This is a genomic window from Cupriavidus sp. 01L45 (genome assembly GCF_056399885.1).
Map to the genome: position 1 here is coordinate 1 of NZ_JBFTSG010000056.1, position 55890 is coordinate 55890.

A 55890-nucleotide genomic window follows, 5' to 3' on the forward strand; every position below is an offset into this window, starting at 1 on the left:
GCATCGCCTTAAGGCGCCTTAAGGCGATACTCAAACATGGGTCCCTCTCTTCCGCTCTTTTTGCCTGCCGACGAGGCGCCCCATACGGCCTGGTACACCTTGACGGCTCGCTTCGCATCGCGGGCCGGTGTTTGCCGCCCCTCGGGCGGCAAACACGGCTACACCGAATCGTTGATCTGGCGGCAGCGCCCTTGCCTTGGTCCTCGGATCTCGAACGTTTGGGCTTTCGCGCGGGGCTGGATCCGCCGGCGCGCTACCCTCTGCTATCCACGGGTTTGCTCCCCTCTCCCGCCTGCGGGAGAGGGCGGGCGTTCACTCTCGCATGCCGCATGCCGGTGGTACTCCCCACGCCAGGAACCCCCGGTGGGCTCGCATGACGTGGAAGAGGCAAAGCGCTAAGCGGCGACGGCATGCTCCTTGATCGCTGCCAGTTTCTCCGCGCCAATCTTTTCTTTTGCCATCTCGGTGTCGTAGTGGGTTTGGAGGTGCATCCAGCTTTGGGCATCGGTGCCGAAGAACACGCCGAGCCGGACGGCCGTATCGGCGGTGATGGCGCGCTCGCCCTTGACGATCTGGTTGATGCGCCGAGGCGGGACATCGATTGCCTTGGCGAGTGCGTACTGGCTGATCCCAAGTGGCTCAAGCCAGTCCAGTTGCAGGATCTCGCCTGGCTTGGTTAGCGGAACTTCCCGTGCCATCGTTTTCTCCTTTAGTGGCAGCCGACGATTTCGACGTCGGTCGCTTGCCATCCGCTGGTTTGCTCTCCCCGCGCTCAGTCCGCCGGCCCCAGGATCCGTTCGACAAACTCCGGTGCGAGCGGAACGCCGAGGAAGCGTGAGATTTCCACGATCTGACCGTACAGCATCCACTGCCCGTGGTGCACCGTGCAACCTAGTTCGCGCGCGGCTTTGAGCAGGGGCGTATCACCGTCGCGCACCACCGCTTCGCACACCAGCGTGCCTGCGCTCAGCTGTTGCGCGGGTACTGGCGTGGGGTCGGTGTCGCGCAGGCCGAGGGCCGTGGCGTTGACGACTACGTCGAAGCCGGAGGGGTTGTTGTCGCCGCTGCGGATCGGGACAGATGGCAGCGCTTTCCCCAGGCTCGCGGCGAGCTCTTCGGCCTTGTCGGCGGAGCGGTTGTAGATGACCAGTTCGGCGGGGTTCTCGCGGGCGATGGCGTAGGCCATCGATTTGCCGGCGCCGCCGGCGCCAAGCTGCAGCACACGCTTGCCGGACAGGCTGTGGCCGCGTTCGCGCAGGCCGGCGACGAAGCCGTCGCCATCGAAATTGCCGCCGGTCCAGTGGCCTTTCTCGCGGTCGAAGCGCATGGCGTTGACGGAGCCGACCAGGCGGGCGGTGTCGGTCAGTTCGCCACAGGCGGCGACCACGTTTTCCTTGTGTGGAATGGTGACGACCAGGCCTTGCAGGTTTTGCGCGGCCGGCGCGCCGGCGAGGAATGCCTGCAATTGCGCCGAATCCACATGGAAGGGCACGCAGACGGCGTTCAGGCCCTGGCGGGCTACCGAGGCATTGAAGAGTTGCGGCGTGCGCACGTGCGCGATGGGGGCGGCGATGATGCCGACAATCTGGGTATTGCCATCGATCTGCATTGCGGGATCTTGGGTAATGTGGAGGGAGGGGGGCGGGAGGCGGGACGGACGCGCTCCGTCCCGCGGGCACGGCGATGGCTCAGATGCCGGCCATGCAGGTGTACTTGATGACCAGGTAGTCCTCGATACCGTAATGCGAGCCTTCGCGGCCCACGCCCGATTGCTTGACGCCGCCGAAGGGCGCTACCTCGTTCGAGATCAGGCCGGTGTTGACGCCCACCATGCCGTACTCCAGCCGCTCGGAAACGCGCCACACGCGGCCGAGATCGCGTGCGTAGAAATAGCTCGCCAGGCCGAATTCCGTGTCGTTGGCCATGGCGACCACTTCGTCCTCGGTCTCGAAGCGGAACAGCGGCGCGAGCGGGCCGAAGGTTTCTTCACGCGCTACCAGCATGCCGGGCTTCACGTCGGCCAGCACGGTAGGCTCGAAGAACGATTGCCCCAGCGCGTGACGCTTGCCGCCTTGCAGCACGCGCGCACCCTTGGAGATCGCGTCGGTGATATGTTCCTCGACCTTGGTCACGGCCTTGCCGTCGATCAGCGGTCCGATGCGCACGCCGTCTTCCATGCCGTTGCCCACCTTCAGCGCGCGCACCGCCGCGACCAGTTTTTCGGCGAAGGCGTCATAGACCTTGCTGTGCACATAGAGGCGGTTGGCGCAGACGCAGGTCTGTCCCGCGTTGCGGTACTTGGACACGATGGCGCCTTCCACGGCGGCATCCAGGTCGGCATCCTCGAACACGATAAAGGGCGCGTTGCCGCCCAGTTCCATCGAGACCTTCTTGATGGTGGACGCCGTCTGCGCCATCAGCGTACGGCCGACTTCCGTCGAGCCGGTAAAGGTGAGCTTGCGCACCAGCGGGTTGCTGCTGAGTTCGCCGCCGATGGCGGAAGCCGAGCCGGTGACGACCGACAGCACGCCCGCGGGGATGCCGGCGCGTTCCGCCAGCACCACCATCGCCAGCGCGGTCAGCGGGGTTTGCGAGGCGGGCTTGACCACCATCGTGCAACCCGCCGCCAGCGCCGGGCCAGCCTTGCGCGTGATCATGGCCGCGGGGAAATTCCACGGCGTGATGGCCGCGCACACGCCTACCGGTTCCTTGGTGACGACGATGCGCTGGTTGCTGACCGGCGCGGGAATGGTCTCGCCGTAGACGCGTTTGCCTTCCTCGGCGAACCACTCGATGAAGGAGGCGGCATAGCCGATCTCGCCGCGCGCTTCGGCAAAGGGCTTGCCTTGCTCGGCGGTCATGATGCGGGCCAGGTCGTCCTGGTTCGCCAGCAGCAGTTCGAACCACTTGCGCAGCAGCGCGGAGCGTTCCTTGGCGGTACGCGCGCGCCAGGCCGGCAGGGCGCGGTTGGCGGCCTCGATGGCCTGGCGTGTCTCGCCGGCGCCCAGCAGGGGCACCTGGCCGACGCGCTCGCCGGTGGCGGGGTTGGTCACGTCGATATGACGCTCTGCATCGATCCAGCGGCCGTCGACATAGCACTGCTGGCGCAGCAGGGAGGGGTCTTGGAGTTGCAACATGGTCTGGTTCCGGTTCCGTAGCGATGTTGGGGGGATTCGGCGCAGCGCCGCTGACGGCAGGTTAGCAGGATCCGGCGATCTTGTTTGGCCGCCGGACGGAGGATCAGCCCGCGATATACAGCCCGCCATTGACGTGCAGCACCTCGCCGGTAACAAAGCTGGCCGCGTTGCTGCACAGGAAGCCGATGGCTGTGGCGATCTCGCGCGGATGGCCGAGGCGCTTGAGCGGTGTCTGTTCGACGGAATCGGCGCCGCGTTTCTGGATCAGCTCGGTGGTCATGGGGGTTTCGATCACGCCTGGCGATACCGCATTGACGCGGGTGCGCGGCCCGAGTTCCCGCGCCAGGCTGCGGGTAAGGCTGAGCAGCCCGCCCTTGGAGGCCGAATAGTGCGCATTGTAGTAAGCGCCCCGATGCGCAGCCACCGATGTCAGGTTGACGATGGCGCTGTTCTCGCGCAGCGCGGGAATGGCGCGGCGCACAAGATAGAACACGCCATCCAGGTTGATGGACAGCGTCTGACGCCATTGCGCATCGCTCATCTGCGCGACCGGCTGGGCCTGGTACAAGCCGGCCGACGGCACCAGGAAGTCGATGCCGCCGAAGCGGTCCTGCGCCAGCGCCACGGCGCCGGCGCAATCGTCAGGGTTGGCGGCGTCCATGCGCAGCGTGGCGACGCGCTCGCCGGTGGGGTCCAGTTCGCGCGCAAAGCCAGCCAGGCCGGGTTCGTCGAGATCCGTCAGTACCAGGTTGGCGCCGTGCGCCAGGAACAGCCTGGCCGTTTCACGGCCGATGCCGCCATTGGCGCCGGTCAGCAGCAGCGTGCGTTGATCGAAGTTGTACATGTTGTCTCCGGGAGGTCAGATATGCAGCGCGCGCCCGTAGGCCGCGAGCACGGCTTCGTGCATGGCCTCGGACAGGGTCGGGTGCGGCAGGACGGCGGATATCAGGTCGGCTTCGGTGGTCTCCAGCGTCTGCGCGATGGCGTAGCCCTGGATCATCTCGGTGACCTCGTCGCCCACCATATGGGCGCCGAGCAGTTCGCCGCTGCCTGCGTCGAATATGACTTTCACCAGGCCCGCGGTGCTGCCCATGGCAATGGCCTTGCCGTTGCCGACGAAAGGAAACTTGCCGACCTTGACCTGATGGCCGCGTTCCCTGGCCTGCGCCTCGGTCAGCCCTACGCTGGCCACTTGCGGATGGCTGTACGTGCAGGCCGGGATGCGCGTTGCATCGAGCGCATGCGGGTGCAGCCCGGCGATCTGTTCCACGCAGATCACGCCTTCGTGGCTGGCCTTGTGCGCCAGCCAGGGCGGGCCCGCCACGTCGCCGATGGCATACACGCCGGGCTCTGCCGTGCGGCAGAACGCATCGGTCACGATATGCGTCTTCTCGACCTTGACGGCGGTCTTCTCCAGCCCGAGGTCTTCGACGTTGCCGACGATGCCTGCCGCCACCAGCACGACATCGGCCTCGATCTTCGCGCCGCCGGACTTGCCGCCTTGCAGTGCGACGGACCAGCCGGACGCCTTGCGTTCCGCGCTCCCGATGCTGGCGGCCGTATGCAGCACGATGCCTTCCCGGCTCAGGCTGTTCGCCACCTGCGCGGAGATGTCGGCATCCTCCACCGGCAGGATGCGGTCCGCCATCTCGACCACCGTCACCTCGGTGCCCACCGCGTGATAGAAGCTGGCGAACTCGATGCCGATGGCACCGGCACCGACGATCAGCATGCGCTTTGGCACCACGGGCGGCGCCAGCGCCTCGCGATAGGTCCAGACCGTCTGGCCGTCCGCCGGCAGCGCGGGCAGCTGGCGCGCGCGCGCGCCGGTGGCGAGCAGGATGTGGGCGGACGACACGGTACTCGTCTTGCCATCCGGCGCGGTGACTTCCAGCTTGCCCTTGCCCGCCAGCCGTCCGTGGCCGTTGAGCACGGTCACGCCGTTCTTCTTCATCAGGTGGGCTACGCCCTTGTTGAGCTGCGCGGCAACCGCGCGGGAGCGGGCCACCATGGCTGGCAGGTCGGCGGTAGGCGCGGCTGCGCGCACGCCAAAGGACGCCGCGTCCCTGACCAGCCGCAGCACATCGGCGGAGCGCAGGAGCGCCTTGGTGGGAATGCAGCCCCAGTTCAGGCAAACGCCGCCCAGGTGCTCTTTCTCGACCAGCGCGGTTTTCATGCCGAGCTGCACGGCGCGGATCGCCGCCACATAGCCGCCGGGGCCGCCGCCGACGACGATCAGGTCAAATGAGGAATTCGCCACGTCATGGTCCTCAGATCAGCATCGACAAGGGGTTTTCAAGCAGGCGCTGGAACGCGGCCAGCCATTTCGCGGCCAGCGCGCCGTCGATGGCGCGGTGGTCCACCGAAAGCGTGCAGCGCATGACCTGCCCGACCTTCAGTTCGCCGTCTTCCACCACCGGCACCGCCTGCGTGGCGCCCACCGCGAGGATGGCGGCCTGTGGCGGATTGATGATGGCGGAGAACCCGGACACGCCGAACATGCCGAGGTTGCTCACGCTGAAGCTGCCGCCCTGGTACTCCTCGGGCCGTAGTTGCGACGCGCGCGCGCGCGTCGCCAGGTCGGCGATCTCGGTGCTGATCAGCGACAGCGGCTTCATGTCCGCCGCGCGCACGATGGGCGTGATCAGGCCGGCATCCGTGGACACCGCCACGGCGATATCGGCCTGGTGGTAATGCCGCATGGCCGCGTCGGTCCAGCCGACGTTGGCCTGCGGGACCTCGCGCAAGGCGACCGCCACGGCGCGCACGATGAAGTCGTTGACCGAGATCTTGCGCGGCGCGTTGGCATTGATCTCCGCGCGCAGCGCCAGCAGCCGCTCCATGCGGCAATCCGCCGTGAGGTAGAAATGCGGGATGGTGGACTTGCTCTCGCTCAGGCGGCGCGCAATGGTGCGGCGCATATTGCTGTGCGGGACTTCGGTGAACGCTTCGCTGACCTGGGCCTGCGGTGCGGCCGGGCGCACGGTGGAAGGTGCGCCGGCAGCGGCAGGAATCGCGGCGGCCTGCTCGATATCGCGCTTGACGATGCGGCCATTGGGGCCGCTGCCGCGCAATGCCGCCAGGTCCAGTCCGCGCTGCGCAGCCAGGCGGCGGGCGAGGGGGCTGGCGAAGATGCGCGCGGCTTGCGGGGCGGCAGTCGTGGCAGCAGCAACGGCTTGCCCAGCGGATGCCGCCACGGCTTCCGGTGCTTGCGCGCCACCACCCGCCGCCGCGATCAGCGCATCGATATCCACGCTGGTTTCGCCATTGACCAGCAGCACGCCGATCGGCGCGCCCACTTCCACGTCCTGGCCCGCCGCCACCAGGCGGCGACCGAGCACGCCGGCCGAGTCGGCATTGAGTTCGACCACGGCCTTGTCGGTTTCGATCTCGGCGATGCAGTCGCCCACGGCAATCGTATCGCCTTCGTTCTTGGTCCACGCTTGCAGCGTGGCCTGGGTGGCATTGGCCGCCACCTCGGGCATGCGTAGCAGGGTGGCCATGTCAGGCATTCCTCGGCGATTGCAGGTCGGGGCGATAAGCCGCGATATCCGCGTACTGCACGATCTCGAGCACGTTGCCTTCGGGGTCGCGGCAGAACGCGAGGTAAGTGCCGGGGCGCACTTCAATGCGCTGCGGGCCGGTCAGGAACGCCACGCCGGCGGCGATCAGCCTGTCGACCGCGGCCTGGATGTCGTCCACGATAAACGTGAGGTAGGTGGCGTTGGCTTTGTCGAGGATGTATTGGGGAGCCGGCTCGGCTGCCGGCGCTTGCACCGGGGCCAGCAGCTTGATGCGCTCGCCATGGTTCGTCTGCAGGCGCACGGCGGTGTAACCGCCGGCATGCATCGCGGCCTGCGCGGCGTTGGCCGCGGGCACGGCAACTTCGCTCACGAAGGTGAAGCCCAGCACCTGCTCATAGAAGCGGCGCATGCGCGGCAGGTCGCGCACGGCGATGCCGACCTCCAGGGGAGCAATCATGTTCAGGGTCATTGGAATTCCTTGGGTTTCCTTGGATTCGTTCAATTGGCTTGCCGGGCAGGCACCGGGCTTACGCCGCGCCTTTGTCGCGCATCACTTGCCGCAGGCCTTCCACCACTTCCTCGGTGCGGGCGGCAGCGGCACGCTCCAGCACCTTGGAAATGCTCGGCGCGGCTTCCGCCCCGGTCACGCGCTGCACCGGCTGGTCCAGCCAGTCGAAGTAGCGGCGCTGGATCTCGTCGGCCAGCCAGCCGCCGTAGGAAGTGCCGCGCGCGCCTTGCTCCGCGATCAGCACATTGTTGGTCTTCCTGATGCTCTGCCCGATGGTGTCCCAGTCCAGGCTGGCGCGGTCCAGCCAGCGCAGGTCGATCACCTCGGCGTCGATGCCGGTCTGCTCCACCGCTTCGAGCGAATGGCCGACCATCGACAGGTAGGTGATGACGGTGACGTCGCTGCCATTGCGGCGCACCGCCGCCTTGCCCACCGGCAGGTGGTAGTCGAAGTCGTCCACCGGCCCCACGCCCGATGCGTTGTACAGGTCCACGTGCTCGATCACCAGCACAGGGTCCTTGCACGCCAGCGCCGTGTTCATCAGGCCCACATAGTCGAACGGCGTGGAAGGCGCCACGATGCGCCAGCCCGGGTTGGTGGCGAAGATGCCGGCCGGGTCCATCGAGTGCTGCGAGCCGTAGCCCGTGCCCATCGCCACCTTGGTGCGCAGCACCAGCGGCACATCGCTCTCGCCGCCGAACATATGGCGCGCCTTGCCGATCTGGTTGAAGACCTGGTCGGCCGCCACCCACATGAAGTCCGGGTACATGAACTCAACCACGGGCTTGTAGCGGCCATCCAGCGCCAGCCCGCCGCCGAGGCCGACGAATGCGTTCTCGCTGATCGGCGTGCCCAGCACGCGGTCCGGGAAGCTGTCGCGCAGGCCRCGCGTGGCGCCGTTGGTGCCRCCCTTGAGGCGGTGCACRTCCTCGCCCATCACCACCACCGACGGGTCGGTCTCCATGCGGCGGTGCATGACGTCCGCCACCACATCGATGAACTTGCGCTTGTCCAGCTTGCCCGGGAAGGCGGCTTCGTCCTCGCAGCGCAGGCCTTCCAGCTCGCTCAGGTCGCCACGGACGCCCACGTCGCGGAAATCCGGGCTCGGCCACAGTTCGGGACGGATGCGGCGCTTGCCAGGCTTGCCGGAAGGATCGGCCTCGGTCAGTGCCGCCATGGCATCGCGCATGCCTTGCTTGATGCGTTCGCGCAGCGCGGCGATCTCGCCGGCGCTGATGAGGCCGCGTTCCTGCATGCGGCGCGCCATCAGTTCGAGCGGATCGCGCGCGCGCCATTGCTGTTCTTCTTCCTTGGTGCGGTAGCCGAAGGCGCTGCCGGGGAAAGGGCCGTTCTGGTGGAAGAAGCGGTAGAGATCGGCTTCGATGACCGTGGGGCCCTTGCCGGCGCGCATGTGCGCCAGCGCTTCCTGCGTGGCGAGGTAGACCGCCAGCGGGTCCATGCCGTCGACTTTCCAGCTCGGGATATTGAAGCCCATGCCGCGCGCGGACAGGCGCGGCTCGGCGGTGGACTCCTCCACCGTGGTGGAGACGGCGTAGCGGTTGTTCTCGATAAAGAAGCACAGCGGCAGCTTCCACGCGGCCGCCAGGTTCATGGTCTCCAGCACCGAGCCGATATTGACCGCGCCATCGCCGAAGTAGGTGATGGCCACGGCGTCGGTGCCCGCATGCCGGTGCGACCACGCCGCGCCCGCGGCCATCGGCACGCCGCCGCCAACGATGGCATTGGTGCCCAGCGCGCCGGCTTCGGCCCACTGCAAGTGCATCGAACCGCCACGGCCCTTGCAGTAGCCTTGCGCCAGCCCGAGGATTTCCGCGAGCGTGCGTTGCAGCAGCGTTTGCACATCCGCCGGCAGCGGCGCGCGCGGGTCGATGCCGTTGGGCGCGAGGTAGCCCAGCGCCTTGGAGATGAATTGATGGTGTCCGCGGTGCGAGCCGTTGATCTGGTCGGCGCCGGTCAGCGGCACGATGGAGCCGGCGGCGCCGCCTTCCTGCCCGATGCTGGAGTGCGCGGGCCCGTGGACCAGGCCTTCGGCGGCGAGTTCGAGCACGGCTTCCTCGAAGCCGCGGATCAGGTGCAGGTGGCTCAGCAGCGTGCCGAGCAGGGCGGGGTCGGCCTTGGCCCAGTCTTCATCGGTGGTGCGCAGTTCCACCCATTCGGCGGCGGGGCGCAGGGCGCTACGTTCAGACATTCGAGGATCCTTGATTACCGGTCGATGGTGTTTTCAATCGTGTTGGGAACAGCGCGCTCAGAAGCCGTCGGCGGTCCAGCCGCCGTCGGAGACCAGCGCATGGCCGGTGATGAACGCGGCCGAGTCCGATGCCAGGAAGAGCGCGACTTCCGCCATCTCCTCCGGCGCGCCGAAGCGCCGCAGCGGCGTGCGCGCCAGCAAGGCCTCGCCGTCGATGGCCTTGCTGGCCAGCAGCGTTTCCATCAGCGCGGTGCTGGTGTAGCCCGGGCAGACCGCGTTGACGCGGATGTTGTACTCAGCCCATTCCGCCGCCAGCGACTTGGTCAGCGAGACCACGCCCGCCTTGGCCGCGCAGTAGGCCAGACGCCGGGCCGACGAGGCCAGGCCCCACATCGATGCCGTGCTGAGAATGGAGCCGCCGCCCTGGCGCACCATGCGGCGCGCCGCCGCCTGCGTGCAGAAGAACACGCCGGAGAGGTCGATATCGATGGCGCGGCGCCAGTCTTCGGGCGTCAGTTCCAGCGATGGCTTGTTCATCGAGATGCCGGCGTTGTTGAGCAGGATATCGATGCGGCCGAAGCGGGCTTCGGTGGCGGCGCAGGCCTGCTCCACGGCGTCTGGATCGGTGATCGAAGCCTTCACGACTTCGACCTGCGCTTCCGGGTAGGCCGCTTCCAGTTCCGCCCTGGCGCTGGCGAGTCCTTCCGCGTCCAGGTCCAGCAGCATCAGCCGCGCGCCGTGCCGGGCAAAGCCGTGCGCCATCGCGCGGCCGATGCCGCTGGCGCCGCCGGTGTTGAGCACGACCTTGCCGGCCAGGCCGGGGTAGCTGGCGCGCGCGAAGGGTTGCGCGTTCGGGTATCCAATTGGCAGGGAAGTGCTCATACGGCTAACCAGTCCTTCAGAAGTTGGGTATTGGAAGTGAGTTGTCCGGGCGTGCCCTCGAAGACGATGCGCCCATGGCCCATCACGCAGACACGGCTCGATACCTTCAGCGCGATGGCGAGCTTCTGCTCCACCAGCACCACCGATACGCCCCGGCGGTGAATGTCCTGGATGGCCTCGCCGACCACCGTCACGATCTTGGGCGCGAGGCCTTCGGTGGGCTCGTCGATCAGGATCACCAGCGGGTTGCCCAGCAGCGAGCGGCACATGGTCAGCATCTGCTGCTCGCCGCCGGAGAGGCTGCCGGCCTTGGTATTGCGGCGTTCCTTCAGGCGCGGGAAGTAGTCGAACATCTGCTCGAAGGTCCATTTCGGCGCGCCTTCGGTGGCGCGCTGTTCGCCCATGCGCAGGTTTTCTTCGACCGTGAGGTTGGCGAAGACCTCGCGCTCCTCCGGCACGTAGGCAATGCCGCGCCGGCAGATCGCATAGGATTGCGCGCCGGCGAGATCGCGGCCGCGCAGCCTGACGTGGCCCGCACTCGGCGGGACCAGGCCCATGATGGCTTTCAGCGTGGTGGAGCGGCCCGAGCCGTTGCGGCCCAGCAGGCTCACCACTTCGGCGTTCCCCACGTGGAAATCCACGCCGTGCAGGATGTGGCTCTTGCCGTAGTGCGCGTGCAGGCCCTGTACGCTGAGCAGCGGGTCGGCGGATGGCATGGACGGTGCGCTCATACGGTGACCTCCTCGCCCAGATAGGCTTCCTTGACGCGTGCGTTGTTGCGGATCTCGTCGGGCGTGCCGGTGGCGACGATCTCGCCGTAGACCAGCACGCTGATGCGGTCGCTGAGCGAGAACACCACGTCCATGTCGTGCTCCACGATCATCAGCGTGCGGCCCTGCGCGATCTCGCGGATCAGGCCGGCGGTATAGTCGGTTTCTTCCTGCGACATGCCCGCCATCGGCTCGTCGAGCATGATGACCTTCGGGTCCGAGGCCAGCGTCATGGCGATCTCCAGCGAACGTTGCTCCGAATACGACAACTCGCCGGCGATGGCCTGCGCGCGTTCGGCCAGCCGGACCTGTTCGAGCAGGTGCCGGGTTTCTTCGCGCACGGCGCGCAGCTTGTGGGCGAACTTCCACAGCGTGTATTGCAGGCCGTGGCGCCGCATCACGGCGAGGCGCAGGTTTTCGAAGACGGTCAGGCCAGCGAAGATATTGGTGATCTGGAACGAGCGCGCCAGGCCGCGATGGTTGATCTGCTGCGGCGTCAGGCCCTGGATGGGCTCGCCGTTGAGCACGATCTCGCCTTTGGTCAGCGGCAGGCGGCCGGAGATCAGGTGGAACAGCGTGGATTTGCCTGCGCCGTTCGGTCCGATCAGCGCGTGCCGTTCGCCGCTGACGAGATCGAGGTCCACGCCGCGGATGATGTCGACGTCGCCAAAGGATTTGCGCAGCCCGCGCAGGGAGAGAATCGCTTGCGTGTTCATGCCGGGTTCCTCTGGACGTTGGTGGCGGCGTGGGCAACGGCTTCGGCGGCGGGGGCGGCGTCCTTCAGGCGCAGCCAGCGGCCGTTGGCCAGGCGCACCGTCGCGATGCCGGCCGCCAGCAGCGCCGCGGGCACCAGCCAGGTCAGCGGCGAGACGGGATCCCACTCGCGGCCGAACAGCGGGATCGCGGGCCAGCCGCCGCCATTCAGGGCGGCCATGGAGCGGTAGTCTTGCGAGAAGAAGCGCTGCAGCATCTCCACCGTGAACACGGTGCCGACCGTGAGCAGCAACGTGCCGATGATGAAGACCAGCGCGATCGGCAGCAACGGGCGCAGGCCATAGGTCTTGCCGTGCGCGGCGAAGGACTTGATCAGCCCGGCCAGGCCCGTCGGCATGAACATCATCACCAGCACGAACACGATGCCCTGGTACAGCAGCCATGAGCGCGTCAGGTCGGAGACCGCATAGCCGAAAAAGGTCATCACCGCCGCGCCCAGCGCCGGGCCGAGAAAGAGCTTCACGCCGCCGATATAGCTGTTGAGCACCACCGCCGCGGAGGCCGAGGACTCGAACACCACGTAGTTGGCCGCTTCCATGTTGAGCGCCTGCAGCGCGCCCGCGATGCCGGCGAACATGGCCGAGACGGCGAACACCAGCACGCCGAGGCGGTGCGTGTCGTAGCCGAGGAAACGCAGGCGGTTGGCGTTCTCGCGCAGGCCCAGCGTCAGGCGGCCCACCGGGGTCAGGGTGAACAGATACAGCAGCGCCAGCGACAGCAGCACCCAGAATAACGTCAGGTAGTAGACCTGGTTGCTGTCGCCGAAGGTAAGGCCCCATGCCGGCATGCGCATGGTGGACAGGCCCGCCTCGCCGCCGAACCAGCCCTTCAGGTGCGGCGCCAGCGAGTGCAGCAGTTCGGCCAGCGCCAGCGTGATCATGGCGAAGTAGACGCCGGTGCGCTTGGTGGCGAACCAGCCGGCGGCCAGGCCGGCGACGAGGCCCAGGGCGCCGCCTGCCAGCGGCAGCAGCGGCGTGGGCAGCAGGCCGTTGCCGCCGAAGGCGTTCATCGCATGCACGGTGGCGAAGGAACCGATGCCGAAGTACGCCGCATGGCCGAACGACAGCATGCCGCCCTGGCCGCTCAGCAGGTTGAACGAGGCGGCGAACAGCACGGCGATCAGCATCTGGATCGATGCGTTGACCAGCGATTGCGACAGCACCAGCGGCAGCGCCAGCAGTGCGCCTGTGCCGAGCAGCAGCAGGGTCTTCTGCGTGTTGGAGACATTGGTCATGGTTACTCCTTCTCGCCCATCAGCCCTGACGGGCGAACCAGCAAAATCAGCAGCATCAGCGCGAACGGGATGGTCCCGGCCAGGCTGGACAGCTTCAGGGTCAGCAGCCCGCCCGCTTCCCCGGCCCAGGCGCCCGCGCCGAACAGGGCCAGCAGGTCGGCGAGGCTGCGGTCGATGCCGACCGAGAACGCCGTGATCAGGCCGATCATCAGCGAGGCGAGCATGGCGCCCTCCAGCGAGCCCAGGCCGCCCACCACCACCACCACGAAGACCATCACGCCGAGTTCGAGCGCCATGTTCGGGTTGGTGGTGTAGAACGCGCCCGCCACCGCGCCGGCCAGGCCGGCCAGCGCCGCGCCGATGCCGAACACGCCCATGAAGACCAGCGGCACGTTGTGGCCCAGCGCCTCGGCCATGCGCGGCTTGTAGATGGCGGAGCGCACCACGATGCCGACCCGGGTGTAAGTGAGCAGGAGGTAGATCACGGCGAACATGGCCACGGCGATGCCGCCCATGAACACGCGGTAGAAGGGATAGGAGGAAACCCCCAGCTGGAAGGCCGCGAAGTCCAGCGATGCCGGGATGCGGTAATCCACCGGGAAGTTGCCGAAGAACAGCTTGATCAGCTCGGCAATGATGAAAGACAGGCCGAAGGTCAGCAGCAGCTCGTGCGCGTGGCCGTGGTGATGGACGCGGCGCAGGAAGAAGCGCTCCACCGCCACCCCGACCAGTCCGACCAGGATCGGTGAAACCACGATGGCCGGCCAGAAGCCGATTGCGCCCTGCAGCGTGTAGGCAAAGTAAGCGCCCAGCATGTAGAACGACGCATGGGCAAAATTGAGCACACCCATCATGCCGAAGATGAGGGTCAGGCCTGCCGACACCATGAACAGCAGCAAGCCGTAGATGGCGCCGTTAAGCAGTGAGACGATGAGGTATTCCATGAAGGCTTCCTTGGAACGAGCCTGTGCGGCCATATGGCGCGCGGCCGCCGGAGTGAACGGCCGCGCTTGCCAGTGCCGCGCCGGGCGGCGCTGAGCTGGCAGGTCTTGCTATGGCAATGGCAGGGGGAGTCAGACGGCGCGCGGCATCTTGCAGCTGGCCTGGGCCGGCGTGGCGGCTTCAGTGGCGGAGAACGTCTTGACCGGCTTGAAGCCCATGTCGGTGCCGTCGACCTTGAACTTCGCGTCCTTGGCGACGACGGACACCACCATGGGCAGCAGCACCTGGTGATCGGCGGCGCGCATGCTCATCTCGCCCATCGGGGTCTTGATCTTGGCGTTTTCGAGCGCCCTGGCCAGCGTGCTGGTGTTGAGCTTGCCGCCTTCCGGCTTCACCGTCTTCAGCGCCTCGCCCAGCATCTCCACCGCGAATACCGTCTGCGGCTCGATGTAGGCCGGCATATGGCCCTGCCTGGCCTTGAAGTCGTTAGCGAAGCGCTCACTCTCCGCGCCGCCCGCTTCGGCGTTAAAGGGGTGGGCGACATAGTGGCCGAGCGCCACATCGGCGGCGTTGCCGATATTGCCCGGCTGGTCGAGGAACACCGTAGCGAAGCGCGTCTTCAGGCCTGCCGCCTTGCTGGCCTTCATCAGCAGCAGCAGGTCGTTCGACCAGTTGCCGGTGATCACGCTGTCCGCCTTGGCGGCGGCGATCTTGGCCACGTACGGCGAGAAGTCCTGGACCTTGTTGACGTCGTGCAGGGTCTTTTCCACGACCGTGTAACCGCCCGCGCTGGCGTAGTCGCCGGTGGCCTTTTCCATATCGATGCCCCAGGAGTAGTTCTGGTCGATCGAATAGACGCGGGTGCCGAGGGCGTTGAGCGGCTTCATCGCGCCGACCAGCGCCTTGACGCGGATCTGTGCGTTGGTGGCGAACTTGAAATGGTAGAAGTGGCACTTCTCGCCGGTCAGCTCCATGGCCTCGCCGCCGACGTTCATGAACAGGATTTCCTTGCCCGGATTGCGCAGGTTGAACTTGCGCACGTCCTCGGTGATCTGGCCGGACACGGCCGACGACGAACCCTGCATGACGATCTGGGCGCCATCGGCCACGGCCGCCTTCAGCTTGTCCGCCGCGCCCGCCGGGCCGCCCTGGTTGTCGTACTCCACCAGTTGGAGCGGCTCGCCATTCCAGCCGCCGGTGGCATTGATCTTGTCGATCGCATAGCGCGCCGCCGCGCGGAACATCAGGCCGGTCGATGCCTGCGGGCCGGACAGTGTCTCGACCAGCGCAATCTTTACCGGCGCCGCCGATGCCGTGCCAGCCAGCACCGAGAATGCCGCGGCTGCGAACAAAGGACGGGGAATGCGGCTACCGCTCATGGGTGTCTCCTAGCTTTGTTGGGATCATCTGGCGGGCGCTGAAACTGGCCCGTCATAGTGGTCTGACCTGTGTGTAAAGTGGTCTGACAGGTTTACTATAGGGAGATGGACGACAGCCGTCAACGGCGACATGCCCGCCATGAGGGTTTCTACTGAGGACCGGATCGGACGGCTATCCACGCATCGGAGCGTGGGTCATCTTCCCTTGCAGGGATTGGCTTTCTGGCACATAGCAGGCGCTGCTACGGTCTGGTGCTGGTGCATTTCGCACGTTCCAGACGAGTTGAGTCGTGCTACATTGACCTGTAAGACCAATTCAAGATCGAGCGCCAGCCAGATGCCGGCTGGCGCCAGGGAGCCAGTAGTGAACAAGACCATGCCCGGTGCCGCGGCGCCRCCGTCCACCCAGCGCCCGGAGGGAACCATGTTCCATCCCGAGCCAAAACACCTGCCGGACGAGATCGCAAGGCGGCTGATCCAGGCGATCCAGACCGGCGAGTTCGCCGTGGGCGACCGCCTGCCCAGCGAGCGCGTGCTATGCGAGCAGTTTTCGGTCAGCCGCGCGGTGGTCCGCGAAGCGCTGTCGCAGCTCAAGTCGGAGGGTCTGGTTGCACCCAAGGCGGGCAGCGGCGTGTTCGTGACCGAGCGCAGCCAGCGGCAGGCGTTTCGCATGCAGGATGTGGCCATCGACGAGAAAGACTCGCTGGCGATGGTGATGGAACTGCTGGTGACGATTGAAGTGGCGGCCACCAGGTTCGCGGCCATGCGCCGCACGCCGGAAGATCTCAAGCGGATCCGGCGGGCGCTGATCGGCATGGAGTACGAGATCGCCAACGACCGGCTGGGGGACGAAGAGGACTTCGCCTTTCACCAGGCCATTGTGGAGGCCACCCACAACCCGCATTTCCAGGCGCTGAGCGAACACCTGGAGCATGGCGCGCGGCGCGTGATCCGGCAGGCGAGGAGCAATACCAAGAGCCATCACGCGGACATGGTCGAGGCCGTGCAGGACGAGCACAAGACCATCTACGACGCGATCGCGGCGGGCGATCCGGAGCGGGCGGCGGAGGCGGCTGAAACCCACCTGCGCAACGCGGCCAAGCGGCTGAACATGTACCTGAAGGGCTGATTCCGCGGCGGACCGATCACGCTTGCGCCGCGCTGCCCAGCCCTTCCGTCTTTACGTCTTTACGTCCTTAAGTTCTTAAGTCCTTAAGTCCTTACTCAAGCCCGGCCAACCCCGGCTGGAAATGCTGGACCAGGCGCTCGCCGTTGCCGAGCAGCACGCTGACTTCCACCCCCGAGGCCATATCGTGGCAGGCTGAGCGGCTGGTGCCGGAGAGCGACAAGCTGCGGCCTTGCGGGCATACGCTCGCCGAACGTACCTGGCCCTCGGTATCGACCGAGACGGCGCCATAGCCGGCCCCCATCGACAGGCCCGAGGCCTGGCGCCAGGTCCATGCGGACGGCGCGAGGCTGGCGGTGATGTCGGTGCCGTCGCATTGCAGCACCGCGGCGGTGGCCGTGACGCGGGTGGCGCCGGGCGTCAGCGGCGTATCCGCGTAGCGGAGCTGGAGGCGCAAGGCACCGGTTTGTGGCTGGCCGGGGGCGCTGCCCGGCGAGGTGCCCGGCTCGCGCGCGGTGAGCGCTACCTCACATTGCGTGCCGCCCCAGGCTTTGCGCAGCGTGTCGCCGCAGGCTTGAAGGAGAGCCATGAACAGGCCGCCCGGCCGTGGCCCGGCGGCATGGCCCGATAGTGACCCTGATTGCATCGGTGGCACGATTTCCCCGTCTCTTTTTTTGTGCGTGCACTGTACAAACCGATCGCGCGGCCCGCATCACCCGTTTGTGGGGTGCCGGACGTTATTCATCTCGCCGCCGGGGCGGAAATCAGTCCCGTGGCGGCGTGCGCGCCAGCTCGCCCACCCGTTTCACCACTTCGGCCAGCAGTGCCGAGCGGTCGTCGCTGCGATAGCTCATCATCACCGGGGACGTAAAGCCGGGTGCATCAATCGGCATGTAGGCCACGTCGTCGCGATGCAGGCGCTGCACGGATGCCGGCACCAGGCAGATCCCGAGCCCGGCGGCCACGAGGCCGATGGCGGTCTGTAGTTCGTTGGCCTCCTGGGCCACGCGCGGTTGCAGGCCCTGGGTGCGGAACAGCGCCAGCACATGATCGGCGTAACTGGGCCGGGGCCGCGCCGGATAGAGCACGAAGGGGTGCGCCGCCAGTTGCGCCGGCGTCATGGGCGGACCCTTCAGCGCGGCGTGGCCGCTGGGCACGGCGGCCATCAGCGGCTCGGCCATCACCACCGTGCGGGTAATGGCCGGGTCGTCCAGCACGATGCGGCCAAAGCCGATATCGATGCGGCCGGCCTTGAGCGCTTCCATCTGCTGCACCGTGGTCAGCTCGGACAGGCCGACCTCAAGCGCGGTGTCGGAGCCGCGCACCTGGCGGATCAGCTCCGGCAGGAAACCGTACAGCACMGACGGCACGAACCCGATGCCGAACCAGCGCTTCTCGTTGCGGCCGATGCGCCGCGTGCCTTCCACGATCTCGTCGATACGCTGGTTCAACTGCAGCGACTGCTCCAGCAGGAAGCGTCCGGCCTCGGTCAGCCGCACGGCGCGCGCGGTGCGGTCCAGCAGCACCGTGCCGATTTCGTCCTCCAGCTGGCGGATCTGGCGCGACAGCGGCGGCTGGGCGATATGCAGGCGTTCGGCGGCGCGGGTGAAGTTGAGTTCGGCCGCGACAGCCTGGAAATAGCGCAGGTGACGAAGCTCCATGGCGCCTGCCCCTCCATACTTTAAAGGTATTGATCGGGACATACTCGGTCTTGGACACCCTGAATGTCAAGCCACATACTGCATCCCAGCGTATTCCATACTTGGCAGACATACAGCATGAAAGCAACCGTCACCTCCGTCGAAGCCATCCTGGTCGACCTGCCCACCATCCGGGCGCACCAGCTCGCCATGACCACCATGCAGCGCCAGACCCTGGTGATCGTGCGGCTGCGCTGCAGCGATGGCGTCGAGGGCATTGGCGAAGCCACCACCATCGGCGGCCTGAGCTACGGCGACGAAAGCCCCGAGGGCATCAAGCTGACCATCGATACCTATCTGGCGCCCGCGCTGGCCGGCCTCGATGCGTCCAATATCCACGCGGCCATGCAGCGCCTGGCCGCGGTGGCGCGCGGCAACCGCTTTGCCAAGTCGGCGCTGGAGTCCGCGCTGCTCGACGCGCAGGGCAAGCGCCTGGGCCTGCCGCTGTCCGAACTGCTGGGCGGCGCGGTGCGGCCGAACCTGGCCTGCCTGTGGACCCTGGCCAGCGGCGATACCGGCCGCGACATCGAAGAGGCCGAGTCGCTGCTCGAGGCCCGCCGCCACAACACCTTCAAGCTCAAGATCGGCCGCCGCTCCGTACGCGACGACGTGGCCCACGTGTCGGCCATCAAGCGCGCGCTGGGCGACCGCGCCCGCGTTACGGTGGATGTCAACCAGGCCTGGAACGAGGCCGACGCCGCCACCGGCATCGCCATGCTGGAAGCCGCCGGCATCGACCTGGTCGAGCAGCCGGTGCCGCGCGAGCAGCGCCCCGCGCTGGCCCGGCTGGCGGCGCGCTTCGTCGTGCCGGTGATGGCCGACGAGTCCGTGTGCGGCCCCGAGGACGCGATGGAACTGGCGCGCATCGCCGGCGCGGACGTGTTCGCGCTGAAGATCTCCAAGTCGGGCGGCATCTTCGAGATGCTGCGCACCGCGGCGGTTGGCGACGCCGCCGGCATCGCGCTGTATGGCGGCACCATGCTGGAGGGCAGCGTGGGCACCATCGCCGCCGCCCACGGTTTTTCCACGCTGCCGCGGCTGGCCTGGGGCACCGAGCTGTTCGGCCCGCTGCTGCTCAAGGATGATGTGGTGACGGCGCGTCCCGAGTACCGCGACTTTGCCTTGCACCTGCCGGTGGGGCCGGGGCTGGGCCTGACGCTGGACGAGGATAAGCTGGCGCATTACCGCCGTGCCGCCTGAGGCGCACCTGCCGCCACCCATGAGCAAACACAGACCCAAGGAATAAAAGCATGCTGTTTCTGGTGAGAATGGACGTAAGGATTCCGGCCGACATGCCTGCCACGCAGGCAGACGAGATCAAGGCGCGCGAGAAGGCGTACTCGCAGGACCTGCAGCGCCAGGGCAAATGGCCGCATATCTGGCGTGTGGTGGGCGAGTACGCCAACTACAGCATCTTCGATGCCGAGTCCAACGACGAGCTGCACACGATGTTGTCCGGCCTGCCGCTGTTCCCGTACATGGAGATCCATGTCACGCCGCTGGCGCGGCACCCGTCGTCGATCAAGTAATCAAGAAATAACGCCGCGGCCCGCGATGGCCGCGGTCCAACTCCAACTCCGAAACCAACTGGAGGAGACTTTGATGCGCTTGCCTTTCCTGCGCGCCTGGGCCGCCTGCGCCTGCGCGCTGGCCACCCTGGCCGTGCTGCCGTCCGCACACGCCGACGCCTATCCCGATCACCCCATCCGCTGGGTCGTGCCATTCCCCGCCGGCGGCGCCATGGACAATATCGCCCGCACGCTGGGCGAGGAAATGTCGAAGTCGATGGGCCAGGCCATCGTGGTGGAAAACCGCCCCGGCGCAGGCGGCAATATCGGCGCCGAGCTGGTGGCGCGCTCGCCCGCGGATGGCTACACGCTGATCATCGTGGCCAACGGCATGGCGGTGAACCCCGCCCTGTACGGCCGGCTGAACTATGACCCGGTGAAGGACTTCGCGCCGGTGTCGCTGCTGGCGGTGGTGCCCAATGTACTGGTCACCAGCAAGGCCAAGAAGCTGCCCGCCACGGTCCCCGACCTGATCGCCGCCGCGCGCGCCACGCCGGACAAGTACACCTATGCCTCGGCCGGCAACGGCACCTCGATCCATCTCGCCGGCGAGTTGTTTACCTCGCTGACCGGGGTCAAGATGCTGCATGTGCCTTACAAGGGCAGCGGCCCGGCCATGACGGACCTGCTGGGCGGCCAGGTCGACTACATGTTCGACAGCATCACCTCGGCCAAGCCGCATATCGATTCCGGCAAGCTCACGCCGATCGCCGTGACCACCGCCAAGCGCTCGTCGACGCTGCCGAACGTGCCGACCCTGGCCGAAGCCGGCGTGAAGGGCTATGACCTGTCGCCGTGGTTCGCCGCCTTCGTGCCGGCCAAGACGCCGCCCGCCGTGGTCGCGCGGCTGAACCAGGCCATGGTGGACGCGCTGGCCAAGCCGTCGGTGCGTACCCGCCTGGCCGGCATCGGCGCCGAGCCGATCGGCAGCACGCCCGCGCAACTGGGCAAGCACCTCGCCGCTGAAACCGACAAATGGGGCAAGCTGATCCGCGAACGCGGCATCCGCGCAGACTGAGATCGTCATGACCACCGCATTCAACCAGGGCATCGCGCTGCACTACCAGATCGAGGGGGCGCCGGACGCGCCCGTTCTGGTCATGTCCAACTCGCTCGGCACCGACCTGCAGATGTGGGCGCCGCAGATGGACAGCCTGTTGTCCCGCTTCCGCGTGCTGCGCTACGACACGCGCGGCCACGGCGGCTCCGGCCTGCCGGCCCCGGCCGGGCCGTTCGGGTTTGCCGAACTCGGGCGGGACGTGCTGGCGATCATGGATCACGCCGGCATCGGACGCGCCCACTTTTGCGGGCTGTCGATGGGCGGCATGACCGGCATGTGGCTGGCGGCCAGCCACCCGGAGCGCTTCGGGCGCTTCGTGTTGGCCAACACCGCCGCCCTGATCGGGCCGGCCAGCGGCTGGGACACCCGCATCCAGACGGTACGCGCCCAGGGCATGGCCGCCATCGTCGACGCCGTGCTGGCACGCTGGTTCAGCGCCGGCTGGCTGGCCGGCAACGCAGAGCGCATCGCCCCGGTGCGGCAGATGTTGCTGGATGCGTCGCCCGAAGGCTATACGGCCAACTGTGCCGCCGTGCGCGATGCCGACCTGCGCCCGCTGCTATCGCGCATCGCCAGCCCGGTGCTGGTGATCGCCGGCACGCACGACCTGGCGACCACGCCGACGCAAGGCCGCGAGGTAGCCGCGGGGATCGCCGGTGCGCGCTATGTGGAGCTGGACGGGGCCCATTTGTCCAACTGGGAGCAGCCGCGGGAATTTGCCGAGGCGGTGTGTGGGTTCCTGGGAGCCGGAGTTGTAACCGGCTTCTGACAACTCGATGCGCGGACGAGGCCAGGGCGGTATTGCCCCACCGCGCCTCGCCCCCGCTACTTCGCCGGCCCGAACCGAATATCCCCATACCAGGCGCGCGCACTCGCCCTGGTGTTGTCCGTATCGGTGAGCAATCCATAGGCGGCCACCTTGCCCGGCTTCTCGTGGAAGGCATGCTCGAAGTCCTGCGCCACGTTGCGGCTCAGCGCCAGCCACTTGCCGGTGCCGTCGGCGCTGCCCGAGACCACGATCATCTTGACCCGCGAGGTGTGGGGATTGTCGATGACCGAGCCGACCGGCGCGGTATTGGACCAGACGTACATCAGCGTGGCATAGGGCAGTTCCTCGCCCGCCAGCGTCTTGGCAAGCTGGATGGCGGCACGGTCGCCCAGCGGCAGCTTGCTCTTGTCTCCTTCGAACATGAATACCAGCCGCGCAGGCGCGTCCTCTTTCGATGCGACGCTGTTGTCGGCATCGTCGATCGGCCGGTCTATTTTCCAGCGCCAGGTCAGCTGCGGTGTTTCTGCCAGGTCGACGTTGCCCTTGTGCATCAGCGCGGAGGCGGAGGCGGCGGCATCGGCCTGCAGCACCGTGGCGCTGTCGTCTGTTACGAGGCTGTAACGGGTCAGCGTCTTGCCATGCGCGACCGGCAGGTTCTTCCAGCCGGCCGGTAACGGGCCGCCGGGCGTGCCGGCGGAAAAGGCGGCGCCGGGAGCCGTGGGTGCCGCTGGCGCGGATGTGGCAGATGCGGCGGATACCTGCGCCCGGGCGGGGGGCGCGGCAGGCACCAGCAACAAGCCGCACGCCAGCAGGCCAGCCCGCATGCGCGCGCCGGGCAATGCCTGGCCTGCCGACGCAGCGGGGAATGGCTTCGAAGCCAGATGGAAGTTCATGATGGATTGCCCGGTGGTTGCCGTCATTGTTCTTATTGTTTTCATTGTAGGCAGGGGCCGGGGCATTTGCGCGTGCCGCGTGTGGCGCAACGCGGGATTGGCAGGCTAGGGCGGGGCTTGCGGACGCCGTCCTTCCCGGCTGCCCGCCGTGCTCGCCGGCATGCTCCCGAAGATTTCGCCGTAGTAGCGGTAGCCGGCGTCCATCTGCTTGCCGAAGGCAAAGCCCTGGGCCAGCATCGCGTCGAAATCCGCCCGCGCGACCTGCATCACATAGCTATGTTCGTGCGCGACCAGGCGGCAGGTGCCGGAGGCCTGGCGCGCGCTGAACCACTTGCCGGGGTCGGCATGGCCGGACGGGTAGGCCTGGCCGCCGTGTTCGAGCTGCCAGCCGCCGTCCAGCAGCACCCAGACGTCGGCGGCGCTGTCGCCTGCGTCCGCGCACTGCGTGATCACGGTGCCGGGTTCCGCCTCCCACTCGCGTGAATGGTCGATGGTCCAGCGCAGTTGCGCGGTTGTCAGGCTGGTGAAGAACGGCGTCTTCCGCAGCAGGTAGAGATAGGTCTTCGACGCTTTCATGGGTTTGCCCCGGGTGATAGCGGCATCGCCTTGCCTGGCCGGGTGGGCTTCGCAGGATGCGAGCAGAGCCGGCAGCAGCGCGGCGAATGCGAGTGGGATCCATCGTTTCATCGCCGTTCCTGACGGTGAGCCCGGGCCGGGGTACGGCCCGGGCCGGCTTTTCGGTTGGCAGGGAATGGTTCAGCGGCAGACCGTGGCTTGCAGCAAGTCCTGCATGCCGATCCGCTTCGCAAACTCGGTCCGCACGCGCTCGGAGACTTCCAGCACTTCCCGCGCGCCATCACCGACAAAATCGATCACCGAACGCATCGGGCGCGTGCCGGCAGCCAGGCCCACGATCCGCACGATGTCATCGGCCACGGCCTTCGGGTCGGCGTCGTCGGGAGTGAGTGCGCTCAGGCGTTCGCCAATCTGGTCCATCACGCCGTCATAGCGGCTATAGGCGGCGGCCGTGGCCAAATCGGCGGGCTTGCCCGCGCTGGGGAAGTGCGCGGTGCCGCGGGTGAACGCGCCCGGCACCACGATCGAGGTCTCGATGCCAAAGCGCGCGATCTCATAGGCCAGCGTGACGGCCAGCGAATCCATGGCTGCCTTGGCCGCGCCGTAAGGCCCCATGAACGGGGGGAAGCCGCCCTTGGTCGTGGTGCTGCTGATCCACAGCATCAGCCCGGCTTCCTGCTTGCGCATATAGGGCAGGGCGGCGCGATTCACGCGCTGCGCGCCGAACAGGTTGGTRTCGAACACTCGCATCATTTCCTCGGGCGTGAAGGCCTCGGCGGGCCCGACCACCAGGTGCCCCGCATTCTGCATCACGACATCGATGCGCCCTTGTTCCCGGACGATCGCCGCGGCTGCGGCGTCGGCGGATTCCTGTGACAACACGTCGAGTTCGAGCGGATGCAACTGGATGTTCCCGGACTTGGCGAGCGCGCGCAGTTCGTCCGCACGGCCGCGGTTGCGGCCCTTCACATCGCGCATGGTCGCGTAGACGATATGGCCCGCTTCAGCCAGTGCCTGCGCGCTCAGCTTGCCGATGCCTGTGCCGGCGCCGGTGACGAGGATGACTTGTTGATTGGCGTTTTGCATGATGTTCCCCTTGCGTTGTGTCTGCTTGTGTCTGATGGCTCAGCGCGACGGATCGGATTCAGGCGACGCCGCCGTTGGCGCGCAGGATCTGGCCGTTGACCCAGCCGGCGTCGGGGCCGGCGAGGAAGGCCACCACGGAAGCGATGTCCTCCGGCTGGCCCAGGCGCTGCAGCGGGGGCATCCTGGCGAACGCCTGGATCTGCTCGTCGGTCTTGCCGTCGAGGAACAGCGAGGTGGCGATCGGGCCGGGAGCCACCGCGTTCACCGTGATGCCGCGGCCGCGCAATTCCTTGGCGAACACATGCGTGAACGATTCGACGGCGGCCTTGGTGGCGTTGTAGACGGCGTAGCCAGGCATGTTCAGCGCCAGCGTGGTGCTGGAGAAGTTGACGATGCGCCCGCCGTCGTTGAGCCGCGCGGCGGCTTCGCGCAAGGTGTTGAAGGTGCCGCGCACATTGATGTCGAAGGTCAGGTCGTAGAGCGCGTCGCTGGTGTCGGCCAGCGGCACGGTCTTGAGCACGCCGGCGTTGTTCACCAGCACGTCGACCTTGCCCAGTTGCTGCTCGGTGATCTCGAACATGCGGCGCACATCGTCGGCCCTGGACACATCGGCCTGTACCGCGATGGCGGTTGCGCCTGCCGCCTTCAACTCGGCCACGAGGGCCTCGGCCTGCGCCGCGCCGGCCGCATAGTTGACCGCGACCGCGAAGCCGTCCCGGGCGAGACGCTGGGTAATGGCTGCGCCAATGCCGCGGGAAGCGCCGGTCACGATGGCGACTTTGGTAATGCTGTCGGTGCTGTTGGTGTTGCTCATGATCGTTTCCTTTCGGGGGGGGGGAAACGAATCATGGATCATTCGGCTGGATAGATAATTAGCCGTAACTTGATATCATTGCTCCATTTGGTTTAACAATGGGGCGAGCCGGGTTGCCTGTCGGCCACGTGATCACCCGGAGAAGTGCAATGGACCGATTCCAGGAAATGCAGGCCTTCGTGCGCATCGCCGAGCGCCAGAGCTTTACCCAGGCCTCCGAGGACCTGCGGATCCCGCGCGCCACCATCACCAACCTGATCAAGCGCATGGAGCAGCGGCTCGGTGCGCGGCTACTGGAGCGCACCACGCGCACGGTACGGCTGACCCACGATGGCGAGGCGCATTACCGCCGCTGCGTGCGCCTGATAGCCGACCTGGAAGAAGCGGAAGGCTCGTTCAGGAATGCCGCGCCCAAAGGCCTCCTGCGCGTGAACCTGCAAGGAACGCTCGCGCGCCATTTCGTCGTGCCTGCGCTGCCGGATTTCCTGGCGCAATATCCCGACCTGGAAGTCCACATCGGCGAGGACGACCGCCTGGTCGACCTGGTGCGCGAAGGGGTCGATTGCGTGCTGCGTGCAGGGAACCTGCAGGATTCGTCGATGGTCGGCCGGCGTGTCGCCCTATTGGAGCAGGTCACCGTGGCCAGCCCGGCCTACCTCGCGAAGCATGGCGAGCCGAAGGGCCTGGACGCGTTGTCGGCGCATCGCGCGGTCAACTACGTCTCCAGCGGGACAGGCAAGGCAGTGCCGATGGAGTTCACCGTGGACGGCCGCGTGACGGCGATCCAACTGGCGGCCACCGTCTCGGTCACCGGTGCCGACCTCTACACCGGCGCCTCGGTGGCCGGGCTCGGGCTGGTCCAGGTGCCGCGCTATCGCGTGGCAGCCGAACTGAAGGACGGCCGCCTGCAGGTCGTGCTGGCGGACCTGCCGCCGCCGCCGATGCCGGTCTCGGTGCTGTATTCGCAAAATCGCCAGCTCTCGTCGCGCGTGCGGGTCTTTGCGCAATGGTTGCGCGAAGTGTTCGAGGTGGCGGGGACTGGGGGAAGGTAACCCGGGCCTGATTCCCGTCGGAGTGCCGGTCGGCGCCTAAAGCGCGGAAGCCGGCTATTTCCGCGCGTTGGATGGCAGCACCGAGTTCCGGTTAGCCTGCTTGGCGGACTGCGCCGACGATGGCTTGCTACCTGCCGACGCCTTTTGCGGCGCGGCGCCGGCTACCCCGACACCGGTGCAAAGCAGGACGGCCAGCAGCGTCGCCGGTGCCTTCTTTCGCATGCTCATGATCGACTCCCGTTGCGTGGCCGGCCCGCCCGTGCGTACCAGCCACTGGTTGGTTCAGGTTCAAACGCCTTCAGCCGGCGTCAGCGAGGCCGAATCGGGGCCACCCTTGTGCGCGCGATGGCGGTTCACCCACGAGAACACCACCGGCAATRCCAGCAGCGTGAGCAGGGTGGTGGTCACCATGCCGCCGACGATCACCAGGGCCAGCGGACGTTGCGCTTCCGAGCCGATGCCGTGCGACAGCGCCGCTGGCAGCAGGCCCAGACCCGCCAGCATGGCCGTCATCACCACCGGCCGCAGGCGCAGCGCGGCGCCCTCGACCACGGCTTCATGCAAATCCTCGGACTGCGCCAGCCGGTTGACGTAGGAGATCAGGATCACCCCGTCCTGGATCGCTATGCCGAACAGCGACAGGAAGCCGATACCCGCCGAGATTGATAGCGTCTCTCCGGCGATATGCAGCGACAGCAGGCCGCCGATGGCCGCGAACGGCACGTTCAGCACCACCATCAGCGCATCCTTGAAGTTGCCGAAGGTGCTGTACAGCAGGAGGAAGATCACCAGGATGGTCAGCGGCACGATCACCGCCAGCTTCTTCTGCGCGATCTTCATCTGGTTGAACTGGCCGTCCCAGAAGATGCTGTAGCCCGCCGGCAGCGTCACCGCCTTGCCGACCTTGTCCTGTGCCTCGGCCACCGCGCTGCCCAGGTCGCGCCCGCGCACGCCGAACTTGATGGCGATATAGCGCTTGCCGGTTTCACGGTAGACGAAGAACGGACCATCCGTGGCTTCCACCTTGGCCACCATCGACAGCGGAATGCGCTGCCCGTCAGGCGTATCCACCAGCAGGCGCCCGATCACGTCCGGATTGTTGCGCGCCTGGTCGTTGAGCCGCACCGACAGCCCGAAGGTCTTCTCGCCTTCCAGGATGTTGGTTACCGCATCGCCGCCGATCGCGAACTGCACGGCGGACTGGATGTCGCTGACGTTCATGCCGAAGCGCGCACTCTTCTCGCGGTCGACCGTGATGTTCAGCGTGGGCTGGCCCAGCTCCTTGAAGATGCCGACGTCGGCCAGCCCCGGCACTTTCCTGAGGATCGATTCGACTTCCTTGGCCTTGTTCTGCAGCATCACCAGGTCGGAACCGTAGATCTTCACCGAGTTCTCGCCCTTGACCCCGGACAGCGCCTCGTTCACGTTGTCCTGGATGTACTGCGAGAAGTTGTACTCGATGCCCGGGATGCGATCCAGGTGCTTGGACAGCCTTTCCACCACCTGTTGCTTGGTGGCGCCCTTGGGCCAGTCGGCCGGGGGCTTGAAGTAGAGCGCGTATTCCTGGTTGAACACGCCAGTGGAATCGGTGCCATCGTCGGGGCGCCCGATCTGTACCGACACGGTTTTCACCTCGGGCTGCTCGCGGAAGAAGCCGCGCAGGTCGCGCGCGATGGATGCCGAGTAGTCGAGATCAACGGTGTTGGGCAGCGTGATGCGCAGCCACAGGTTGTTTTCCTCCAGCGTGGGCAGGAACTCGGTGCCGAGATAGCGCGAACTGTACAGCGTGCCGGCCAGGCCGATAAAGGCGGCCAGGAACACCAGGCCGGGCTTTTTCAGCAGCTTGCGCAGCAGGGGTTTGTAGCCGCGCAGGATCACCGCGATAAATTTCGGCGAGTGCGGCCGCAGCGAACCGCGGAACACGAAGGATGTCACCGCCGGCACGAAGGTCAACGCGAGCACGATCGACGCCAGCAGCGCGAAGCCCATGGTGAAGGCCATCGGCTTGAAGATGATGCCCTCCACCCCGCCCATGAAGAACAAGGGCGAGTAGGCCACGATAATGATGCCGGTGGAGAAGATCATGGCGCGCTGGACTTCGCTGGTGGCCCTGATGATGCCATCCTCGACATTGGTCTCGCCTTCCTCCAGGTGGCGCATGATGTTCTCCATCACGATCACCGCGGCATCCACGATCAGCCCGAAGTCGATTGCCCCTAGGGAGATCAGGTTGGCCGGTACCTTGAAGTGGTCCATATTGATGAAGGACACGCACAAGGCCAGCGGGATCACCGCCGCCACCACCGCCGCTGCGCGGAAGCTGCCGAGGAAGATGAACAGCACGATCAGCACCAGCGAGATGCCGACGAACAGCGCGTGCTCGACGGTCCCCATGGTGATGTCGAGCAGGTTCTGCCGGTCGTAGAAGGTCTTGACCTGGACGTTCTTCGGCAGCACGTTCTGGTTGATCTCGGCGATCTTGTCGCGCACCCGCGCCAGCACCTCGGTGGCGTTCTCGTCGCGCTTCATCAGCACGATGCCTTCGACGATATCGTCATGGTGGTCGAACTGCACCATGCCCAGGCGCGGCGTGTTGCCCACCCCGACCTGGGCGATATCGCGCACGCGCACCGGCACGCCATTGGACACAGAGACGGTGACGTTGCGGATATCGTCGAGCGTTTGCAGCAGGCCCACGCCACGCACCACGAACTGCTGCTCGCCGGACTTCATCAGGCCGCCGCCGGTGTTGGCGTTGGCGCTGGACACCGCATCCACCACCTGCTTGAGCGAGAGCCCGTAGGCCTGCAGCTTCTCGGGCGTCGGCACGATCTGGTACTGCTTGACCATACCGCCGAAGGCGGTGATGTCGGCCACACCGGAAACGTGCTTGATCTCCTTGTAGACGCTGTAGTCCTGGTAGGTCTTCAGCGTGGTCACGTCAACGCCATTGGCCTCGATCCGGTAGCGCAGGATTTCGCCGGTGGCGTCGCCGTCCGGCGACAGGTTGGGTTGCACGCCGGGTGGCAGACTGGCCTGCGACAGGTAGGTGACGAAGTTCTGGCGCGCCTTGAAGTTGTCCACGCCCTCCTTGAACTTGACGGTCACCACCGACAGCCCGAACAGCGAGACCGAGCGGAAGGACTGCACGTCGGGCACGCTGGCCAGCGCGTTCTCCACGGGGATCGTGATTTGCTGCTCGACCTCGACCGTGCTGCGGCCGGGCCACTGCGTAATGGCCTGCACCGTGACCGGCGCCACGCCGGGATACGCTTGCAGCGGCAGCCGCAGGAAGCTCAGCACGCCGGCTGCCAGCAGGCCAAGGGCCAGGAAGACGATAACCAGGCGCCGCTTGAGGATGCTTTTGATGGGCGAGAAGACCATCTCAGGCCTCCTGCTTGAGCAGCAGTTCGTTGAGCAGCATGCCGCCCTGCGTCACCACGCGCACGGTCGCGCCCGCCGGCACGCCGTCGGTGACCAGGAAGGTGCCGTCGCTGCGCGGTGTGCCCTGCACGGCCACGCGCTCGATATGCCTGTCGTCAGGCTGGAGCATCAGGTAGAGCTTGCCCTGGTCCTTGACGATGGCCGATTGCGGCACCACCAGCGCTTGCGCACTGCCGGTGACGATGCGCGCAGTGGCATACATCTCGGGTTTGAGCGTGCCGTCCGGGTTGGGCACATCGCAGCGCACCTGCAGCGTATGGGTGTCGGCGTCGACATTGGGCGCGATAAAGCTGACGCGCCCGCGGTAGTGCCGTCCGGGATAGGCCGGGGTTTCAATCTCGATGGCCTGGCCCAGGCGTACGTTCTTGATATCGTTCTCGTAGAGATTGCCGGTGAACCAGATCGAGCGCGTGTCGATGATGCTCATCAGCGAATCACCGACATTGAGATAGGAGCCCGGGTCCATGTCGCGCTTGACGATGGTGCCGCCGATCGGCGCGCGCACGGTCAAGGTGTCGGAAGCCGTGCCGCGCTCGCGGATGCGGGCGATGTCCTCGGTGGTCGCGCCCAGTACGCGCAGCTTGTTCTCGGACGACTGCATGGTTAGCTTGGCGTCATCCACCAGTTCCTTCAGGTCGCTGTTGCTCAGGGTGTGATAGGCGTTGTGCGAAAGCAGGAATTCATTCTGCGCGGCGATGTACTCGGGCGAGTACAGCTCGGCGAGCGGTTGGCCGGCATGGACCACGGCACCCTCGAAGACCAGGATGCGTTCCACGCGGCCGGCCACGCGCGCGGACGCCAGCTTGGCCTGCTGCACGTTGTACGCGAGCTTGCCGGGCGTGGGTGTGTCGACCGGGACAGTTTGCATGCTGAACACCGCGGATTTGACCGTTTTCGGATCGAAGCCGCCTTCGGGCAGGGCCAGCGAGGAGGGGACGCGGCGTGGCGTGGCGGTCTCAGCGTTGGTATAGGGCGCAGCGGCCAGGGCTGGCACGGTGGCTGGTACCGCCTGCAGTGACTGGGCCCAGTACTTGCCACCCCAGATGCCGCCGGCGAGGACCACAATGAAGCCGGCGCCAATTATCAGATTCTTGTTCATAGGTTCAAGGCCTTCGCGGCCATCAGAATTTGTCCCGGCCCACCGCGGCGGCGAGCGTGTAGTAAGCCTGGCGCGCCTCGGACTCGGCCTGCGTCACCGCGAGTTCCGCATTCTTGAGCGCGGAGCTGGCAGTGAGCAGGTCGGTGAAGTTGGCATTGTTGTTGGCGTAGTTGGTGAAGGCCATCTTGTAGGCTGTCAGGGCCTCAGGCAGTTGCCGCTGGCGCAGGAACTCGGCCTGGTTCACCGACTGGCGCAGGTTGTTGTGCGCGGTATCCACGGCCAGCAGCGTCTGCTGGCGTACCGACTGTTCGTTGGCGTCGGACGCCACCTTGTTGGCTACGGCTTCATCCACGCCGTATTTTTCCTTGGTAAAGAAGAACAGCGGGATGATGACGTCGAACTCGATGCCGTAGCTGGCCGGCTGGAAGCCCAGTGGCGGGTTGTTGCCGTTGAAGGTGGCGATGATCTGGAAATCCGGCAGGTAGGCTTTGCGGGCCAGGCGCACGCCTTTTTCGGCGGCTTCCACCTGGAAGCGCGATGCGCGGATATTGGGATGCTCGCGCAGCGCCATGTCCTCCAGTTCGGGCAAGGGCGTGGGCGGCAGGCGCGCCGCGCTGGCATCCGTGCGCAATTCGAGCGGGAACTCGGGACTCTTGCCGATCAGTGTGTTGATGGTCTTGAGCGCGTTGTCATACTGGCGCTCCAGGCCAAAGGTATCGTTCTGCGCGCTGCTTTGTGCTACCTGGGCGTTCAGGTAGTCGACATAGCCCGCCGCATTGTTGGCGTAGCGGATGCGCGCCACCTGCTTGACCTGCTCCAGCCGCTTGAGGTTGAGGCGCAGCACATCGAGCTGCGCTTTCTGCGCCAGCGCCTGGAAGTAAGTCGTGCTCAGCTGTGCGTAGAGCTGCAGGTACAGCGCGTCGCGCTGCGCGTCGATGGACTCCGCCTGCGTGTTGGCGATATCGGCCGCCAGCGCCTTCTTGCCCGGAAACGGGAAGGACTGCGTGAGCGTATAGCTGAAGTTCTGGGCTTGCGCCAGCGCCAGCGGGCTGTTCTTGGGCAGGGCGCCCCAGATGAAGCCCACCTGCGGATTGTTGGGCGCGGCGATCTGCGGCACCGTGGCCTTGGCCGCCATATAGAGCGAGCGCGCCTGGATCAGTTGCGGGTTGCTCGCGCGCAGCTCTTCCGAGAGCTCCCACAGGGAGAAGCCCGGCCCGACCAGGCCCTTGTTTTTTTCTTCGGCACTGAGCGGTGCCGGCGGCGTCGTGGCCGCACCGGTCCCGCGCGGCGTTGAAGCTGGTTGGTCCCACCCGCTGGCTGGCGCGTTGCCGGCACCAGGCGCCTTCTTTGCCGGCGGTACCAGCGGTACCGGGTCGGTATCTCCGCTCAGTTCGACACCGCAGGCGACCCGAGCCGCCAAGACCAGAATGACGGCTGCTCCAACTTTTCTGTTAGTTGGTTTTTTAATCATGAATACTCCCATCGCTACTTGCCACTGTTATGACAGCGAAATCTTTCAATCGCCCTTCCGCAACATTGCAAATAGCTTTCGGAAATTTAGGTAATTACCCGTATCCTTTTCTTGAAATTTGCAAAGCCAATTCAAACTTGGTTTGAGGAATGGCTATTGAGATTTCCTGGAGCGATGTCCCATGCAAAGGCCGTGTAGCGCGCAAGGGCGCGCGACACCATGCCGGAAACGGCAAGATATAGGTGGATTGCGTGACGGAACCTTACGCGAAACGCTACCTGTTCAGCGTGCGATGGAAATGGTTGTCCGTGTTTTTATGTGATGAAAATTAAATATAAATAGATCTTATATTTCACATCACCAGGTAGACTGGGTTGATATCCGCGCGAGTAAATATACGGGCTTTCCTTGGGGCGGATTGCTCCATGCTAGTGCGCGGTCTGCTCGCAGAGGGCGCATACCCGTATCAACAAAGGCGCGTTCTCCATTTCGGCGAGCGCCTCGCTATCGTCGGATGCGATGGAGCACCTGCATCCGCGCGTCGCGGGCGCGGTTTCGCCGCGGGCGATTGCCGGCATGACCGCGTAGCGCACGCCGAGCTGCACGCGACGCTCCCACTCGCCTTGCGGATCCAGTTCCAGCAGCCACAGGCGCGTCTGGACCGACCAATGCCTGACGGTCTCGCTTTTGATCGCCAGCCGGCGCGCCGCTTCGGCGACCGACACCTGTTGCGAGGCCAGCTGAAAGAACGCCTCCGCTTTGTCCTCCAGCCTGAGCCGCGCCATGGGCGTGCCTGTCAGCCGGGTGAAGCGCTGGCGGCAGCCTCCACAATGGAAGAAGGGCAGGCTGCCATCATCGGTGCCGTCGTAGACCGTCTTGTGCCCGCCGCAACGCGGGCAATGCGGCGGCACGTGGCTCGCGCTATGCAACGTGCGCCATGCGGACAGCAGGTATGCGGCCAGCCCGGCATCACCGGTGTCTGCAGCTCCGCTCGCGCGGACATGGATCAACGTGGTGGCCCGCCGCAACTCATCCGCAAAGGGGCGCAGGGGCCGCTGGGGTGGCACGCGGCCGGCCCGGCCCGCTGCCGGGATATCCCGCTCGGGCGGCGTTGGCTGTTGCTGTTGCGATCTGCTCATAGCGTAGACGCGAACCGCACCGGTCCCGGAAGGGGGCCGGGACTGGTGCGCCGCCTGCTCCGATGCGCGGCAGCGCAGTGGGCGCTACCAGCTGATTCAAGGATGCCCGCACCCCGCGGCATCGGGTCGTGCAGCGGTGGTGCATTGTTGGGGGCGTCGTGGCTTCCCAGGGCTCTTAATCCCGTGGCCCCCGGTCGGGGAGCGATGGAATAGCGCAGATTCTAGGTGGAATGCCTGCCGCCCCTCTACTGTGATTGATCACAGTAGAGGGGCGGCAGGGCCTCGTGAAGGTTTCGAAAAAATGAACCTAACCTATTGATTTGTAAAAATAATGTGGTTCTTTGGTGAGATGGGCCGTGCAAGTCCGGCTTATGGTCCCCAAAGCGGGTGACATGGCTAGTCCGGTATGGCGAAAGCGCTCTCAGGACCGAATCATCGATCGATATCCGCAACTCTCCAGCTGTGAGCTTGCGCGACGCCGTCTGCACGTTGCGGCGTTTCCACGTGTGTCCGGGAGCGCGCTTTTAGTTTGATGCGTGTTGCAGGCGCACGACTTCTGGTTCTGCAGGGGTGTCAAAGCCCTGATTCAGCGCGGGCTTGATCGTGCGTGGCTCCAGCGTGATCTGCTGCAGGGGTGCGATTTGGATGGCTTGCATAGCCAGTGTGGCGAACGCGCGCCTGAATTGCCCGATATCCCGCTGCGACTCATCGGAAAGCCGGATGGCGAGCGTCCCCATTGCGAGTCCCGTTATGGCCTGATCAAGGATTGGTGCTCCTGGCCCGGATGGCTGCTGATCCTTGTTCTTCCTGTCCACATTCTCGATGTCCAGGAAGCCGAGGTATTGCACCTTGCCCGGCATCGCAGTAAAGGGAGCGGATACACCAAAGCGCATTGACCCAAAACCCGGCGCGGTGGTTCGTTCGGTAAGGCCAGACAACCACGTCATTTCGTTATCCCCGGCCTTCACTTTGGCCGCAATCAGGAACGTCTGATTCTCTGGTGGGCCGATGGCCGTTGTAGCGGCTTCGGTGGCCGTTCCCGATTTGGAAAACATCAGTGGGGATCGTTCAAATGTGATTCCGAAGAGCTTGATGGGGTACTTTGGTTCGCGTGTATTACTCACGCGCGCAGCGACTAACACCAGTGTTTCGTCGGAATTCAATTCCAGCGGGGCCTTCCGCGAGAGATCGAGCGGAGCGCAACCAACGAGCGCCCAGGCACTCAGGGTCACCAGCATTTTCTTTAGCATCTCAGTTCCTTGTTCTCATTCTTCCGGTACCAGTTCCGCATCAGCGCGGCCGTGTGTCACCGACCGTTTGAATAGGCGCTTTCGCTTTGACGATCGGTGTTTCCAGGACACGGAAGGCGTCAAACAGCGCGCGGTATTTGCCGCCCGGGTTGGTAATCAGTTCGGTGTGGTGCCCTTGCTCGACCAGTTGCCCGTTACCCAGCACCAGGATGCGATCCGCCAGCCGCAGCGTGGAGAGCCGGTGCGCAACGATGAACACGGTGCGACCGGCACAGATCTTCTCCGGGTTGTCGTGAATGACTCGCTCGGATTCGTAGCCGAGGCTGGCGGTCGCCTCATCGAGCAGGAGCAGGCGCGGATTGGTGGCCAGCGCCCTGGCAATGGCTGCGGGCGCGCTGGCCGCCCGAGAGCAGACTGCCGCGTACACCGACGACAGTGTTGTAGCCCTGCGGGTTGAAGAGTCCGCCAGGGAGCATCCAAAGAAATCAGCGATGACTTTGGATGGCGGCAGCGTATCAAGCCCGTACCCAGCTTCGTTTGGGAAATTTCGGAATCTGTTGCGGATTCATCCGGTATTGCTTCTGGTGTGCCCGTCTCGCGATCGGGTTCTTGCCAGTTCCGATTGCGCAAACGGTGGCACGATCCTCGTCGATGGTTCCGGATGCGGACTCCTGCGGCGCGCCGGCATTCAGCGTGGAACGATGGCGGAAGTGGCTCGGGCAGCGGCCGGGCCGGGGCTGCCCGGCTGGCCGGAGTGCAGCCGGCGCGGGCGCGCTATGGCTTGATGATGCCGGCGGACGCGGCTTTGACGACAGCTTCGATGCGGGTGGCGACGCCCAGTTTCTGGCGCGCATTGTCGATATGGAAGTCCACCGTGCGTTTGGACAGGCCCAGGATGGTGGCGATCTCTCCCGAGGTCTTGCCGCGTGCGGACCACACCAGTGCCTCCACTTCCCGCTCGCTGAGCTGCACGGCCGGCAAGCCCGGCCGCGTGCGCGCCACCCGGGCAAGGCGGGCTTCGACGATGCTCGTCAGGATGTCGAAATCGACCGGCTTGGTCACATAGTCGTCGGCCCCGAGCCTGCGGCCCTTGAGTTCGGCTTCGCGCTGGGCCAGCGCCGTGAGGAACACAAAGGGCATGTCGGCGAAGCGCGGCGCCAGCGAAGTGATCTTTTCGAGCAGTTCGAAGCCCGTCATCACTGGCATACTCACGTCGCAAAGGACGAGATCCGGCGTGTCCCGCAGGATGGCGGCAAGGCCTTGTTGGCCGTCGTGCGCGGTGCTGACGGCAAAGCCCCGTTCGATCAGTTCTTCGGCAATCAGGGCGGCCGTTTCGGCATCGTCCTCGATGCAGAGGATCTTCCGGCGGGCATCGTTCATGGTGGTCCTTGGTAGCGCCGGCGGGGAGGGACTTCCGGCAGGCCGTCGGGACGCACGGCACGCCCCGCGCACAGCGTAGCGAAATTCAGGATAAAAGTCTTATGAATCACTCAATTCGCCCGGCGCCCGCCAGCCGGCGGGTGCGCCGCGGTTTGGGGCGGCGCCTGGTCGGGCTGCCTGATTCGGTGCCGATGCTCAGGCCGATCCGCGTGCGGCTGTCGCTCGTCTTCGTGTTGTTCCTGCTCCTGGTGGTGGGCGTGGGGCTGTTCGGCATCAACCGGCTGAGCAACTTTCATAGCGTGTCCGCGCAGATCAGCGGCCGCTGGCTGCAGAGCAACCGCATCCTGGGCGACCTTAATAATTATATTTCCGACTACCGCGCCTTCGAAGGCGATGCGCTGATCGCGACTTCGCGCGCTGACCTGCGCGCGGCCGAAGGGCAGATCGGCAAGCTGGACGATGTGATCAAGGAGGTCGAGGCCCGCTACGGCAAGATCGAGCATGAGCCGGCGGAGCTGGAGCTCTACCAGCAGTTCATGGCGCAGTGGTCCGCTTACCGTCAACTGGTCGACCGCGTGGTGTCGCTGGCCCACCAGAAGGACACGACGCAAGCCGTGGCGCTCTACCGCGGCGAGTCGCGCCACGCTTTCGAGCAGGCCAACGGCACGCTGGGCGTGCTGACGGAGCGCAATGTCGTCGGCGCCGCGCAGGCCACCGCGCGTGAAGCCGATGCCTACCACGAGGCCCGCCGGCTGATCGCCGGCGCCATCCTGGTGTCGGGCTTCCTGGTGATCGCGGCCGTGGCCTATCTGGTGCGGGCGGTATCCAATCCCATCGCGGCGCTTGTCGAGCGCATGCACCGCATCACCGACAACGATCCGCACGTCGATATCCCGGGTGCCGGGCGCAAGGACGAGATTGGCGAGATTGCCCGCGCGGTGGTGCGCTTCCGGGACAATACGATCGAGCTGGAGCGCAGCAAGGCGGCGCTGGCCGCTCAGACCACGATGCTGCGGGACACGCTGGAGAACGAGCGGCGCCTGGCGGTGCTGCAGCGCAATTTCGTCTCCATGGCCTCGCATGAGTTCCGCACGCCGCTAAACGTGATCGATGGCCACGCGCAGCGGCTCATGCGCATGAAGGATGCGCCCTCCGCCGACGTTCTCGCCGAGCGCTGCGGGCGCATCCGCGTGGCCGTGCGACGCATGACCAATCTCATCGACCACTTGCTCGACTCCTCGCAGTTGCTCGATGGCGGGCGCCTTGCCACGCTGCAGGGCGTTGATTTTTCGTTGGCGCTGCTGGTGCATGAGGTGTGCGAGATGCACCGGGAGAGCTCTCCCGCGGCCGTGATCGAGGAAACCATCGAACCCGGCGTTGGCGAGATTTTCCACGGCGACGCCAAGCTGCTGTTCCAGGCAATCAGCAACCTGGTAGGCAACGCGATCAAGTACTCGCCGGCGGGCGTCCCGGTTGCCGTGCGGCTATCCGCGGACACGGAGGCGATCAGCGTCTCCGTGTCCGATCGCGGCATGGGCATTCCCGACAAGGACCGCGCCCAGATCTTCGAGCGCTTTGTGCGCGGCGGCAACGTCGCCGGCACGGCAGGCGCGGGCGTTGGCCTGTACCTGGTCAAGCTGGCGGTCGACCTGCACGGTGGCGAGGTGGTGGTTACCAGCAAGGAGGGGCAGGGCTCGTGCTTCGCGGTCCGCCTGCCGCGCGCCGCCGCGGGCTGAAGGCAGCGCTTATTCCGCCGCCGCCATGGCACCCGCATCGCTTTCGACGCGGGGACCGACCCCTGGGCGGACCTGGAGCATGGCGAACACGCCCAGCGCGGTCGCGACCGAAGTGGCGATGAACATCGACGAGTAGCCGTAGCGTGCCGACAGGATGCCGGCCAGCGTGGGCGCCAGCACCGCCGCGATGTTGGCGATGAAATGCATGATGCCGCTGAAGGTGCCGACGCGCGACGGCGCGGTATCGATCACCACGGCCCAGTAGACAGAGTTCGGCAGCGCGTTCAGTGCATTGCCCAGCGTCATCAGCGCAATGACGGTCCACACGCTATGCGCCTGCGACACCATCAGGAAGCACAGCGTCGTCAGCAACAGCGAGCCGGCGGCAAACCAGCTCCTGGCAATCACCAGTTTGCCCGTGCGCTTGAGCAGCCAGTCCGAGATGCGGCCGCCAAGCAGTACCGTAAAGCACGCGCCAACCCAGGGAATCATCCCGATGTACCAGAGCGAGGAGAGCGTGAAGTTGAACTCGTCGTGAAGGTATTTCGGTGTCCACGTCAGCAGCATGAAGTTGACGTAAATAAAGGAGAAGTAGCCGATGGCGTTGAATACCAGCGTCCGGCTTTTGAAGAACGCCCACCACGGCAATGCGGCACTGGCGTTCGCGGTCTCCTTGGGGGCGGCTCCGCGGCCCGCCTGGATCAGGGCGAGTTCCGCCGCATTCACCTTCGGATGATCCTCGGGCCGGTTGGTGTACACGCGCGAGAACAGGGCAATCAGGACCAGGCCCAGGACGCCAAGCACCACATACATGGCGCGCCAGCTATCGGTGAGCAGCAGCAGGCCGACCGCTACCGGGGCGGTGAGCAGCGCGCCCAGCGGCGTGCTCAACAGGCCGATGGACACCGCGAAGCCGCGCTCCGCCGGCGATGCCCATGCCGACATGGTCTTGTTGATGATGGAGTACGCGGGTCCCTCGGAGAAGCCAAAGAGGATGCGCACCATGGCGAACCCGCTCAGCGCCGAGCCGCCGAAAACCGCAAGGCCGATGTCGCCGGCCCAGACCATGCAGATGGCAAACAGCGACCACGCCACGCCCGCGATCACCCACACCCGCTTCGCGCCGAGACGGTCCGCCAGCGCGCCGCCGATCAGCGCGCCAAACATATAGCCATAGCCGAAGTAGCCCAGCACGGCGCCCCAGCCGGCGCGGTCGAAGCCGTACTCGCCGATGATCTGCCCGGCGGAATACGCAATGGCGCCGCGGTCGATGTAGTTGACCAGGGCAATCACGACGATCAGGAAGAAGATGGTGAAGCGGTACCTGCTTGGCGGCGGGTGTTGGTGCATCGGGCGTCTCCGTAACGGTTGAGCGGGGTGAGGGGATCTGCAATTGTTTTGCAAATTGTATAGTATATATAATGCACAATGCATACTTCAACGCTACGGGAAAACCATATGTCGCGCCCATCAGTTGCCATCGCCTCCCTTGGGGGCACCATCAGCATGACGCCGTCGGATGCCGCCGGCGGTGTGGTCCCCAGGCTGGATGCCGCCCAACTGGTTGCGGCCGTGCCGGGGCTGGGGGAACTGGCCGATCTCTCCGCCGAGCCGCTGTTCCAGTTGCCAAGCGCTTCGCTGGGCACCGAGCAGTTGCTGGCCTGCCTGGCGTGGGCCGAGGGCAAGATCGCCGGAGGGGCGCGAGGCGTGGTCCTGACCCAGGGCACGGACACGATCGAGGAGACCGCGTTTTTCCTGGATCTGTATTGGCGCCACCCCGAGCCCCTGGTCATAACCGGAGCGATGCGCACGCCGCTGTCCGCGGGGGCGGATGGCCCCGCCAACCTGCTGGCCGCCGTGCAGGTGGCCATGGACGACCAGAGCCGCGGGCGCGGCGTGCTGGTGGTCATGAACGACACCGTGCACAGGGCGCGGTGGGTCTGCAAGTCGGATTCCCTGTCGGTCCAGACCTTCGCGTCGCCCGATGGCGGGCCCGCGGGACGGGTGGTGGAGGGTCAGCCCGAGTATTTCCATCCGCCGGTTGGCAGGCCGCTGGTGAGTCCGGCTGTGCGGGCCTTTCCAAAGGTGGCGGTGGTGCCGGCGCTCCTGGGTGACGATGGCGACCTGGCCGCCGCCGCGCTCGATCTCGGCTACGAAGCGATCGTGGTCGCGGGGTTCGGGGCGGGGCACGTCTCGTCTGGCTTCGCCGGGCACATCGAGCGCCTGGCCAAAGTGGTGCCCGTGGTGATCGCCAGCCGCACGGGGGCCGGGGCCACGGCCTCCCGAACCTATGGCTTCGCCGGTTCCGAAGTCGACCTGGCACGGCGCGGCGCCATGCTTGCGAAGTGGCTCCATCCCTTGAAGGCGCGGCTGCTGCTGGGCGCGCTGCTGGCCGCCGGGACACCGCGCGGGCAGATCCCGGAGGCGCTCGCGAAGTGGGGTACACTGCCACGCCATTCGCTCACCAACCAGCAGCCAGCGCCTTGAAGACTTCGCCGATTCCCGCCTCCAAAGTGCAAGCCTCGCCTTCGCGCCGGCTTACCGCCTATCAGTATGCGGTGCAGACCTTGCGCGCCGACATCCTGCAAGGCCGCATGACGGCGGGCGAGCGCTTGCGCCAGGATGACCTGGCCAAGCGGCTGGAGATGAGCACGACGCCCGTGCGCGAAGCCTTGCGCACGCTGATCTCCGAGGGGCTGGTGTTCTTCGACGCGCATCGCGGCGCGGTGGTGCGCGGCCTGACGCTCGACGATGTGCGGGAAATCTACCGGCTCAGGAAGGTGCTCGAGCCCATGATGGTCGAAGAGGCAATGCGCGGCATCACCGCCGGGGATATTGCCCGGGCCGAGGGCTTGCATGAAGAGATGCTGCAGACACAAGACGTCACGCGGTGGACCGAGCTGAACCTGGAGTTTCACGCGGCGCTGTGGGCCTCCCAGGAACAAAGCAGGCTGGCCCACCTGGTCAAGACGCTGCGCGATTCGGCGGCGCCGTACATCTCGCTGTCGCTCTACATGAGCCCGGAGCACATCGCGCAGAGTAATGCCGAGCATGCGGAAATCCTGTCCCAGTACAGGCAACGCGATGCCGAAACCGCCAAGCGGCAGACCATCCATCACCTGGATGACACCCTGGAGATCATCGTGCGCGCGATCGATAGCTCAGGGGCCGCGGACGGCGGTGGCGCATAGCTGGCGCACGTTTGCCAGCAAGTTGGCAGGAGGCTGCCGAGATAACGGTGGGGATGATTGAAGGCAAAAAAATAGCCCACCTTGATGGCGGGCTATATTTTTCCTGGCAGCGCGATCTTCGCGCGGTATTCAGGCAATGCTGGCGGAGTGGACGGGACTCGAACCCGCGACCCCCGGCGTGACAGGCCGGTATTCTAACCAACTGAACTACCACTCCGCAGTGGCTGTGGAAATCGCTTAGAGCGATTTCCGACGCTCTTGTAAGAGACCGCCTATATGGCGTGCTCTCTGAACTGGCGTCCCCTAGGGGATTCGAACCCCTGTACTCACCGTGAAAGGGTGATGTCCTAGGCCTCTAGACGAAGGGGACTTAGACTTGCTCGCTACGTCATGTGAATTTCGTGTCGCGAGGGGCGCGATTGTAGCGCCCTTTGGCGAATATGGGAAGGGGGATAGGCCGCGCCGCGCCGGAACAGCCGTTTTTGCCAAGACTGGCGGCAAAGCCACTGCCAGGATGCAGGGCATGCGGGGCATGTCCCCGCGCCGAACCAGGATATGCCACTGCCATGCCGACCCGCTCCCAGCCTGCCAGCCCTTCCCCGGGCAGGCGCATGATCAGCCCGACTGCGATTGGCGCCTTCGCCCTGTTGCTGTGGGCAACGCTGCCGCTGCTGACCGCCCAGGCCCGCCGCCTGCCGCCATTCGAGTTGCTGGCACTGAGCTTCGGCGTGGCGTTCCTGATGGGCCTGCCATGGCTGGTGCTGCCAACGCGTGCCGCGCCAGCCGGCCGGCAACCGGACAGCCGGGGGCGGGCATGGCTGCTCGCCTTCGGCGCCATCTTTCTCTATCACGCGCTGTACTTTTACGCCTTCGCGGTGATCCCGCCAGCCGAGGCTGGCCTGCTCGCCTATCTCTGGCCGCTGCTGATGGTGCTGTTCTCCGCGCTGGCCCCCGGCGGCAGCCTGGGCAGGCGGCAGATCGCCGCAGCGGTGCTGGGCTTCCTGGGCACCTTGCTGATCGTCGGCGGCGCCCCCCAGGGGTCGCCTTCGTCGTCGCCGGCGGGCGGGCAGGCCGCCGTGGTGCTGGGCTACCTGGCGGCGCTGCCGTGCGCGTTGATCTGGTCGGGATACTCGGTGGCCAACCGGCGCCATGGCGAGGTGCCTAGCACCACGATGGTGAGCGTGTGCGGCGCGGTGGCCTTGTGCGGTGCCTTGTGCCACTTCGCGCTGGAAACCACGGTGATGCCGGATGCCGGCGAATGGCTGGCGGTGCTGCTGCTTGGCGCGGGGCCCACCGGCATCGCCTTCGTGGCATGGGACCACGGCACCAAACATGGCCGCCTGGCACTGCTGGGGGTACTTTCCTACGGCACGCCCCTGGTGGCTACGCTGCTGCTGGTGTGGTTCGGATTTGCCATGCTGACGTGGACCCTGGCGTGCGCGGCGGCGCTGATCGTCGGCGGCGCGGCGCTCGCCATGATGGTCCCGCGTCCGCCGGCGTTGCCCCGCTCCGCCTGAGCCCTACTGCGTGCCTCAGCGGCCGCGCCGCCGCTCGCGCATGGGGCCATCTGCGTCGATGCTGCCGCCCGCGCTTAGCGGCCCGTCGATGTTCACGGGCCCGTTGACCTGTACGTTGCCTTGCACCACCAGCGGCCCGTGCACGGTGAGCGGGCCATGAAAGACCTTTTGCCGGCCAGCCCCCGGCGGCGGCGCATAGGTTGGCGGCAGGGTGGCAAACCACGCCGCGCTCAGCGGGCCGTGCGCAAGGATGCTGCCGTCCACGGTAAGCGAGCCATGCACGGTGAGCGGTCCTTCCACCACCAGCGAACCGCCAATGGTGAGGGGGCCGGTTTCCGCCGGCTGGCCGTGGACTGCCGGCGCCAGCCACAGGGCCGCCGCCAGCAGCGGGATCGCCGGCAGGATGACGCGGGCTTGCCGGGCAATGTACCGTCTCATGATCGTTCCCAGGGGGCAGCGGCAGGGTAGCCGCAGGCTGCTTCCAACTTAGTGTGCGTCGCGGTTGCACGCAAGGCTGGCCCACGGCCTTGACGATGCGGCCCGTCAACGCTGTCCTTTTGCAGCCCGATCTGCCACCATTGCGGCCCTCGATTTCACGACGACCGCAGAGCGCACGACAATGGCTTCCAGCAAAGCACACCATGCCACCGGATGGGCGGCCGGCCTGATCGCCGCCGCGGTGGTGACCAGGGCAGGCGCCGGCGGCACCTTCCATTTCGCCGCCGGGCTTGCCTTCCTGGCGGGCGTGGCCGGCGGCGGTGCGCCCGACTGGCTGGAGGTGGCCTGGTGGTCAAAATCCCGCCGCTTGTGGATCACTCATCGCACCTGGACGCATTGGGGCATCGCCTGGCTGGCCCTGCTGGCGGTGGCGCATCGCTCGCTGGGCTTGCACTGGCTGGCTGCGCCGGCGTTTGGCTTTGCCTGCGGCGGCCTGATGCACTTGCTGGCCGACTGGCCGAATCCGCTTGGCGTGCCGTGGATTCTGGGACGGCACTCGCTGAACTGGTGGAAGAGTGGCCGCTGCGACCTGATGGTGGTGGCCGCCTCGTGGATCGGCGCGCTGGCGCTGTCGCGCCATGTGTGGTTCCACGGGACGCATGGCCTGGACCTGCTGCACTACCTGCGGGCCTGGCATCTGCGGGCTTGAGGGCGCGCGCAAAAAAAGAGGCGGCCACAAGGGGCCGCCGATCGGGAATGGTGAGGGAGGCAATTCCCTCACTGAAGGCTATCGGCGGCCAAAAGTGCCAGATGAACCCCACCGAGGTGGGGTGCTGTCTTCGGCATATCAATCCGCGGTGGGAGAGGAGTGGCGCCGCGGCGTCATGCCTCCAGGCAGGTATCCGCCATGCCCGGCAGGCCCGACTCCGAGTCTCGCCGGCCTTGCCTGCGCACTGCCGCCATCAGTTCGGCATGCGCGGCGTCGAGCCAGACGGTGCGGTGGCGCACGGGATCTCGCGGCGAAAGTTCGCCGGCGGCGACCTCCCGCAGAAAATACTTCACCATGCTGCCCGCGCGGGCGGGCACGGGCATCATGCCCAGCAACTGCCATCGCTGCAGCAGGCCGCGATCGGCCGCATGGCCCAGCGCGGCCCACGCCGTGCGCCCCAGCGCGACGAAGAGTGCCTCGTCATGGGTATGCGCAAGCGCGCCGAGGAAGATTGCCTCGAACACCGTGCGCAGCATCGGCACGGCCATCAGTTCCTCCAGGTCGCCATCGAAGGCGAGGCCGCGCCGGGTGGTGGCATACGGCAGCAATGCCAGCGGCTGCAACTGCTCGAAGCCTTTGTCCCAGAGCGCCGCCGCGCCGGGCAGGCCGATCAGCTGCGCGATGCGGAAATGATCCAGCATGCGAATCAGGTTGGGCCGCACCAGCCGCCCCCCCAGCTCCACCTGGCGCTTGTTCTCGCGCTGGATGGTGCGTCCGGGCGCATGCCGTTGCATCAGGCTCTCGGTCAGTTCGGCTGCCAGCGTGACGTGCGTGTGTCCCGGTGTGGTGCTCACCAACACCAGCCGCGCGTTCGCATGACTGTGTTCGAATGGCACGTAGGACATCGTGTAGATGCCGTCGCGATCAACCAGCACCGGTTTGTCGATGACAGCCGTCGCCGACCCGCGCCTGATCCGTGCGCAGTACTCTTCCAGGTAATTCGCCAAGGTGTCCCCGCCTTACCACGATTTCTCTCTGGTACATCGGCCCTGTAACCGGGCTTAGCTTTCCTTGCATGTTAGGCCGCGGCAGTGCCGCAGGCAAAGCGGGCGGTGCTGTTTCCTGCCTGCGGCCACACATGCTGTGTGGGACAGCGAACCAATCGCGCCGCTGTGCTCATCCTGATGATGGATGGACGCGATGCGGTGATGTGGGGAATCGGTGGATTGCAGGCATGGACGACCGGGCGGTGCACCGGGCCATGCCGCCTCGGCCTTCAGATATCCATCAGGTCGCGTCCGGCGAAAATGCGGCCCCGATCAGTGCTTGCGCACGCCGCGTGCCCGCATCTCGCCGGCGATGCGCGTGTCGTCAATGCGCGGCGTCGTGCTGGCCAAAGGCCTGGCGCGCCGCTGTCCCCGGCCGCGCCGAGGCGATCAGCAACGCGGCGGTAGCAACGAAGGCCGGCAGCGAGAGCAGACCGAAGATCTTCCCAAAGCTCCATCCCAGGCCCAGGATCTGCGCGCCCAGCAGCGCGCCGACGATGCCGCCAAAGCGGCCGATGCCGAGCATCCAGGCCACGCCGGTGGCCCGGCATTGCGTGGGATAGAAGCCGGCGGCCAGCGTGGGCATGGAAGATTGCGCGCCGTTCATGCAGGTACCCGCGGCGAACACCAGCACGCCCAGCAGGAAGAGATCGCCGGCACCGTGGCCTACCGCATAGACCAGCGCGCCCGTCAGCGCATAGGTGCCGGCGACAATGCGCCAGGGATGGCCGCGGTCCATCAGCCAGCCTACCGTCAGGGTACCGATGCCACCGCCCAGCGGGAACAGCGCGGTGATGAGCGCGGCCTTCTCGATCGGGTAGCCGGCGTCGGCGAACAGCGTCGGCAGCCAGCTCGTCAACAGGTAGAAGATCAGCAAGCCCATGAAGTACGTGGTCCATAGCAGCACGGTGCCGGAGAGAAACCGTGGCATCAGGATGGCGCGCAGCGATGACGTTGCCGAGGGCGCGGCATCCGCGGGTGCGGCCTCCTGGACATGGAAGCGTTCGTCGCCGCGCAGCGCACCGGGGCGGATTCTCGACAGCGCGGCGGCGATGCGCGCGGCCGGCGCCTTGCGCGCCACCATGAACCGCACCGATTCCGGCAGGCAGAAGACCAGCAGCACGGCCAGCGCCAGCGGCGCGATACCGCCAACCAGCAGCACGGAATGCCAGCCGTAGTGGGGAATCAGCCAGGCCGCGGCAAAGCCCCCGGCCGATGAGCCCAGCGTGAAGCCGCAGAACATGGCGTTGACCGCCAGTGAGCGGCGTCGCGTGGGCGCGTACTCCGACATCAGCGTGACCGCGTTGGGCATGGCCGCACCGAGGCCGAGGCCGGTCAGGAAGCGTAGCGCCGTGAGCGCTTCGAGCGAAGTCGAGAAGGCCGAGACCACGCTCCAGCCGCCGAAGCACAGCACCGAGCCCACCAGCACGCTCTTGCGGCCAAGGCGGTCGGCCAGCGGCCCGGCCACCAGGGCGCCCGCGGCCAGGCCGAAGAGGGCGGCGCTCATCACCGGCCCGAGATGGGCGCGGCTGACGCCCCATTCCTTGGCCAGCACCGGCGCGATGAAGCCGATCGCCGCGGTATCGAAGCCGTCGGCGGCGACAATCAGGAAGCACAGGATCAGGATGATCCACTGGAAGCGCGAGAACGGCTGGTTGTCGATGAACTGCTGGACGTCGATGCTGGCGCCCGGCAGGCGCGCAGGGTCGTGGGTGGCGGCCGGCTGGCCGCTGTTCGGGGGCGTCATGATGCGGGTCTCCTGCTAGGCCGCTCGTTGGCGGCGGACTCTCGGTATTGCTGAAGGCCTGGCGCGAGGCTTCAGTAAGGCAGGCCGACGTAGTTCTCGGCCAGTGACATCTGCGCGGCGTGCGAGCCGGTCAGGTAGTCCAGTTCGGCTTGCTGGATGCGCAGCGCGAAGTCGTCGGCATCGGGGAAGCGGTGCAGCAGCGATGTCATCCACCATGAGAAGCGCTCCGCCTTCCATACCCGGCGCAGGCATTTCTGCGAGTAAGCGTCAAGCTCGCTGGCATCGTCGTGCAGGTAGCGTGCGATCAGGCCGTCGGCCAGGTAAAGCACATCGCTGGCGGCCAGGTTCAGGCCCTTGGCGCCGGTGGGCGGCACGATATGCGCGGCGTCGCCAGCCAGGAACAGGTTGCCGAAGCGCATCGGTTCGCACACGAAACTGCGCAGCGGCGCGATGCTCTTCTCGATGCTCGCGCCGGTCGCCAGCGTTTCGGCGGCGGGCGCGTCCAGCCGGCTGCGCAGTTCGTCCCAGAAACGTTGGTCGGACCAGTCCTCGACCCGTTCGTCAGCGGCCACCTGGACGTAATAGCGGCTGCGCGTGAGCGAGCGCATGCTGCATAGCGCGAAGCCGCGCTCGTGGCTGGCATAGATCAGTTCATCCGCTACCGGCGGCGTATCGGTGAGCACGCCGAGCCAGCCGAAGGGATAGACCCGCTCGAAGATGCGCTTGGACGGCGCCGGCACGCTGCGCCGCGTGACGCCATGAAAGCCGTCGCAGCCGGCAATGAAATCGCAGCGCAGTTCCTGCGGTTGGCCGTCCTTGCGATAGCGCACGATGGGCGTGGCCGTATCGAAATCGTGCACGCTCACGTCTTCGGCGTCATAGATGGTGACGGCGTTGCCGGCTTCGCGCGCGGCCATCAGGTCGCGGGTGACCTCGGTCTGTCCGTAGACGGTCACGGAACGGCCGATCAGTGCCTGGAAGTCGATGCGGTGGCGCGCGCCGCCGTAAGACAGTTCGATGCCGTGGTGAACCAGGCCGTCGTGATGCAGGCGCTGCGCCACGCCGGCGCGTTCGAGCGCATCGGCGGTCACGCTTTCAAGGATGCCGGCGCGGATACGGCCGAGGATGTAGTCGGGGCTGCGCTGTTCGATGATGACCGCATCGATGCCGGCCTTGGCGAGCAATTGCCCCAGCAGCAGGCCCGAGGGGCCGGCGCCGATGATGGCGACTTGTGTACGCATCGCGTGTCTCCTGGTGCGGTAAGCAGATTGTTGTTGAACGCAACAATAACGGCGCCGGGCACGGGAGGGAATAGACGGAACGAACCATCAACAGGACAAAACGAACATCCAGGTTTGTCGCCACGCCAGGTGGAATATCCTGCGGAAACGAGGGATAACCCTAGGTTGTTTGCCTGAAATAAGCCGGGATTGTGAGATCGGTTCCTGCGCGGGGGAGTACCGGCAGGCACGTCGCCAGGGCGAGATAGCCTTCACATTCCATACATGCGAGCGTCGATGGTGGCGCTTGCGGCACGCTTCAGGCCGGGGGCCGTCAGCGAACCAGTCGCTGCTCTTTGCGGCAAGCCTTGCAGACGTGTTCAAGGCCATCCTGGCGCCGCGCATCGCGCGCGAAGAACTCGCCGTCGGCGGGCCAGTGCTCGCCACAATGCCGGCACAGTTTCAGCGGACCGATATCGGACATCAGGAGATCGGCGGTTGCCCGCTTGGCGCCGGCGTGGCAAGCAGGTTTGGTGCGTGGCGCGGGCGTGTCTTGCGTGACACCGGCGGTGATGGCGCGGTGGATCTGTCGCGGCAGGGCGGCGCGATCGTACATGGTCTCTCCTTGCCTTGGGAATGGGGCGGTTTGGATTGGGGGCGCAGCGGGATTCCGTGGCGCGGCTGAAATACGCCGTTACCAAATGGCGCGTTGATGATGGCCCTTGGGACCGGAGGGAGGATGGGCCGGTGGCGCGAGGTATGTTTCCGGGCGTCGGAAACTCACTGCCCGGCCAGGCCGGACCACGCCATCAGCAACCATCCGATGCCGGTGCAGGCGCCAAGCCAGCCAAGCACCACCAGCGCGATGGTCGACCACTTCACCGGGACTGCCGCGCGGCCGCCACGTTCGATATGCGTGGCGTGATGCTGGTGGCGCATGGCAGCGTGGCGGGCAGTGGCAGTAACTTCGGACGGGAGCGGCTCATGCTTACTTTCCTTGGCTAGGCAAGACACGGCTTGCACAAGGGGGCAGCTTAGCGCCCCAGTGACGCGGGTGTGTGTCCGGGTTGTAAGGAAATGTGCACGGGACAAAAGTGCACCAGCCTCGCCATGGCTCATCCCGGTTACCTTGAGAGTTCGCTTGGTTTCGTCGATGCATTGAGATAATTCACGCCTCATAGCAGAAAATTCCTAGAGCCTGTTCGGGAGAGTTTCAGCCAAAATCGCACGCTAGCTAACAGGGGCTGATATGGACCAAGTCGAAGTGGAAGAACCGTTATCCGTGGTGGCTGTGGACGACCATCCGTTTATCCTCGAGTCGATCCGCGCCAACTTGCACAGGCACGGCCGATACGCGCTGGTGGCCGTCGCGGCGGACGGGGTGGAGGGGCTGAACGTGCTACGGCAATTGCGTCCAGCGCTGGCAGTGGTCGATATCAACCTGCCAGGCCTGGACGGGCTGGAAGTGGTGCGCCGCGTTCGCGCGATGGAGCCGCCGACCCGGATCGTGGTGCTGTCGGGCGGCGATCCCGAACGCGATGCGCAACTGGCGCGCTGGGCTGGCGCGAGTGCCTATGTGAGCAAGTCGCATCCCTTTCACTTGCTGGCGGCGGCACTCGATATGGTGCAGCAGGGGTATGCCGTCTTTCCCGAATCCATCTGCAACGCGGGCCTCGATGGCGAAGCCGCGGCCAATGCCACGCGGCTCACACCGCGCGAGTCGCGCGTGCACCAGTTGCTGTCTGATGGGTACGACAACCTGGAAATAGCGACGCGGCTGGGGATTTCGCCAAAGACCGTGGCCACCTTCAAGCACCGGGTTGCCAGGAAGCTGGGACGGCCCGGCGACGCCACGCCGCGCTTGCCGCAAGCCAGTTGATCCGGGCGATTGGCGGAAGCGTTGATGTGCGAGGGCATCACGAAACAGGAGCGCGCATGCCGCCGGTCAGGGGGCCACTCTTACCGTTCAGGCCCAGTCCGGAACCGTCACGGTTGCGGGCGTAGGCCAGGTTCAGGTAGACGTCGGTGCGCTTGGACAGCGAATAGTCGCTCGACACCACGAACAGCCACGGATCTGCCGAGACGCGGCGGGCGTCTTCATAGTAGGCGGCGCCGGTGAGCTTCAGGGCCGGCGTCACGTTGTAAGCCATGCCGGCCCACATCAGGTTGGAGCTGACCTTGGCCGTGGAGGTGGTGATTTGGCCCTCGCTGTTTCCCACCACCCAGTTGCCGCCGCGCGCATAGCGATAGCCCAGGAAGGCCTTGGCCGGGCCGAAGGCATATCCACCGGCGATCGAGGCGCTGCGCGCGTTGATTTCATCGCTATTGGACAGCGTGGTATTGCGCTGCTCGTACATGACACCCACATCGAACGGGCCGCTGGCGTAGGCCAGGCTGGCGCCGTACTCGCGGTTCTTGCCGCCCTGGCCGGCGGTTTCCTTGCCATCGTAGGCAAAGCTGTACATGGCGGCGGCGGTGACGCCGTTGAAATTGCCCACGTACTTCACCGAGTTGTTGGCGCGGCTCATGAAGCCGGCGTCGAGCGAGGTAACCGAGTAGCGCGCCGAGATGGACATCGGGTCATAGCGCAGGCCGAAGTCATACATCGGCGTAGTCTGGCGGCCCAGGGTCAGCGTGCCGAACTGGCCTTGCAGGCCAACCGTTGCAGCCCGGTTGAACAAACCATCCGTGCTGCCGGCGCCRTCGTCGACGGAGAAGCCGCTTTCCAGCTGGAACAGCGCCTTCAACCCGCCGCCCAGGTCTTCCACGCCGCGCAGGCCCCAGCGCGAGCCGGACATATTGCCCGACTGCATGGCCACGCGGCTATTGCTGTTATTTGCCTTGGTGGCGCCATTGGCATTGGAAAGGTACTCGATGCCGACGTCTACCACGCCATACAGCGTCACGCTCGATTGCGCCTGGGCGCTGGCGGCGAAGAGGGTGGCTGCGGCGACTGCGAACAGCTTGATTTTCATGGGTTTTCCTTGATGAGTTAATCGGGGAACGTCCACCGTTCGAGAGGAATTATGTGAGGCGATGCGCGGGGATAAGAAGCGGATGCTCGGTTGGTGTTGTAATTAGGAAACTTGTTTTTGACTAATTATTTCTTCTTTTAAATCAAAGGCTTGATTTGAATTTATGTTGATGTAAATGATTTTTAATGGAAAGTAATCCTAGTTCAATTTGGTTGTAAATTCGTTTTTTCAATTTATTGTATTTTTTTAGTTCCAATATAAAGATGTTGTGAATAGGCGATTGCCATAACATCAGCCGGAGCCACTTCCAGCCGTTCGCCATGCCTTTCCGCAAGAACAGCAACGCGCCGCGCGGTGGTCTCTTTCCCCCTGGCCTGTTACCTGGCTCGATCCAATCCAACTCAACCTTGCAGGAGGTTTGCCGCGCCATGGCGTCTCGCCCTTTCCTCGCCGCCATGCAGCGAGCCCGATGCGGCGATGTCGCCGCGCAGATCGCGCTTGGCAAGGCCTATCTCTATGGGCATGACGGTGCCGCCGCGAACCAGCACAGCGCTTTGTTCTGGCTGGCGCGTGCGGAGCAGGGCGGCGCGGCCTGGGTGCGGCGGATGATCTGGGAAGACATCGCGCTGGACGTGGCGCGCCGCTCAGTGCAAGCCGATCTGGCGCTGGCCTGCTACGCGGAAGGCGGCCGGGCCGGTTCGAGCGTGGCACGTTGGCGCTACGCGCAATGGGCGCTGGCTCCGGACGCCCGGCCGCAATCCGATCGCGCGCTGGCGCTGGCATGGTTGCGCGAGCTTGCCGACGAGGGTCATGCCGAGGCGGCTTTCAGGCTGTTGGCATGGCTGCGGGCGCAGCCTGCCCAGCCAACGCATGCGGACGAACTGGCGCGGCTGGCGCGGCTCGCGGCGGTCCCGCCGGCCGGCGGAGCCGGGCCAGCCGCTGGCGGCACCGAGGCGGCCGATCCGCCTGGCATGCTGGCGCAGGCCGAGGCGCTGCTTGACCATGCCGACAGGCATCCCGACGTGATCCGGTTCGGGCGCCAGCTGCTCGAACGCGCGGCGCGCACCGGTTCGGCCGAGGCCCAGTTCCGGCTGGGGCTCTGGCATGGCCAGATGGATCGCCAGGGCGCCACGCTCGACGCCGGTGACCGCATTGGCAAGGCCAGCCATACCGAGGCCCAACGCTGGCTGTCGCGTGCCGCGGCGCAGGGACATGCCGAAGCAAGCTATGCGCTGGCCTGCCTCTACCGCAACCGCCACTTCACGCGCTACAGCGTGGGGCTTGCAGACGAGGCGCTTGGCAAGGCCGCGGCGCTTGGCCATGCCGAGGCCCAATACCAGCTAGGCCGGCGCTTGTGGCGCAGGCGCGGCGTGGACCTGGCCAGCCGGCTGGAAGCCAGTGCCTGGCTATGGCTGAGCGGACGCAATGGCGTGACTCAGGCCGATGACATGCTGCGCCGCCTGATCGAACCCGCACGCCCCGCCTCGCAGCGCCAGTGGGACCAGGCGGCGCGCTACGTCATGCGCATGCCCCTGAGCGGCCCCCTGCGGCTCATGGGCATGCGGGTGCGGCTGGCGCAGGCGTTCGGGCTGGAGCGCAACGAGATGATGTGGCTGGATCCGCTGCAGGCCCGGCACGGGCACTGTCTCGCCGTCGACGTGTCTGCCGCCTGCTCTCGCGCCAGGCCGCGACTGATCCTGCTGGACAGCGCGCTGCAGCAGCGCGTACTTGCCGAGGCCTGCACGCTGTTCAGGGGCGGACCGAAGGCTGGCGGAGAGGGCGGCGAGGGCGATGAAGGCGGTGAAGACGATCGCCTGGCCCGCCTCGACCTGCTGCTGGAACTGGCCCGGCCGAGGCTGCGGAAGGTGCTGCCCGGCGCGGCAGCCAGCGGGCCTGGGTGTGGCCGCACGCAGGATCGGGAGCCTGCCTATAATGCCGGATCCGATTCCCAGTCCGCCGCGCGCGGCGCCAAGGCCAGCCATGACGATCCTGCTCGATACCTCCATTTCACGCACTCTGGATGGCCTGACTGAGCGCCTTGCCTCCCTGCCCGGCACGCGCGTGGAAGCCTGGGTGTTCGAGGATGCCGCCGCGCGCCGCGCCGCAGAGCATCGCCTGGCCGCAGCGGGTGTGGCGGCGGTCATCCGCAGCGCCTACAAGCCGCTGCTGCATTTCTTCCTCGATGAACTGGGCCTGGAAACCGATCACGGCCCGCTTGCCGGCGCGCGCGACATCGCCGTGCGCCTGCCTGCCGCCACGACGGCAACGGCGGCAACAACGGCACAGCGTTTCCGGCTGGAAGCCTATCCGCTCGCCGGCATGCTGCCTGGGGGCAGGCTGCGCCTGGACGAGGGCGACGACCCGGGGCACTATGCCGTCCAGCTCGATGGCGGCATCGCCCATCGCGTATTCGTGCCGCTAGCGGCGTCGGGCGCGCCGTGCGGGTGGCTGCGTGTGTGGCAGGGTGACACCTGCCTGGAGGATGGGCCGCTGGCGACCGAGTTCGAACTGGCATTCGCCGCCGCCATGAACGCGATCCGCAGCCATGGCTGGGGGGTGCAGGCGCCCTGTTTCGATGTCCTGCGCATTGGCATCGGCACAGGCGGCATCGAGCGCCGGCTGTCCTGTCAGGACGAGTGCATCAGTACGCGCGAAGCCCTGCACGAAGACCTGTATTTCTCCATCCTGGAGTTCTTCCAGGATCGCGCCGGCTTGCCGCGCGGCGATCGTACCTTGCAACCCGGCCAGATCGTGCCGGACGTGCGCAGCGCGGATGGCACCGATGGCGCTACACGGGTGCGCGTGGAATTGCTGCCGCATCCGCGCGTAGTGGCCGCCGACGCTGCCGGGACGGCGCTTTCCGCCGACGCGCTCGCCGGGCTCTCCCGGCCGCTGACGCCGGATGAAGCCGCCGTCGAGATGCAAGCGCTTGGCGGCAAGCGCTTCAGCGTCCTGTCCACGCAGGGGCGCGTGGTCCACGCCACCCACATCGAAGGCTCGCTGCCGGGGCTGGTGATTTCCGGTGGTCAGCATGCCAACGAAACCTCTGGCGTGGTGGGTGCGCTGCGCGCGGCACACGCGCTGAAGCAGCGCCCGCATGCGCACTTCGCCCTGATCGCGCTGGAAAATCCCGACGGTGCGGCCTTGCATGTGCATTTGCGCGAGGACAACCCCCGCCATATGTCGCATGCCGCGCGCTACACGGCATTAGGCGACGACCTCGAGGCACGCACGGCGCCGCCGTTCGGGGAGAAGGCGGCGCGCCTGGAGGCGATCGAGCGTACCGGCGCGGGGCTGCACATGAGCCTGCATGGCTATCCCGCCCACGAATGGACGCGCCCGCTTACCGGCTATGTGCCGCCGGGCTTCGAGACCTGGACCATTCCCAAGGGCTTCTTCCTGATCCTGCGCCACCACGCGGGGCGCGACGGCACGGCATTCATGCAGGCGCTGACTGCGCAACTCGCGGCCTCGCCGGAACTGGCCGGATTCAACGCCCGGCAACTCGCCACCTGGGGCGGCCATGCCGGCGAGGTGCCATTCCCGGTGCTTAACGGGATTCCCTGCATGATCGTCGAGGATCATCGTTCAACCGTGCCCTTCACCCTGGTCACCGAATTCCCGGACCAGACCATCTATGGTGACGCCTTCCGCCTGGCGCATACGACGCAGATGCGGACCGTGCTGGCCGCGGCGGAACTGTACTGGGCGGGGCTGCTGAACTGAGGCCAGGCGGCTCAGGGGCCGCATGCCGATGGGTGCGTGGCGGGGCAGGGCAAGGGCCCCGGCCAGATGGCTTCAATGGATCGTGCGTGTCACCTTGACGTGCGGCACCGTTGTCGCTGCCGTGCTTTCGGGCGTGGCGCCTTCGTCTTGCTCGATCATGGTGGCCGCGAGGCTGAGCGCAGCCTGCATCTCTTCATGCGACAGACCGGACGATAGCGCAAGACGCACCGCCAGGGATGCCAGTCGTGCGACTTCATAACTTGGGATGCTCATCTCAACTCCTTGTGTCAACGCTTTACCGGGCCCCGCCGCGCGGGGCAGCGGGACCTGTGGTGCGCCAGATCGGCAAAATCGGCAGCCGGCGCGCTCTTGCGCCGGCACCTGTCAATCTCCAGTATGGTTCACCGCGGGCCGCGCTGCCTGAAGAGAATCCCCCGGCGGCACGCGGCCTTATGCTGGCAGGAAGCCTTCCACAGTGAGATAGCGCTCGCCGGTGTCGTAATTGAAGCCCAGCACGGTGGCACCGGCCGGCAGGTCGGGCAGTTTCTGGGCAATGGCGGCAAGGGTGGCGCCGGACGAGATACCCACCAGCATGCCCTCTTCGCGTGCGGCGCGGCGCGCCATCTCGCGTGCCGGCTCGGCGTCGACCTGGATGACGCCGTCCAGCAGTTCGGTATCCAGGTTCCTGGGGATGAAGCCGGCGCCGATGCCCTGGATCGGGTGCGGTGCGGGCGCGCCGCCGGAAATGACCGGCGAGGCCACGGGCTCGACCGCGAATACCTTCAGCGCGGGCCACTTCTGTTTCAGTACGCGGGCGCAGCCGGTGATATGGCCGCCCGTGCCCACGCCGGTAATCAGGGCGTCGATGCCCTGCGGGAAGTCCGCCAGGATCTCCAGCGCAGTGGCCCGGACATGTGCTTCGATATTGGCGGGATTCTCGAACTGCTGCGGCATCCATGCGCCGGGCGTGGCCGCCACCAGTTCCTCGGCACGGGCGATCGCGCCCTTCATGCCTTTTTCGCGCGGGGTCAGGTCGAAGGTGGCGCCGTAGGCCAGCATCAGGCGGCGGCGTTCCACCGACATGCTGTCAGGCATCACCAGCACCAGCTTGTAGCCCTTGACCGCGGCCACCATGGCCAGGCCGATCCCGGTATTGCCCGAGGTGGGCTCGATGATGGTGCCGCCGGGCTTGAGCAGGCCGGACTGCTCGGCTGCCTCGACCATCGACAGGGCGATCCGGTCCTTGATGGAACCTCCGGGGTTGGAGCGCTCGGACTTGATCCAGACCTGATGCGTATCGCCAAAGAGCCGCTGGACGCGGATATGCGGCGTATTGCCAATGGTCTGCAGGATGTTGTCGACCTTCATTCGGAATCTCCAGGGATGTTTTCTAACCGGACTCGCGAGTGCGTCCGGACTAGCATGCGCTGGGGGATTCTAGCCGGGCAGCGGATGGCGATGCGATTTTCCCGTCATATCGGCACGGGCAAGCGCTGGCGGGCGCGCGGCTGCCCGGCGCTCAGTGGCAGGCTTCGGTTTGCGCAGGCAGGCAGAGTTCGCGCGCGGGCAGCGATTCCAGTTCCGAGGCGAGGACGACGCGGCTGCGGCCGCGCCGCTTGGCCTCATACAGCGCGCGGTCGGCGCCACCAAAGAGCTTGTCCCAGGTGGCTGTCCCGCCGCCCTGGCCGTCGCGGATCTGCGCCACGCCGATGCTGGCGCTGGCGAATCCGCCAAGCTCGTGCGGCAACGCGATGGCGCGGATGCCTCGCAGGATGCGGTTGGCCAGCAGGATGGCATCG

General features: G+C 66.2%; 54 protein-coding genes and 2 tRNA genes (1 of these 56 only partly in view). 14 read left to right on the top strand and 42 right to left on the bottom strand.

Annotated features, from left to right (window positions below):
• Positions 1-395 precede the first annotated feature (395 nt).
• The 14 genes from AC1DT6_RS30790 to AC1DT6_RS30855 form a co-directional block, all read right to left on the bottom strand.
• Positions 396-698 carry a HigA family addiction module antitoxin gene (locus AC1DT6_RS30790; RefSeq protein WP_441631769.1) on the bottom strand — a complete coding sequence of 101 codons (303 nt, stop codon included), beginning with the start codon at positions 696-698 and terminating at the stop codon, positions 396-398.
• A gap of 74 nt (positions 699-772) precedes the next feature.
• Positions 773-1609 (bottom strand): shikimate dehydrogenase family protein, encoded by an 837-nt coding sequence (locus AC1DT6_RS30795; protein WP_441631767.1) that lies wholly within the window; start codon positions 1607-1609, stop codon positions 773-775.
• A gap of 79 nt (positions 1610-1688) precedes the next feature.
• Positions 1689-3137: an NADP-dependent succinate-semialdehyde dehydrogenase gene (gene gabD, locus AC1DT6_RS30800; RefSeq protein ID WP_035871914.1), complete on the bottom strand. Its 1449-nt coding sequence runs from the start codon at positions 3135-3137 to the stop codon at positions 1689-1691.
• A gap of 103 nt (positions 3138-3240) precedes the next feature.
• A complete protein-coding gene (locus AC1DT6_RS30805) occupies positions 3241-3981 on the bottom strand; it encodes an SDR family NAD(P)-dependent oxidoreductase (RefSeq protein ID WP_441631765.1) in 741 nt (246 codons plus the stop codon).
• A gap of 15 nt (positions 3982-3996) precedes the next feature.
• The gene (gene lpdA, locus AC1DT6_RS30810) at positions 3997-5397 is read right to left on the bottom strand and encodes a dihydrolipoyl dehydrogenase (protein ID WP_477103478.1); all 1401 of its coding nucleotides are present in this window, start codon (positions 5395-5397) and stop codon (positions 3997-3999) included.
• A gap of 10 nt (positions 5398-5407) precedes the next feature.
• A complete protein-coding gene (locus tag AC1DT6_RS30815; protein ID WP_441631761.1) occupies positions 5408-6640 on the bottom strand; it encodes a pyruvate dehydrogenase complex dihydrolipoamide acetyltransferase in 1233 nt (410 codons plus the stop codon).
• A 1-nt stretch (position 6641) separates the two neighbouring features.
• Positions 6642-7130 carry a VOC family protein gene (locus AC1DT6_RS30820; protein ID WP_441631759.1) on the bottom strand — a complete coding sequence of 163 codons (489 nt, stop codon included), beginning with the start codon at positions 7128-7130 and terminating at the stop codon, positions 6642-6644.
• 58 nt (positions 7131-7188) lie between these two features.
• A complete protein-coding gene (locus tag AC1DT6_RS30825) occupies positions 7189-9378 on the bottom strand; it encodes an alpha-ketoacid dehydrogenase subunit alpha/beta (protein WP_441631757.1) in 2190 nt (729 codons plus the stop codon).
• 57 nt (positions 9379-9435) lie between these two features.
• Positions 9436-10260 (bottom strand): SDR family NAD(P)-dependent oxidoreductase, encoded by an 825-nt coding sequence (locus tag AC1DT6_RS30830; protein ID WP_441631755.1) that lies wholly within the window; start codon positions 10258-10260, stop codon positions 9436-9438.
• The gene (locus AC1DT6_RS30835) at positions 10257-10976 is read right to left on the bottom strand and encodes an ABC transporter ATP-binding protein (protein WP_441631772.1); all 720 of its coding nucleotides are present in this window, start codon (positions 10974-10976) and stop codon (positions 10257-10259) included. The genes AC1DT6_RS30830 and AC1DT6_RS30835 overlap by 4 nt, the downstream gene beginning before the upstream one ends.
• A gap of 11 nt (positions 10977-10987) precedes the next feature.
• The gene (locus tag AC1DT6_RS30840; protein ID WP_441631753.1) at positions 10988-11746 is read right to left on the bottom strand and encodes an ABC transporter ATP-binding protein; all 759 of its coding nucleotides are present in this window, start codon (positions 11744-11746) and stop codon (positions 10988-10990) included.
• Positions 11743-13038: a branched-chain amino acid ABC transporter permease gene (locus AC1DT6_RS30845; RefSeq protein ID WP_441631751.1), complete on the bottom strand. Its 1296-nt coding sequence runs from the start codon at positions 13036-13038 to the stop codon at positions 11743-11745. Before AC1DT6_RS30845 ends, AC1DT6_RS30840 begins: the two co-directional genes overlap by 4 nt.
• 2 nt (positions 13039-13040) lie before the next feature.
• A complete protein-coding gene (locus tag AC1DT6_RS30850) occupies positions 13041-13982 on the bottom strand; it encodes a branched-chain amino acid ABC transporter permease (RefSeq protein ID WP_441631749.1) in 942 nt (313 codons plus the stop codon).
• A 129-nt stretch (positions 13983-14111) separates the two neighbouring features.
• The gene (locus AC1DT6_RS30855) at positions 14112-15359 is read right to left on the bottom strand and encodes a branched-chain amino acid ABC transporter substrate-binding protein (RefSeq protein WP_441631747.1); all 1248 of its coding nucleotides are present in this window, start codon (positions 15357-15359) and stop codon (positions 14112-14114) included.
• A 424-nt stretch (positions 15360-15783) separates the two neighbouring features.
• On the opposite strand from AC1DT6_RS30855, the gene AC1DT6_RS30860 reads away from it, so the two are divergent.
• On the top strand, positions 15784-16488 hold the full coding sequence (locus AC1DT6_RS30860) for a FadR/GntR family transcriptional regulator (RefSeq protein WP_276288008.1): 705 nt from the start codon (positions 15784-15786) through the stop codon (positions 16486-16488).
• A 91-nt stretch (positions 16489-16579) separates the two neighbouring features.
• Here the strand turns inward: AC1DT6_RS30860 and AC1DT6_RS30865 are convergent, their stop codons facing one another.
• Together AC1DT6_RS30865 and AC1DT6_RS30870 are read right to left on the bottom strand one after the other, a co-directional pair.
• Positions 16580-17074, bottom strand: a complete 495-nt coding sequence (locus AC1DT6_RS30865) for a hypothetical protein (protein WP_441631745.1) — start codon at positions 17072-17074, stop codon at positions 16580-16582.
• Between the two features lie 175 nt (positions 17075-17249).
• Positions 17250-18146 carry a LysR family transcriptional regulator gene (locus AC1DT6_RS30870; protein ID WP_441631743.1) on the bottom strand — a complete coding sequence of 299 codons (897 nt, stop codon included), beginning with the start codon at positions 18144-18146 and terminating at the stop codon, positions 17250-17252.
• A 117-nt stretch (positions 18147-18263) separates the two neighbouring features.
• On the opposite strand from AC1DT6_RS30870, the gene AC1DT6_RS30875 reads away from it, so the two are divergent.
• The 4 genes from AC1DT6_RS30875 (at position 18264) to pcaD (ending at position 21582) form a co-directional block, all read left to right on the top strand.
• Positions 18264-19385, top strand: a complete 1122-nt coding sequence (locus AC1DT6_RS30875) for a muconate/chloromuconate family cycloisomerase (RefSeq protein WP_477115185.1) — start codon at positions 18264-18266, stop codon at positions 19383-19385.
• A gap of 50 nt (positions 19386-19435) precedes the next feature.
• Positions 19436-19714 (top strand): muconolactone Delta-isomerase, encoded by a 279-nt coding sequence (gene catC / locus AC1DT6_RS30880; RefSeq protein WP_035871859.1) that lies wholly within the window; start codon positions 19436-19438, stop codon positions 19712-19714.
• 73 nt (positions 19715-19787) lie between these two features.
• Complete coding sequence (locus AC1DT6_RS30885) at positions 19788-20771, top strand: tripartite tricarboxylate transporter substrate binding protein (protein ID WP_441631740.1); 984 nt, start codon at positions 19788-19790, stop codon at positions 20769-20771.
• 7 nt (positions 20772-20778) lie between these two features.
• Positions 20779-21582, top strand: a complete 804-nt coding sequence (gene pcaD / locus AC1DT6_RS30890; protein WP_441631738.1) for a 3-oxoadipate enol-lactonase — start codon at positions 20779-20781, stop codon at positions 21580-21582.
• 56 nt (positions 21583-21638) lie between these two features.
• Here pcaD and AC1DT6_RS30895 read toward each other — a convergent pair whose 3' ends face one another.
• The 4 genes from AC1DT6_RS30895 to AC1DT6_RS30910 form a co-directional block, all read right to left on the bottom strand.
• Positions 21639-22475, bottom strand: a complete 837-nt coding sequence (locus AC1DT6_RS30895) for a DUF3047 domain-containing protein (protein ID WP_441631736.1) — start codon at positions 22473-22475, stop codon at positions 21639-21641.
• Positions 22476-22580: 105 nt separating this feature from the next.
• A complete protein-coding gene (locus AC1DT6_RS30900) occupies positions 22581-23162 on the bottom strand; it encodes a hypothetical protein (protein WP_441631734.1) in 582 nt (193 codons plus the stop codon).
• A 69-nt stretch (positions 23163-23231) separates the two neighbouring features.
• Positions 23232-24137 carry an SDR family oxidoreductase gene (locus AC1DT6_RS30905; protein WP_441631732.1) on the bottom strand — a complete coding sequence of 302 codons (906 nt, stop codon included), beginning with the start codon at positions 24135-24137 and terminating at the stop codon, positions 23232-23234.
• 58 nt (positions 24138-24195) lie between these two features.
• Positions 24196-24951: an SDR family oxidoreductase gene (locus AC1DT6_RS30910; protein WP_441631730.1), complete on the bottom strand. Its 756-nt coding sequence runs from the start codon at positions 24949-24951 to the stop codon at positions 24196-24198.
• A 149-nt stretch (positions 24952-25100) separates the two neighbouring features.
• On the opposite strand from AC1DT6_RS30910, the gene AC1DT6_RS30915 reads away from it, so the two are divergent.
• Complete coding sequence (locus tag AC1DT6_RS30915; RefSeq protein ID WP_441631728.1) at positions 25101-26003, top strand: LysR family transcriptional regulator; 903 nt, start codon at positions 25101-25103, stop codon at positions 26001-26003.
• A 54-nt stretch (positions 26004-26057) separates the two neighbouring features.
• Here the strand turns inward: AC1DT6_RS30915 and AC1DT6_RS30920 are convergent, their stop codons facing one another.
• The 8 genes from AC1DT6_RS30920 to AC1DT6_RS30955 form a co-directional block, all read right to left on the bottom strand.
• A complete protein-coding gene (locus AC1DT6_RS30920; RefSeq protein ID WP_441631726.1) occupies positions 26058-26231 on the bottom strand; it encodes a hypothetical protein in 174 nt (57 codons plus the stop codon).
• Between the two features lie 60 nt (positions 26232-26291).
• Positions 26292-29387 (bottom strand): efflux RND transporter permease subunit, encoded by a 3096-nt coding sequence (locus tag AC1DT6_RS30925; RefSeq protein WP_477115186.1) that lies wholly within the window; start codon positions 29385-29387, stop codon positions 26292-26294.
• Position 29388: 1 nt separating this feature from the next.
• Positions 29389-30546, bottom strand: a complete 1158-nt coding sequence (locus AC1DT6_RS30930) for an efflux RND transporter periplasmic adaptor subunit (protein ID WP_441631722.1) — start codon at positions 30544-30546, stop codon at positions 29389-29391.
• Between the two features lie 22 nt (positions 30547-30568).
• The gene (locus AC1DT6_RS30935) at positions 30569-31966 is read right to left on the bottom strand and encodes a TolC family protein (RefSeq protein ID WP_441631720.1); all 1398 of its coding nucleotides are present in this window, start codon (positions 31964-31966) and stop codon (positions 30569-30571) included.
• Between the two features lie 479 nt (positions 31967-32445).
• Positions 32446-33156 carry a DUF746 domain-containing protein gene (locus tag AC1DT6_RS30940; RefSeq protein WP_477103471.1) on the bottom strand — a complete coding sequence of 237 codons (711 nt, stop codon included), beginning with the start codon at positions 33154-33156 and terminating at the stop codon, positions 32446-32448.
• A gap of 524 nt (positions 33157-33680) precedes the next feature.
• Positions 33681-34406: a hypothetical protein gene (locus AC1DT6_RS30945; RefSeq protein ID WP_441631716.1), complete on the bottom strand. Its 726-nt coding sequence runs from the start codon at positions 34404-34406 to the stop codon at positions 33681-33683.
• A 40-nt stretch (positions 34407-34446) separates the two neighbouring features.
• The gene (locus AC1DT6_RS30950; RefSeq protein ID WP_477111121.1) at positions 34447-34833 is read right to left on the bottom strand and encodes a hypothetical protein; all 387 of its coding nucleotides are present in this window, start codon (positions 34831-34833) and stop codon (positions 34447-34449) included.
• A gap of 347 nt (positions 34834-35180) precedes the next feature.
• Positions 35181-35786, bottom strand: coding sequence for a response regulator transcription factor (locus AC1DT6_RS30955; RefSeq protein WP_441631712.1), 606 nt, complete (start codon positions 35784-35786; stop codon positions 35181-35183).
• Positions 35787-35887: 101 nt separating this feature from the next.
• Here AC1DT6_RS30955 and AC1DT6_RS30960 point away from each other — a divergent pair, with 101 nt between their 5' ends.
• A complete protein-coding gene (locus AC1DT6_RS30960; protein WP_441631710.1) occupies positions 35888-37522 on the top strand; it encodes a sensor histidine kinase in 1635 nt (544 codons plus the stop codon).
• A gap of 9 nt (positions 37523-37531) precedes the next feature.
• Here AC1DT6_RS30960 and AC1DT6_RS30965 read toward each other — a convergent pair whose 3' ends face one another.
• Positions 37532-38872: an MFS transporter gene (locus AC1DT6_RS30965; RefSeq protein ID WP_441631708.1), complete on the bottom strand. Its 1341-nt coding sequence runs from the start codon at positions 38870-38872 to the stop codon at positions 37532-37534.
• A gap of 108 nt (positions 38873-38980) precedes the next feature.
• On the opposite strand from AC1DT6_RS30965, the gene AC1DT6_RS30970 reads away from it, so the two are divergent.
• Both AC1DT6_RS30970 and AC1DT6_RS30975 read left to right on the top strand, forming a co-directional pair.
• On the top strand, positions 38981-40009 hold the full coding sequence (locus tag AC1DT6_RS30970; RefSeq protein ID WP_441631706.1) for an asparaginase: 1029 nt from the start codon (positions 38981-38983) through the stop codon (positions 40007-40009).
• Positions 40006-40713, top strand: a complete 708-nt coding sequence (locus tag AC1DT6_RS30975) for a GntR family transcriptional regulator (protein ID WP_441631704.1) — start codon at positions 40006-40008, stop codon at positions 40711-40713. Before AC1DT6_RS30970 ends, AC1DT6_RS30975 begins: the two co-directional genes overlap by 4 nt.
• Positions 40714-40853: 140 nt before the next feature.
• On the opposite strand, the gene AC1DT6_RS30980 is transcribed toward AC1DT6_RS30975, so the two are convergent.
• Positions 40854-40930: transfer RNA gene (locus tag AC1DT6_RS30980), tRNA-Asp, on the bottom strand.
• Between the two features lie 77 nt (positions 40931-41007).
• Positions 41008-41083: transfer RNA gene (locus AC1DT6_RS30985), tRNA-Glu, on the bottom strand.
• A gap of 196 nt (positions 41084-41279) precedes the next feature.
• On the opposite strand from AC1DT6_RS30985, the gene AC1DT6_RS30990 reads away from it, so the two are divergent.
• Positions 41280-42230 (top strand): DMT family transporter, encoded by a 951-nt coding sequence (locus AC1DT6_RS30990; RefSeq protein WP_441631702.1) that lies wholly within the window; start codon positions 41280-41282, stop codon positions 42228-42230.
• Positions 42231-42245: 15 nt separating this feature from the next.
• Here AC1DT6_RS30990 and AC1DT6_RS30995 read toward each other — a convergent pair whose 3' ends face one another.
• The gene (locus AC1DT6_RS30995; RefSeq protein ID WP_441631700.1) at positions 42246-42668 is read right to left on the bottom strand and encodes a hypothetical protein; all 423 of its coding nucleotides are present in this window, start codon (positions 42666-42668) and stop codon (positions 42246-42248) included.
• Between the two features lie 181 nt (positions 42669-42849).
• Here AC1DT6_RS30995 and AC1DT6_RS31000 point away from each other — a divergent pair, with 181 nt between their 5' ends.
• On the top strand, positions 42850-43377 hold the full coding sequence (locus tag AC1DT6_RS31000) for a metal-dependent hydrolase (RefSeq protein WP_441631698.1): 528 nt from the start codon (positions 42850-42852) through the stop codon (positions 43375-43377).
• Between the two features lie 173 nt (positions 43378-43550).
• Here AC1DT6_RS31000 and AC1DT6_RS31005 read toward each other — a convergent pair whose 3' ends face one another.
• From AC1DT6_RS31005 to AC1DT6_RS31025, 5 genes are all read right to left on the bottom strand, one after another.
• Positions 43551-44384 (bottom strand): hypothetical protein, encoded by an 834-nt coding sequence (locus AC1DT6_RS31005; protein ID WP_441631696.1) that lies wholly within the window; start codon positions 44382-44384, stop codon positions 43551-43553.
• Positions 44385-44748: 364 nt separating this feature from the next.
• Positions 44749-46170 (bottom strand): MFS transporter, encoded by a 1422-nt coding sequence (locus AC1DT6_RS31010; protein ID WP_441631694.1) that lies wholly within the window; start codon positions 46168-46170, stop codon positions 44749-44751.
• Positions 46171-46241: 71 nt separating this feature from the next.
• Complete coding sequence (gene pobA / locus AC1DT6_RS31015; RefSeq protein WP_441631692.1) at positions 46242-47411, bottom strand: 4-hydroxybenzoate 3-monooxygenase; 1170 nt, start codon at positions 47409-47411, stop codon at positions 46242-46244.
• Positions 47412-47724: 313 nt separating this feature from the next.
• The gene (locus tag AC1DT6_RS31020; protein WP_441631690.1) at positions 47725-48006 is read right to left on the bottom strand and encodes a hypothetical protein; all 282 of its coding nucleotides are present in this window, start codon (positions 48004-48006) and stop codon (positions 47725-47727) included.
• 164 nt (positions 48007-48170) lie between these two features.
• Positions 48171-48329 (bottom strand): hypothetical protein, encoded by a 159-nt coding sequence (locus AC1DT6_RS31025; protein WP_441631688.1) that lies wholly within the window; start codon positions 48327-48329, stop codon positions 48171-48173.
• 310 nt (positions 48330-48639) lie between these two features.
• Here AC1DT6_RS31025 and AC1DT6_RS31030 point away from each other — a divergent pair, with 310 nt between their 5' ends.
• Complete coding sequence (locus tag AC1DT6_RS31030) at positions 48640-49269, top strand: response regulator (RefSeq protein ID WP_441631686.1); 630 nt, start codon at positions 48640-48642, stop codon at positions 49267-49269.
• A gap of 37 nt (positions 49270-49306) precedes the next feature.
• On the opposite strand, the gene AC1DT6_RS31035 is transcribed toward AC1DT6_RS31030, so the two are convergent.
• A complete protein-coding gene (locus AC1DT6_RS31035; RefSeq protein WP_477115187.1) occupies positions 49307-50365 on the bottom strand; it encodes a porin in 1059 nt (352 codons plus the stop codon).
• 142 nt (positions 50366-50507) lie between these two features.
• Positions 50508-50795: a hypothetical protein gene (locus AC1DT6_RS31040; protein WP_441636703.1), complete on the bottom strand. Its 288-nt coding sequence runs from the start codon at positions 50793-50795 to the stop codon at positions 50508-50510.
• Here AC1DT6_RS31040 and AC1DT6_RS31045 point away from each other — a divergent pair.
• Positions 50794-52398 (top strand): hypothetical protein, encoded by a 1605-nt coding sequence (locus AC1DT6_RS31045; RefSeq protein ID WP_441636701.1) that lies wholly within the window; start codon positions 50794-50796, stop codon positions 52396-52398. The genes AC1DT6_RS31040 and AC1DT6_RS31045 overlap by 2 nt on opposite strands.
• Complete coding sequence (locus AC1DT6_RS31050; RefSeq protein ID WP_441636699.1) at positions 52346-54091, top strand: M14 family metallopeptidase; 1746 nt, start codon at positions 52346-52348, stop codon at positions 54089-54091. Before AC1DT6_RS31045 ends, AC1DT6_RS31050 begins: the two co-directional genes overlap by 53 nt.
• A 72-nt stretch (positions 54092-54163) precedes the next feature.
• On the opposite strand, the gene AC1DT6_RS31055 is transcribed toward AC1DT6_RS31050, so the two are convergent.
• The 3 genes from AC1DT6_RS31055 to AC1DT6_RS31065 all read right to left on the bottom strand — a co-directional run.
• Entirely contained in the window at positions 54164-54364 is a 201-nt protein-coding gene (locus tag AC1DT6_RS31055; RefSeq protein WP_035871790.1) for a hypothetical protein, read from the bottom strand.
• A gap of 177 nt (positions 54365-54541) precedes the next feature.
• Positions 54542-55459 carry a cysteine synthase A gene (gene cysK / locus AC1DT6_RS31060; RefSeq protein ID WP_045236850.1) on the bottom strand — a complete coding sequence of 306 codons (918 nt, stop codon included), beginning with the start codon at positions 55457-55459 and terminating at the stop codon, positions 54542-54544.
• Between the two features lie 151 nt (positions 55460-55610).
• Positions 55611-55890, bottom strand: the end of a protein-coding gene (locus AC1DT6_RS31065) for a GGDEF domain-containing protein (protein ID WP_477115188.1). Its footprint extends 941 nt past the window's final position; only the last 280 of its 1221 coding nucleotides appear in the window; the start codon falls outside the window, past its right edge — the gene reads right to left on this strand; the stop codon is at positions 55611-55613.

Bases quoted from the DNA above. Each gene is read 5' to 3' on its own strand.
- AC1DT6_RS30790 (WP_441631769.1), bottom strand. From the start codon at position 698: ATGGCACGGGAAGTTCCGCTAACCAAGCCAGGCGAGATCCTGCAACTG.
- AC1DT6_RS30795 (WP_441631767.1), bottom strand. From the start codon at position 1,609: ATGCAGATCGATGGCAATACCCAGATTGTCGGCATCATCGCCGCCCCC.
- gabD (WP_035871914.1), bottom strand. From the start codon at position 3,137: ATGTTGCAACTCCAAGACCCCTCCCTGCTGCGCCAGCAGTGCTATGTC.
- AC1DT6_RS30805 (WP_441631765.1), bottom strand. From the start codon at position 3,981: ATGTACAACTTCGATCAACGCACGCTGCTGCTGACCGGCGCCAATGGC.
- AC1DT6_RS30815 (WP_441631761.1), bottom strand. From the start codon at position 6,640: ATGGCCACCCTGCTACGCATGCCCGAGGTGGCGGCCAATGCCACCCAG.
- AC1DT6_RS30820 (WP_441631759.1), bottom strand. From the start codon at position 7,130: ATGACCCTGAACATGATTGCTCCCCTGGAGGTCGGCATCGCCGTGCGC.
- AC1DT6_RS30830 (WP_441631755.1), bottom strand. From the start codon at position 10,260: ATGAGCACTTCCCTGCCAATTGGATACCCGAACGCGCAACCCTTCGCG.
- AC1DT6_RS30835 (WP_441631772.1), bottom strand. From the start codon at position 10,976: ATGCCATCCGCCGACCCGCTGCTCAGCGTACAGGGCCTGCACGCGCAC.
- AC1DT6_RS30840 (WP_441631753.1), bottom strand. From the start codon at position 11,746: ATGAACACGCAAGCGATTCTCTCCCTGCGCGGGCTGCGCAAATCCTTT.
- AC1DT6_RS30845 (WP_441631751.1), bottom strand. From the start codon at position 13,038: ATGACCAATGTCTCCAACACGCAGAAGACCCTGCTGCTGCTCGGCACA.
- AC1DT6_RS30850 (WP_441631749.1), bottom strand. From the start codon at position 13,982: ATGGAATACCTCATCGTCTCACTGCTTAACGGCGCCATCTACGGCTTG.
- AC1DT6_RS30855 (WP_441631747.1), bottom strand. From the start codon at position 15,359: ATGAGCGGTAGCCGCATTCCCCGTCCTTTGTTCGCAGCCGCGGCATTC.
- AC1DT6_RS30860 (WP_276288008.1), top strand. From the start codon at position 15,784: ATGTTCCATCCCGAGCCAAAACACCTGCCGGACGAGATCGCAAGGCGG.
- AC1DT6_RS30865 (WP_441631745.1), bottom strand. From the start codon at position 17,074: ATGGCTCTCCTTCAAGCCTGCGGCGACACGCTGCGCAAAGCCTGGGGC.
- AC1DT6_RS30875 (WP_477115185.1), top strand. From the start codon at position 18,264: ATGAAAGCAACCGTCACCTCCGTCGAAGCCATCCTGGTCGACCTGCCC.
- catC (WP_035871859.1), top strand. From the start codon at position 19,436: ATGCTGTTTCTGGTGAGAATGGACGTAAGGATTCCGGCCGACATGCCT.
- AC1DT6_RS30885 (WP_441631740.1), top strand. From the start codon at position 19,788: ATGCGCTTGCCTTTCCTGCGCGCCTGGGCCGCCTGCGCCTGCGCGCTG.
- pcaD (WP_441631738.1), top strand. From the start codon at position 20,779: ATGACCACCGCATTCAACCAGGGCATCGCGCTGCACTACCAGATCGAG.
- AC1DT6_RS30895 (WP_441631736.1), bottom strand. From the start codon at position 22,475: ATGAACTTCCATCTGGCTTCGAAGCCATTCCCCGCTGCGTCGGCAGGC.
- AC1DT6_RS30900 (WP_441631734.1), bottom strand. From the start codon at position 23,162: ATGAAACGATGGATCCCACTCGCATTCGCCGCGCTGCTGCCGGCTCTG.
- AC1DT6_RS30910 (WP_441631730.1), bottom strand. From the start codon at position 24,951: ATGAGCAACACCAACAGCACCGACAGCATTACCAAAGTCGCCATCGTG.
- AC1DT6_RS30915 (WP_441631728.1), top strand. From the start codon at position 25,101: ATGGACCGATTCCAGGAAATGCAGGCCTTCGTGCGCATCGCCGAGCGC.
- AC1DT6_RS30920 (WP_441631726.1), bottom strand. From the start codon at position 26,231: ATGAGCATGCGAAAGAAGGCACCGGCGACGCTGCTGGCCGTCCTGCTT.
- AC1DT6_RS30930 (WP_441631722.1), bottom strand. From the start codon at position 30,546: ATGAACAAGAATCTGATAATTGGCGCCGGCTTCATTGTGGTCCTCGCC.
- AC1DT6_RS30940 (WP_477103471.1), bottom strand. From the start codon at position 33,156: ATGAGCAGATCGCAACAGCAACAGCCAACGCCGCCCGAGCGGGATATC.
- AC1DT6_RS30945 (WP_441631716.1), bottom strand. From the start codon at position 34,406: ATGCTAAAGAAAATGCTGGTGACCCTGAGTGCCTGGGCGCTCGTTGGT.
- AC1DT6_RS30955 (WP_441631712.1), bottom strand. From the start codon at position 35,786: ATGAACGATGCCCGCCGGAAGATCCTCTGCATCGAGGACGATGCCGAA.
- AC1DT6_RS30960 (WP_441631710.1), top strand. From the start codon at position 35,888: ATGAATCACTCAATTCGCCCGGCGCCCGCCAGCCGGCGGGTGCGCCGC.
- AC1DT6_RS30965 (WP_441631708.1), bottom strand. From the start codon at position 38,872: ATGCACCAACACCCGCCGCCAAGCAGGTACCGCTTCACCATCTTCTTC.
- AC1DT6_RS30970 (WP_441631706.1), top strand. From the start codon at position 38,981: ATGTCGCGCCCATCAGTTGCCATCGCCTCCCTTGGGGGCACCATCAGC.
- AC1DT6_RS30990 (WP_441631702.1), top strand. From the start codon at position 41,280: ATGCCGACCCGCTCCCAGCCTGCCAGCCCTTCCCCGGGCAGGCGCATG.
- AC1DT6_RS30995 (WP_441631700.1), bottom strand. From the start codon at position 42,668: ATGAGACGGTACATTGCCCGGCAAGCCCGCGTCATCCTGCCGGCGATC.
- AC1DT6_RS31000 (WP_441631698.1), top strand. From the start codon at position 42,850: ATGGCTTCCAGCAAAGCACACCATGCCACCGGATGGGCGGCCGGCCTG.
- AC1DT6_RS31010 (WP_441631694.1), bottom strand. From the start codon at position 46,170: ATGACGCCCCCGAACAGCGGCCAGCCGGCCGCCACCCACGACCCTGCG.
- pobA (WP_441631692.1), bottom strand. From the start codon at position 47,411: ATGCGTACACAAGTCGCCATCATCGGCGCCGGCCCCTCGGGCCTGCTG.
- AC1DT6_RS31020 (WP_441631690.1), bottom strand. From the start codon at position 48,006: ATGTACGATCGCGCCGCCCTGCCGCGACAGATCCACCGCGCCATCACC.
- AC1DT6_RS31025 (WP_441631688.1), bottom strand. From the start codon at position 48,329: ATGCGCCACCAGCATCACGCCACGCATATCGAACGTGGCGGCCGCGCG.
- AC1DT6_RS31030 (WP_441631686.1), top strand. From the start codon at position 48,640: ATGGACCAAGTCGAAGTGGAAGAACCGTTATCCGTGGTGGCTGTGGAC.
- AC1DT6_RS31045 (WP_441636701.1), top strand. From the start codon at position 50,794: ATGGCGTCTCGCCCTTTCCTCGCCGCCATGCAGCGAGCCCGATGCGGC.
- AC1DT6_RS31040 (WP_441636703.1), bottom strand. From the start codon at position 50,795: ATGGCGCGGCAAACCTCCTGCAAGGTTGAGTTGGATTGGATCGAGCCA.
- AC1DT6_RS31050 (WP_441636699.1), top strand. From the start codon at position 52,346: ATGACGATCCTGCTCGATACCTCCATTTCACGCACTCTGGATGGCCTG.
- AC1DT6_RS31055 (WP_035871790.1), bottom strand. From the start codon at position 54,364: ATGAGCATCCCAAGTTATGAAGTCGCACGACTGGCATCCCTGGCGGTG.
- cysK (WP_045236850.1), bottom strand. From the start codon at position 55,459: ATGAAGGTCGACAACATCCTGCAGACCATTGGCAATACGCCGCATATC.